Below are 57671 nucleotides of genomic sequence, written 5' to 3'. Positions count from 1 at the left end.
GGTTGAGGTGTCGCTGTTGATAGCATTAAAGGAATCGGTTCAAAGCCTTGTGGGATTAGATGACTCGGCTCTCCCAAATCAACGGCCAATAACGAACTTGGTTGGTAGGCGATGTTTTTAGGGACACCACTTTGCCAGAAAGTGTCAGCCGTCGTGTTGCCACTTCCATAGACGTAACCATTGTTCCACTGATTAAAGTAGCTATGTTGAGCGTGTCGATTGAGGTGGTAGATCGCTAGGGTCGAGTATTGGTCTTGCTTCCAATTCTCTTCACTATTTCCAAGATACTGAACTCGCCCATAACGCGTTGTCGCCTGAAAAATAACACTTTGCCCATTGTAGGCGAGCGCAGAATTATCCCAGAATTTAGAGATCCCCGAGTAACCACTAAACCCAGTAGACGGAAAAATGTAGTGCTCGCGTAAATACAGAGATCCCGCCTCGCTAAGATGAGCCTGTCCATTTCGACCCAGCAAGTTCGCGGTTCCGATGTTCAACCCAATCGACGCATCACTTTCTAAAGCAGATAGATTTTTCAGAAACGCTGAAAATTGTTGTTTATAGAGATCATCCGCTTGATTCGAACCCGCAACGGCTCCTAACTCTTGAACATGCCCACCAGAATGAACATAGAACTGGTTCGAACCAATGAGTTTATTTGTGTCGTCGTTGTACGCACCATTCAAACCTTGGCTTGCCCAGCTTTGCTTGTAGTAGCGATGAATAGCAGATAGATAATCCGCGTTTGCGACGTTCGTTAGCGACCAAGATGAGCTAGCGCTCCACATTCGACCAAATGGCACCACTCTTGATTCCCAACGAAAACGCGCTGTTGCGTTCTTATTGGTTCGATTTCGATACTCGCTTGGCGACAAGTAGTTATCGCCATCTAGGTCTGCAGACACATCAAAACCGCGGATTTTTCGCCATTGGCTGATAGCATTGCCGTCCGGCGTTGTAGTCGGAGCGTCGGTTAATTTGACGGTTGAAAAACTGTTTTTCAGTTTTACTTCTTTTAAGCGCGGCCTGTCGTCGGCGTTTTCACTTTGCCAACGAACTCTCACAACGTATAAGCGCCCACCATCTCTCAAAAAGGTGGAGCCAAAATACTGGCCGCCACCATAGCTCGCACCACTGCCATCATGAGTTGTAGCTCTTACCCAATCATTAGGAAGGTTCCAGATCACCGATTGGTTTTTGGTCATGCTGAGCGTTTTGTCTTTCTTTACATCGAGCCTTTCCCACTGTGAAACCCTACCCTGAGAATCAATAGCCGTTGGGTATTCAATCCAAAATTCGCCGCTGCCAGCAAACTGTGAGAACTTAAAGGTCAGCCGTTCGAACTGCTCAGCATGATAGACATACAAAGCCCCACCCTGTTCGAAATTCTCAAACACATCGGCATCCCACGGAGGCTCTTGATACAGCCAAAAACCAGCATGGTCTTCACTGGCTGTATAACCCAAGATCATAGGTTTTCGGTTTAAAAGAGTCTTTTCGCCGTGAGTTTCATCAACTTCGGCAATGACAGTATCTTCAGAAAAGTGCAGGAAATAGTCTTCGAAATTGAGGCCTTCTAACTCAGCTTGGTTACGGAGATCGTTCTCCAACCAACCCGAGTTCATCGCCATGACTTGGTTGTACATATAACCAATTGTCGTAGCCCGCTCATTGTCGGCTTTGTCAGCATAGGCTCCAAACACAATATCACTGTTGGTAATTTCCCAATCAATGACAGCATCCGCAGATAGTGGGGAGCCCGAAAGATCAACACCCGCTTCATGTTGCCCTGGCAGCACAACCGCTGTGCCAACAGCAAAAGCGTAGCCAGCGATTAAACATGACGGTATGAGTGCGAGCAGCCCAGAAATGTAGGTTTTCATGAATCAAATTTCCTAATTGATACTGTCATGCCTTAAATCACAAGACGAAAAGTCAGCCAACTTACGTGTCAATTTAGGAATCAAAATACGAAAAAAGTATCGACTACATGGCTGTATTGTTCAAGTGCTCTTCTGACTGGTTTCATCGGTGGTAAGGAAAACGAGCAAATGTCGATTCAAAATCAAGACATTAAGGAAAATATAAATTTTTGTGATTTTAATTTTACTTGGAAACCAAGTTTCTCCAACTAACGAGAAATCAGCTCAGATTTTCTCAAAATGAGAATAATACAGTTTGGAAGATGGAAGTTATCAGAGCTTAAAGCTCAGAACGGGCTGAGATTTGCTGCATCGAATCTCAGTTTCAACGCCACACTGTTGAAACTCAATTTGAATAGGCTGTCTAAACAAGAGCGATAACAACGCGCCTTAAAGCCTCTTGTTCCACTTCCCTTGATGGTCGCGGTCGCAATTTTCTTGCGTATCGTAGCTGATGTGTTTATCGATACTCTTCAGTTGAATTCCAACTTGATTGAACGCTTTCTGGATAGTCCCTGAAACACTCTGTTGACCTTCGCCATTTAAGAAGTTCGTTCTATCCTGATTGGTATCGAATACACAGACAATTTTCAAACTTTGCGGAAAAGAGGAGAAGTTGACCGAGTGAGTCACCCATAAAAAACCATCGAAGCCTTTCAGCGTGTCTTCACAAACGTCAGTTAACACGTCTCTGATCTGATTTTCGATTTTCTTATCTGATTTACGCATGCGGTAAAGGTCCTATTTAACACCTTAAAAAGTAAGGTTTTTTGGTCAGTTTCGTACTACCTGATATTGGACACTGTGGCGGTTTCAAATGCAAAGTATTTATTGGGAGAGTCGACTAGAAGATACAGAGGAAACGCCTCATGTTTGATCGCTTACGAGGCAATCAAACATGAGGCGAATATAGAATTTACGAAGATCTTAGCTCGCCGCTTGTTCCCAATCAGTCAGTAACTTCATGATCACGCGAGAGTCTTGGTGGATTGCCATTGGCGCAGCAAGTTGTGTGTCACCTCGCTCGACTGCTTGGCGGATATTGCGCACTTGATAATGGAAGCCATCGCCTTGCGCTTCGACTTTCACTTCACGTGTCGACGTCTCATAGATCTCTACCGTAAACGTGTTTTCTGCAGTCGGTAACCATGGGTTAGTATCTAAAGTAATGCAGCCTTTGCTACCTAGAATAGTAAAGCCATGCTTTAAGCCGTGGTCTTCAGCGGTGTGGATTTGCGCGGTAAAACGGTCATTGAAACGCATCATCGCCGACGATTCACAGATATTGCCATCTTCGCCTCGTCGACCGATTGCTGATATCTGCACATCATCGAACACACTCTCGCCAAATTGCTGCTGCGCGACAGAGTGAATCAGCGACATTGGGTAGCAGCCAAGGTTGTATAGCGCGCCTTTACTTGCAGGGTTCACGAACTGATCAATCGCCGCAACGTAGGAACCTTGAATTGAGCGCACTTCGCCGATCTCACCAGCTGCCAGTTCTTGATGAAGCTTGGTGATAAGTGGATGGTTTAAATACATCAGACCTTCAGCAAAGAATACGCCCGCTTCTTTCACGGCTTGTAAAGCTTGCTCGGTTTTTTCCATATCTACCGACAGAGACTTCTCACACAAGATCGCTTTGCCTTTTTGAGCTGCTTTAATCACATACTCATGATGGACATGGTTTGGCAGAGCAATGTAGATGATGTCGACCGACTCATCTTCAATCAAGGCTTCATAGCTGTTGAAGGTTCGTGTTGGTTGGTATTGGGCAGCAAACTCGTTAAGTGTTTTTTCAGTACGTCCAGCAACGGCATACAGCTCGCTTTGAGCGTCGCCTTTAATCGCATCCGCCATTACGCCTGAGATAAAACTGGTTCCTAGGATTCCCCATTTCATGTATCAGATCTCCTGCTCTTGTGCTTTGATAGGTCCACGTTGCGTTTCGAATGCTTGAACCAACTCGGTAATGTCACGCTCAATAAATGCTTGGGTATGAGGCATACCAAAGTGCTGATTAATCGCCTCGCGGTTTGCGTATTGCTCAAGCAAGACCACACGATCGCTTTGGCTTTGATCATAGGTTGCAATTGCTTGTAGGCAGCCAGGCTCGCTTTGCATGTCGAAACAAAACTGTTCGATAGCTTCGATCGCAGCAGCTCGCTCTATGTTGGTTTTGATCTTAAGTTCGGCAGTAACAAAGATGGTTTCATTCGTTTGAGGCATTTCACGCTCTTATTTTAGTTAATTATCGGTTTGCCATTAATATAATTAACCCCTAATAATTGATAAACTCACCTTTTGTTTATTGTTTATCAACCAAGAGTGTTTAATGGATAAGTTAACCAGCATGAAAGTCTTCGTCTACGTAGTGGAACAAGGCAGCTTTCGTAGCGCCGCAAACCACTTCAACCTGTCGGCGACCATGATAAGTAAACATGTCCATTCCTTAGAAGCCAGTTTGAAGTCTCAGCTGATCCACCGCACCACGCGTAAGCAGTCTTTAACTGATTCAGGTCAGCTTTATTATCGAGAATGTAAGCGAATTCTCGAAGACATCAGCAATGCAGAGAACCTGATTCAAACCTTGGAAAATCAACCGCAAGGCACGGTAAAAATTAACTGCCCTGTCACCTATGGGAACAAGGTACTTGCCCCTATCGTGGCCAAATTTCTCGCACATAACCCAACCATCAACGTTGAGCTGATGTTGAATAATGACCTTGTCGACCCTTATTCATCCGACATAGATCTGATTGTGCGAATCGGTGACCTGTCTGATTCCAGTTTAGTCGCCAGATACTTAGGGGATTATGAGATGTGTTACTGCGCGGCGCCCGATTATCTTAACCAACATGCTGAGATCAGAGTATTAGAAGACTTAGCGCAGCACCCATCGCTTGGATTCAGTTATAGCAGCCAAGCTCCTCACGCCACACCGAATAAAGAACGTGTGCGCTTAATGTCGAATAATGGTGATGTGTTGCGATATGCCGCCCTACAGGGTGTGGGCGTGTTGCTGCAACCGACTATCTTAGTCGCAGAAGAGATTGACCGTGGAGCGCTGTTGGAAATCCTACCCGGTATGGCGCCGTTACCAAAGCCGATTCACCTACTCTACAAAACCAAACAACTGTCGTTGAAGAACCGAACCTTTGTCGAGTTTTTGTTAGCTGCGTTTGCTGAGTAACTAAGCGCTTTCTAAACAACAAAGACCGCTAGACTGCTTGCCAATGGCTCATCAAGCGTTTACCAAGATCAGAAGGTGTGGTGTTATGGACGATCATCTCATCACATTGGTTAAACACCATGAAGTGTTTAAGTTCTTCGCATAAAGCGTGAATCAAAGACTCATGAGTTTTAACTCGCTCTTCCACAACCAAGTTACGAATATTGAGTAAGCGACTCTTTCTATCGACCTTGCAATCCATTCGCGCCACCAGCTTACCTTGCCATAGAATCGGCAAACTAAAGTAACCAAACTGACGCTTGGCCTCAGGCACATAGCACTCAAGGAGGTAGTCAAAGTTGAACAATGATTGCATTCGCTTTCGTTGAATCAGCAGGTTATCAAACGGAGACAGTATCTTAAGCTTGGTTCTGGAAAGAGGTTGATTCAGCAGATCAAACGCACCAGGCAGGACATAGTAATAAGAGCCTTGAATATCTACTTTCAGAACCTGCTTATCTTCAAGCATCTGTTGGAGTGTTTTCTGAATCAGAGGCTTTGTGTTCTTCAGGAGATAGCTCATTTCCGACGCTGTTCCAACTCCGTTAGCCTCTAAGTAACGCGTTATGAGATGCTCGATGTACTCTTGTTCGGTCGGCTCAGAGGTATCAATTCCGCTCGGCAACACTCGCTCGGTGAGGTTATACACCTTATGAAAGTTCACTCGGCTTGGCACCATTAAGTCGCCTTGCATGAACAAGGTTTCTAAAGCTTGCTTGGCCGGTTTACCGCCCCAACCGCCGGGGTTTGGCCTATCCCCTTCAAAATCTTTCGCCATCAACGGTCCTTCATTCTCAATACGTTTGAGAACATGAGCCATCAGTGCGTCATCCTTTTTATACCAATGCTTGAGCTTACCGCTCGCAAAGCCATTCTTGCGATGTAGGCTGAATCGGAAGTCACGCATAGGTAAATACGCAGCGGCATGCGACCAATACTCAAATACCTCTCGACGCTCTAGCAGCTTATCAAGATGGTTCAATTGGTAGCCTTGATTGCGATTCCAAAGCGTGTGGTGGTGAGCTCGTTGAATCACAGAGATGGTATCAATTTGCACATAGCCAAGGCTTTCAATTGCAGACAGCGTGTTCGCCAAAGCGCCACTATTACGTTGCTTCTTAGGTGGCAATTTTTGTGAGAGCAATACCATTTTTTGCGCTTGAGCGAGTGACAGTGATTCCATGAAATTCAGACTCTAATTGATAGCAATGATCCGTTTATGATTCAGCAATAAGCTCTTGAAGAATCTGCTTGTAGGTTTCTACCGTCTGCGCGCCCGTTACTGCACTCTTACGGTTGAACACCACAGCAGGAACCGCAGAGATCCCCATGCGTTGCCATTCAAACTCTTGCGCTTCAATTTGCTTCAAGTTGTCGGTGTTCTTTAGGCGCTTCAGTGCCTTCGTTGAGTCTAAGCCAACCGCTTCAAGCTCTTGTGCAATGACTTCAAGATCGGACAGGTCTTTTTGCTCTGTGAAGTGAGCAGCAAAGAAGCGTAGCTTTAACTCAGTCTGTTTGCCGTGCGCTAGTGCAAAATCGAGAAGTACATGTAGATGACGTGAATTGACCATTCTCATACTGTCATAGAAATTGAAATCGAAACCAACCGCTTGGCCGCGAGCCGAAAGCTGTTCTCGTGAACGTTGGCTCTCTTCTGCGCTAGAACCGTATTTTCTCATGATATGGGCACGCAGGTTTTCGCCCTCTTGCGGCATGTCAGGGTTAAGCTCAAACGGCTGCCATTCAAGTTCAATCTGGTCTTCTAAACCAAGTTCCGCAACGGCTAGCTCTAAGTTTTTGTAACCGACTACGCACCACGGGCACATTACGTCAGAAATAATATCAAGTTGAAGTTTCTTGCTCATAATCATTCCAAATATCGTTACTAAGGCGTATCCAATTCAAAGTGAATACCCATCTTTCTGGTTAGACTACAACAAGCTGAACACTCGTTCAAATTTAACTCAATACAACAGCAGCCAACAAAAAAGCCAACTCATTTTCACGAGTTGGCTTTGATAAAAATCGAATCTAGCTTAAGAGCGTTACGCTAGCAACTTCTCAAGCACTTGGAACACACCCGCGTCAACGTTACTTGGCGCACCAAAACGTGCGATCTCTTTCAGCTTAGGATGTGCGTTTTCCATTGCGTAAGAGTGGTAGCTCTCTTTAAGCATTTCCAAGTCATTCAGGTAGTCACCAAAGCTCATGGTCTGCTCGTAAGTGAAACCTAATGTGTTTTGCAGATGCTTGAGCGCCGCACCTTTTGACGCTTCAGCGTTCATCACATCCAACCAAATTTTTGCGCTCACAACCACTTGGTAATTCTCACCAAACTTAGCGTCGATGCTTGGGTTTACTTTCTCTTGTGAACCATCAAAGTGGCAAATAGCAACCTTGATGAAATCGTCTTCTACCGCCAGCAAGTCTTCTACTTGCTCACGGCGATGGTAGTACTTAGAGATCTCAGCTAAAGCACGCTCGTCTTTGGTTTCGATGTATGCCGACTTCTTACCACACAACACAACATGAGCGCCTTCGATAGCTCGCGCTTCTTTGATGATGTCTTTGATGGCATCAGTATCAAGCAAGCAGCTGTAAAGTTCTTGGCCTTTGTGCATCACTAATGTGCCGTTTTCAGCAATAAACATCATGCGATCTTTAAGCGGGGAAAATGTTTCTAGCAAGCTGTAATACTGGCGGCCAGACGCGGCAGCAAAAATAATATCTTGCGCTTCTAAGCGCTCATAAAGATTGAAAAACTCAGGGTCGAGCTTTCCATGCTCATCGAGTAAGGTGCCATCCATATCAGTCGCGATAAATTTGATGTTTTGTTGGGGCATGTCGGGCGTACCTATTATTGGATTATGATCATTCGTTATCTTGAGTAACGGTTCTGGGTTCGATTATATCGCTAGAGTCGCTGGTGAATACAATGCTTATTTTACCGCCTGTCAGTCACTGTTTCACATCTTTCCAAGGCAAACGCTAACAGAAGCGCATTCCAGTTTGAAGGGTTAAGTCCTACATACAAGATGTGCGTTAGGTCACACTCCACTATATTCTTTCCTGTCTCTCCATCACTTTATTCCGACCACAGTCATTATGATTTTAGCTATTATTACGACCTTGCTTTGCATCGTTACCGTCAAGTTTCTAATCACACTTGCGAACTTAGAGCGCCATCGTATTCACATTGAACCTAAAATATCGTTCAAAAGAACTGAGTGGCCGACTGTTTCCGTCATTATTCCTGCGCGAAATGAAGAAGACAATATTGAAATCAGCCTTGGCTCTCTATTGAAGCAGAGCTACCCAAAAGACAAGTTTGAAGTCATTGTTGTTGATGACTTTTCTACTGACTCAACCCGTGCAAAAGTAGAAGCATTGATCAGTAAGTTCGACGTTAACGCGCGCTGTATTTCAGGTAGAACGTTACCGACCGGATGGCTTGGTAAGAGCAATGCATGTATGGCTGGCGCACTCAACGCGAGCGGTGAATATGTGTATTTCATTGATGCAGATACCGATTCAGCACCCGCGATGCTACAGAGCGTTATCGACTTTGCTATCCAACAAAAAACTGATCTCTTATCGTTTAATCCAAAACAAACTTTTGCGTCTGTGGCAGAAAAAGCGACCTTGCCGGGCATCTTTCTATCGATCGCATCTTATATGAACTTTAAAAACTCGAACGACATGACTAAGGAAGAAGCGATTGCTAACGGTCAGGCGATGTTGTTTACCCGAAAATCCTACGACGCAGTCGGTGGACACGCCGCAGTAGCAAACGCGATATCGGAAGACATCGCCTTTGCAAAAGTCATGAAGGTCAATGGATTTAAGATTTTCTGGGCATTTGCAGACAAACTAATGAGTACGCACATGTATTCAGACTTCAACTCAATCTGGGCTGGCTTTTCCAAAAACATGAATCTTATTGTGAATTGTCAATCGCAAGCACAAGCTTTAAAAGTCTTCATCAAAGCCAACATCATCGCATGGGCGGGACCGCTTTTGATGCTGGTATCGGCGAACGCCTTCATCAGTGACATGTCTGCCATTCATGCTTATTCGCTCATTGTCAGCTCTGTGATGCTCTTGGTGTCGATCGTCACCTACTTCATTTTGGTTAAGGAACTGTTTGTTCCCGCAAAATTTGCGTTAACCGTACCCTTCGGTATTTGTGTTCAAAGCCTACTCGTGCTGAACAGTTACCGCTTATCTAAAACCAATAAAATCAGCTGGAAAGGGCGCTCATTAACATGATGAATAAGATTATTACTTTGCTTCTTCTTGCTTGTTCAGTTTCGGTGTTTGCATCAGACACCGATGGCTGGTCACTGGCACGCGATAAAAAAGGCATCGAGGTTTATAACCGTAAAATTGAAGGCAGTCACTTTAAAGAATTTCGAGCAGAAGGCGACATCAACGCGTCCCTCACTTCTATTATCGCACTCTTTATCGATACCTCTGTTGGCACGCAATGGGTAGAAAACATCGATGACATGGAAGAAATAGAGCATTTTAGTGCGGCGCACACGATCACCAAAACCTATACCAAGGCACCTTGGCCAGTTGCCGATCGTGAAGCTATCGTAGAGAACGTCATCACTCAAGATCCAAAGACGATGGTTGTCACCATTGATCAGCATGGTAGGCCTGATTACCTGCCAAACAATAATAAAAAAATCATCAGAGTGGCTGAATTAGAGGCGAGTTGGATCCTGACACCAATCGACGAAAACACCACCCATATCTCTTATCGAGTATTGAGTGATCCAGGTGGCGATATTCCGTATTGGCTCATTAACATGGTGGCCGTTTCTCAGCCTTACAACACGCTTCGCGGGTTATCTAAGATGTTGGATTCTGGTGAGTACACCGATCGTCGCCTTGATTTCATCGAGAACTACACGTCACTTTAACAATGCAATGAATACTCTAGAGGTCTATATTGTGAAATTTCCATTCTCTCCAATCGCAGCGATATTGCTTGTAGCATCAAGTTCAGTATTTGCTAATCAAATTATTGTCGATACTAAAGGTGTTGATGAAACACAGTATCACGCCGATCTGTATGAATGTGAGCAATACGCTCAACAAGTGAAGCCTGAAGAGGTCGATTCTCTTGGCAGCGATATTGTCGGTTCAACCGCTAAGGGTGCAGCGCTGGGTGCGGTTGGTGGAGCCGTCTCTGGCGGGAGTGGTCATGATGGTGCAAAAATTGGTGCTGGCATCGGTATTATCAGCGGCGCTTTAAAGCACGGTGCTCAAAAAAGACAATCCGCCGAGCTATCTGAGCAGCAGAAGTTTCAAGTGAATCGTAACTGTATGATCAACCGAGGCTATACCGTTCTTAACTAGCGGATAACCGAGCAAAATGGCGTTTAATCGATGTTCACGCCATTTTGCGTAGCTGAGTCAAAGCAGAGTTCAACCATAGTCCCTGAATCGCCACCTTAAAGTTCGTTCAAATAGACAGTGAGCATTGACCCCTATTTAAAATAGGCTTATCATTAATCGTCTTTTAACGATTAATGAAAGTGAGACGTCAATATGAACTCAACTTGCTCGACATCTGGTGGCTGTTCTCTGCCCATCGAACACGGTGATGCTAAAGCAGAAAAGCAAATGGCCGCACTGGCGAAAGCACTCGCTCACCCAGCAAGAATACGTATATTGAGTATCCTTTCCACGTTAGAAAAATCGGGCGGCTGCTTGAACAGTGATCTGGTGAGTGAATTGGGTTTAGCTCAATCAACGGTATCAGAGCACTTAAGAATATTGAAAGCCTCAGGTTTTATTACGGCTGAGTCGATTCCGCCGAAGATGTGTTACCGCATCGACCGCGACAATATTCAACGCTTCGAATCGATATTTAACAGCATTTTAAAATAGAAGTTCACGCTTGAATGATCGGCTTTGATAGCCTTTACTTTTAAGCGTGTTTTTTTGCCACAACCAATCGTTTTTCGACGATTTACGATATCAACTAAGAGAGATTATCATGAAACCAAAGTTAGGTTTTCTAGATCGCTACTTAACACTGTGGATTTTTATTGCCATGGGCCTTGGTGTACTACTCGGCACCCTATTCCCACAGATCGAACAGTGGAACGATTCAATGTCTGTTGGCACCACTAACATTCCGCTTGCGATTGGCCTTATCTTAATGATGTACCCACCTCTGGCTAAGGTTAACTACAACCTGCTAGGCACTGTGGTAAAAGATAAGAAAGCCATTAAGCTCTCTTTGATCATGAACTGGATCGTTGGTCCAATTCTGATGTTTGTATTGGCACTAACTTTCTTGGGAGACCACCCAGGTTACATGGTTGGGGTGATTCTGATTGGTCTTGCTCGTTGTGTGGCGATGGTTCTGGTTTGGAACGACATCGGCGGCGGTAACAAAGAGTACGGCGCGGCATTGGTTGCTCTAAACAGTGCATTCCAAGTGGTGAGCTACAGCTTTATGGCGTGGTTGTTCATCAGCGTTCTTCCACCAGTATTTGGTTACGAAGGCATGTTGGTTGATATCTCGATGATCGACATTGCACACAGTGTACTTATCTACCTAGGTATCCCATTCCTAGCGGGCTTCCTAAGCCGTAAGATCCTTGTGTCGATGAAAGGCGAGCAGTGGTACAACGACGTATTTATTCCACGCATCTCTCCAATCACACTGATTGCACTACTGGCGACTATCGTTCTGATGTTCAGCCTGAAAGGTGAAATGATTGTTGAACTGCCAATGGACGTTCTATTAATTGCGGTTCCACTGACTATCTACTTCACTGCGATGTTCTTCATCAGTTTCTTCATCGGTAAAAAGATGGGCATCGAGTACGACAAGAACGCATCAATTGCATTTACAGCAACAGGTAACAACTTCGAGCTAGCGATTGCCGTGGCTATCTCAGTATTCGGTATCAACTCAGACCAAGCGTTTGCAGGCGTTATCGGTCCACTGATTGAAGTCCCTGTGCTGATTTACCTTGTGAACGTGGCGCTTAAGATGAAAGACAAGTACTACAACGGTCAGACGGTTAAACCTAGCGTATAGCATCTACGTCTACACCTAGAACTAGAACTAACAAAAAGCAGCATCACTTTGAACAGAAAGGCTCACACGTTAAACGGTGAGCCTTTTCTTTATTCAGTTTCGTCTAATAGGCCTTTCAATGCTTGTTCAAGCCAAAGTAATGCAGGACCTTTTGAGCGTGTTTTAGACAGAACAAGATCAACCGGAGGCGACCAAGTTTTATGGTCAAATGACACATTCACCTCTACCAAGCGCTGTTTAATAAGCTCTTCTTCAACAAGGTGTTTCGGTAAGTATGCCCAACCGATATCGCTACCAAGAATCATCTCTTTAATGACGATAAAGCTGTTTGACCACCATACCTTTCCGGCAATCAGCGGAAACTGATCCATCACCTTACCTTTGTCTCCCCTCAACATTAACTGACGATGCGGGAGTAAGTCAGAGAGTTTCGCCACACCTGTTTTTGCGAGCGCATGACTTGGATGACACACAGCAATAAACGGTAAGTGACCGATAAAGCATGGCTCAGAACCGACATCAAAAGCCAAGTTGGTAAACATCAATCCAATGTCGGCTCTCTCTTCGATAATTAACGGATTGACCTCTGTTGTGGTACACGCAACCAGTTCAACTTCAGTCGCCGGGAATTGATAACTGAACTGACTAAGGATCTTAGATAAGTTCGGAACCAGCAATGAATCATCTAATGCAATTTTGATGAGCCCCTCTTCGCCGCTACCCATCGCGTTAACCGTCACATTCAGATCTTCAACCTGAAGCACGATTGCTTTCACCTGTTTAAATAACTGCTCGCCTGCTTTGGTTAGTGAAGGCTTTCGAGTCGAACGATCAAAAAGCTCAACATTAAAATCGATTTCAAGATTACTGATGCCTTGGCTCACCGCCGACTGAACCTTACCCAAATGACGAGCACTGGCAGAAAATGACCCTAATTCAACGGCATACACAAACATTTTCAGCTGTTCAATGTTGTACATTCGGTTTCTCCCAAAACTTACCATCACAATATGTGATGATAACCATCTTTATATTATCACTTAAGTAGATATTATCTAGCCAAGTCATTAGCCCATCGGCGGCTATTTAATCGTAAAGAGAGTTAGAAAAATGTCACATAAAGAACGCATGTTGCACATGGTGTTATTTGAATTGGTTGCTTTGGTTCTAATGGCAGGGCTTACAACCTATGTTACAGGAAATGGCGCAGGTGAAATGGCAGGCTTAGCGCTTGCAATATCATTGATAGCGATGGCTTGGAACTACGTTTACAACTATGGCTACGACAAAATTTACGGAACAGACCGAAGCAAAAGAACCACGAAAACACGTATCCTGCACGGATTAGGTTTTGAGCTTGGCTTAATGACAGTGACTCTACCTGTCTTGATGTGGGTTCTACAACTCGATTTCCTAACCGTACTGATCATGGACATCGGCCTAGTTATTTTCTTCGTACTTTACGCGATTGCGTTCAACTGGGCGTATGACTCAGTTCGAGATCAATTGGTTGCGAAAGGAAAAGTGGCAGCTCTGGTTTAGAGCGGTAAGTTCGTCTCGTATAACAAGAACATACACCCAAATGAAAACTGCCAAACTACAACATAGTTGGCAGTTTATTCATTTATGCATATAAGCTCATTTGTTAACTCCCTTGTTACATAGCAAAAACATCACACAGCCCTCCCTAATTAAGTCTAATAATCCGCCACTCACGAAGTAGCATCACAAATCCAAACATAAACTCCTCGTACCAGTTGCGCATTCATTTACATATAGGTAGTTTGAGCGGCTTCGCAACCTATCAATTCGAGCAATGACGTTCATGCGAGCATCTTTTTCGAGCAAAAGTGTTCGGATTAACATTTCAAGTGACTTTAATTAACAATTTTATGCTCAAACGCTCACTTTTGATGTTCGTTTATTTTCGAGTTCGCAAATATATGCACAATACACGTGCTAGATAAGCAAAACTAAAAAGGACTCGAACATGACAACAAACAAACACCCTTCTTTATTTGGGCAATGCTTGGCTGAATTTATCGGTACAGGATTACTCATATTCTTTGGCGTTGGCTGTGTGGCCGCTCTGGTATTAACTGGTGCGACATTCGGACAATGGGAAATCAGCATCATCTGGGGCTTCGGTGTTGCGATTGCAATTTACTGTACTGCCGGCGTTTCAGGCGCACACATCAACCCAGCCGTAACGATTGCACTGGCCATGTTCCATGGCTTTGATAAAGCGAAAGTGGTGCCTTACATCATTTCGCAACTGCTTGGCGCTTTCTGCTCTGCAGCATTGGTTTACAGCCTGTACAGCAACCTATTTACTGACTACGAAATCGCACATAACTTTGTTCGTAGCAGCCAAGACGCACTATCAACTGCTGGTATCTTCTCGACTTACCCACATGCTTCACTTTCTTTCTTCGGCGCTTTTGCTGTGGAATTCGTGATTACTGCAGTGTTGATGTTTGCCATTTTAGCGTTAGGTGATGAGAACAACGGCGCATCTCGCGGTGCAATGAACCCTCTACTGATCGGTATTCTTATCGCGGTTATCGGTGGTTCTTTAGGTCCACTGACTGGCTTTGCAATGAACCCTGCTCGTGACTTCGGACCAAAACTTTTTGCTTACTTTGCAGGTTGGGATTTCGCACTAAGCGGTGCTCGTGATATTCCTTACTTCATCGTTCCAATTCTTGCTCCAATTGCTGGTGCGTGTTTTGGTGGTTGGTTGTACCCACGTGTTATCGGTGCTTACCTACCAGTTGAAGGCCAAGGCTGCACAATTCCAAACCAATGTGAAACAGAACAAGAAGCTGAACAAGCTCAAGCTTAATCACTAAGCGCCCCTACATTTACTAAAATATAAATAACAAAAGAAAAAGGATTCTTACCATGACCGAGCAAAAATACATTGTTGCCCTAGACCAAGGCACCACAAGCTCTCGCGCTGTAATCCTCGACCACGATGCAAACATCGTTAGTTCTTCTCAACGTGAATTTACTCAAATCTACCCGAAAGCGGGTTGGGTTGAGCATGATCCAATGGAAATCTGGGCAACGCAAAGCTCTACATTGGTTGAAGCGCTGGCTAAAGCAGGCATCCGCAGCGATGAGCTAGCGGGCATTGGTATCACTAACCAACGTGAAACCACCATTGTTTGGAACAAAGAGACAGGTAAGCCGGTTTATAACGCCATCGTATGGCAGTGTCGCCGTACAGCAGACATCTGTGAAGACCTTAAAGCGCGTGGCCTAGAAGACTACGTACGTGACAATACTGGCTTAGTCCTTGACCCGTATTTCTCAGGTACCAAAGTAAAATGGATTCTAGACAACGTTGAAGGCGCTCGCGAAGACGCTGAAGCAGGTAAGCTACTGTTCGGTACGGTTGATACTTGGTTGGTTTGGAAGATGACTCAAGGCCGTGTTCACGTTACGGATTACACTAACGCATCACGTACTATGTTGTTTAACATCAACGACCTATGCTGGGACAGCAAGCTACTAGACGAGATGGGTATTCCAGCATCAATGATGCCTGAAGTGAAACGCTCTTCTGAAGTTTACGGCCAAACGAACCTTGGTGGTAAAGGCGGTACTCGTATTCCAATCGCTGGTATTGCGGGTGACCAACAAGCAGCGCTTTACGGTCAAATGTGTGTTGAAGCTGGTCAAGCGAAAAACACATACGGCACGGGCTGTTTCCTACTGATGAACACAGGCCAAGAGAAAGTAACATCGAAGAACGGCCTATTAACGACATTAGCATGTGGTCCTACAGGCGAACCAGCTTATGCACTTGAAGGTGCGGTATTCATGGGTGGCGCATCTATCCAATGGTTACGTGATGAAATGAAGCTACTGGCTGGCGCAGAAGACTCTGAGTACTTCGCAACCAAAGTAGATTCTTCAAACGGCGTTTACGTAGTCCCTGCGTTTACTGGTTTAGGCGCACCATACTGGGATGCTTACGCTCGCGGTACGATTGTTGGCCTGACTCGTGGTGTTAACTCTAACCACATCATTCGTGCAACACTGGAAGGTATTGCTTACCAAACTCGTGACGTATTGGATGCGATGCAAGCGGACTCTGGCATCAAGCTAGCAAACCTACGTGTTGATGGCGGCGCAGTAGCGAACAACTTCCTAATGCAATTCCAATCAGACGTGCTAGATACAGAAGTTCACCGTCCTGAAGTAACTGAAGTTACCGCTCTGGGAGCAGCATACCTTGCTGGTCTAGCAGTTGGTTTCTGGGACAGCATCGATGAGCTTCAAGACAAAGCAGTACTAGACCGTACGTTCTTGCCACACCACGATGAAGAGAAGCGTAACCGCCGTTACAAAGGTTGGAAGCGTGCTATCAAATGTGCACAAGTTTGGTCTGAGCTGCACGATGACGACGAAGAGTAAAATCGAGCGTTCGAATAATCACTCTCTTATCGATTGAATTGTTCGTTCCTCAGTCAACGAAACTAAAAAGAGCACTATTTTGTGCTCTTTTTTGCGTTTCGGGCTCAAATTTTCCGCTCTGAGCACCGTTTTTGCGGTTTAGACATGATTCCTTACCATCATTACTTCTCTCTTTTCATCAATTCGAGCACAATAGCGTGAGTTTATATTTTCGATTTTGACGCGCTAGAGCCCTTTGCGCGCAGGGAGTGGTAAGTTAAGTGAAACAGATACCAAGACACCAGCAGATTGTAGATCTGGTAAAAACACAAGGATATGTAAGTACCGAAGAGCTCGTTGAAAAGTTCGATGTCAGCCCACAAACCATCAGACGAGACCTAAACGAACTGGCCGATAGCAACAAAATTCGTCGCTATCATGGTGGTGCAACCATTCCTCTTAGCTCAGAAAACACCTCTTACAACACGCGTAAAGCGCATAACTTCAACGAAAAAGACGTGATCGCCGACGAACTGGTAAAACATATCCCAGATGGCGCAACCTTATTCGTTGATATCGGTACTACACCAGAATCGGTGGCTCGCGCACTCAACAAGAATCATAAACAACTACGAGTTGTGACCAACAACATTAACGTTGCGAGCATCCTTCTGCCGAACCCAGAGATCAAGGTTATCTTGGCGGGCGGTGAAGTGAGAAACCGCGACGGCGGTATCGTGGGTGAAGCAACACTCGATTTCGTTAAACAGTTCCGCCTTGATTTCGGCATCTTAGGGATCAGTGGTATCGACTTTGACGGCTCACTGCTCGATTTTGACTATCACGAAGTTCGCGTGAAACAAGCCATCATCGAAAACAGCCGCAGTATCTTCTTAGCTGTCGACCACACTAAGTTTGGCCGTAATGCGATGGTTAAGCTTGGTAATATCTCTCAGGCACACATGGTATTTACTAATAAGCAGCCGCCGGAAGAGATTCTCAACATCCTTAAAGATTCAGACATTCCATTAGAAGTCATCAATACCGCTCAGCCTTCAACACCCAGTGAATAGGTCCAGCTAAGCTAAGCCAAGCTAGATTAAATTGAGTTAAGTTAAGTAAGAGCACTCACATTCGTGAGCAATCAAAAGCCAGTTCTATTGATAAACACTTATCGATAGCTGGCTTTTTTAATAACTGAACCATCAATACTTGATCCCTGTTCATGTCACTTCTATGCTCGAATAAGTTTTATTTGAACCTCTGCTTTCATAAGCAGAGGTTTTTTTATGCGCAAATCACATAAAACGCGCATAAACGAAAATAATAAATGACCGCAAACGAAAGTTAATATAGGATTCAATTATGTTCTAAAATGCTCGTTCGCTCAGCAAGAGGTCAAAACCATGAGTGCTCAACAAAATAATTCAAACAACAGTACATCTTCAACTCTAGACTTAATCGTGATCGGCGGCGGCATCAATGGTGCAGGCATCGCGGCAGATGCAGCAGGTCGTGGTCTAAACGTTGGTTTATACGAAGCAAATGATTTCGCCTCTGCGACATCTTCTGCAAGTTCAAAGCTTATCCACGGTGGCTTACGTTACCTTGAACACTACGAGTTTCGTTTGGTTTCGGAAGCACTGGCCGAGCGTGAAGTATTGCTAAGAAAAGCACCTCATGTTGCTCAACCAATGCGTTTCCGTTTGCCTCATCGACCATTTTTACGCCCAGCTTGGATGATTCGCTGTGGCCTATTCCTTTACGATAACTTGGGTAAGCGCACCACTCTTCCGGGAAGTAAGACAGTCAACCTAGCGAAATCGGGCCTATTAAAGCCAGAAATGAAGACAGGTTTCGAATACTCAGATTGCTGGGTGGATGATGCGCGTATGGTGTTGCTCAACGTATTAGCAGCAAAAGAGAACAACGCAGAAGTACGTAACTACTGCCGTGTTGAAAAGGCGCACCGTGAAGGCGGTATCTGGCATGTGACGATCCTTGATGTGATGACAAACCAGCGTTTTGAACGTAAAGCAAAAGCGTTAGTGAATGCAGCTGGCCCTTGGGTTAAGCAATTCTTTGATGATGGATTAGAGCAGGCTTCGCCTCGTAATATTCGTCTGATCAAAGGCTCGCACATTGTTGTGCCACGCATTCATGACGAACCACAAGCGTACATTCTGCAAAACAAAGACAATCGCATTGTGTTCATGATCCCTTACCTAGATAAGTTCTCGATCATCGGCACCACCGATCTTGAATACAAAGGCGACCCACGTAACGTCGCAATTGATGATGTTGAAGTGGATTACTTGATTGATATCGTTAACCAGCACTTTGTTAAACAGCTTGGCCGTGAAGACGTGGTTTGGACATACAGTGGCGTAAGACCGCTTTGTGACGACGAATCTGATTCCCCACAAGCGATCACTCGTGACTACACATTGGAATTGGACGCAGAGCTAGATCAAGCACCACTGCTTTCGATCTTCGGTGGCAAGTTGACCACTTATCGTAAACTCGGCGAAGCGGCACTGAACAAGCTAGAACCACACCTAACCAACATGGGCGCACCATGGACAGCGAACGACACGCTTCCAGGCGGTAACTTTAGTTGCAGCAGAGAGCAGCTTGCGAAGATGATCCACACGAAATACCCTTGGGCATCTGAAGCGTTATTACTTCGCTACGTGACTCAATTTGGTACTTACACATGGAAACTATTGGAAGGCGCAAATAGCGAAGCTGACCTTGGCATCCAGTTCTCAAGCGAAGCCCATGGCGTTTATCAAGTTGAAATCGATTACTTGATTAATGAAGAGATGGCGATGACTGACGAAGACATCTTGTGGCGCAGAACCAAACTTGGCTTATACATGAGCGAATCCGAGCAGCAAGCGGTGACGGATTACCTGAAAGAGAAACTACAAAGCAAGGTAGTGAGCTTTTCTCAAGTAGGCTAACCCCACCAGCCTAAGCATGGTTCAAGAACATACTTAACAACGAAGCTTAGCGTCCCCCGCGCTAAGCTTTTTTATTGTCTGCTACCCCTTTCAGCCTGAGACTTTGTTCACACCTCTATTTTCAACAAAAACTAAATAGTGTTTTATTAATCCGGTTGATTATCAACTTCATAAAAGGTTGCTATTCTTTACCTCAATGAAACGACACATTTAAAAACGCTCACCATGTCAGCGCTTTAATAAGGAATCTATTCCATGCAAAAAGTTATTCTGATCACAGGCTCTACCGATGGTATCGGCTTCGAAACGGCAAAAGTACTTGTTCAACAAGGTCACCACGTTTTATTGCATGGACGTAACCCAAGCAAACTCAAAGACGTAGAGCAGCAACTTGTGGCTATCTCTGCGGAAGCGAAAATTCAAAGTTACGTGGCAGACTTGTCTGTTCTGGCTGATGTGGATGCGTTGGCTGACAAAGTAATTGCTGAGCGCGATAAGATTGATGTACTGATTAACAACGCAGGTGTGTTCAACACTCCGAACCCAATCACTAAAGACGGTTTAGATGTTCGTTTTGTTGTGAATACCATTTCACCATACCATCTGACTAAACGTCTGCTACCTGTACTCGATGCATCTAGCCGAGTGGTGAACCTGTCTTCAGCCGCGCAAGCAGCAGTGAACATCGAAGCGCTAGAAGGTAAGAAACCAATGTCTGATGGTGACGCTTACGCACAAAGCAAGCTTGCGATCACTATGTGGACTCGTGAGATGGCAAAAGAGTTAGGCTCTACGGGGCCAATGGTGGTTGCTGTCAACCCAGCTTCGTTACTAGGCAGCAAGATGGTGAAAGACGCTTATGGCATTGCAGGCGGCGACCTAAGCATCGGTTCTGATATTCTGGTTCGCGCATCATTGTCTGATGAGTTCGCACAAGCAGGCGGTCAATACTTTGATAACGACAACAACACGTTTGCTAACCCGCACCCAGATGCGATTTACGGCGATAAGTCACAACAAGTTGTCGCTAAAATTGAAGAGATCATCAAAGCAACGCTTTCTTAATGACAGCTATGCTCAAGTGATTTTCTGATTCCAAGAAAAAGCCCTACGTGACTAACGCATAACTTAGTCACGTAGGGCTTTTTCGTTAAATCTATCTGATTCTACTTTTGTTCCCAATACGGTGGATTACCATAATATTCAGAGAAGTAGTCAATGAAGGCTCTCACCTTTGGTGCAAGTAACCTTGTGCTTGGGTACACAGCCCAAATTGCAGGCTCTGATGTTAATGGGTAATCTTCTAATATTTGAACCAGCTGACCGCTTTTCAGTTGTTCATAGGCACACCAATTCGATGTCACCGTGATCCCCATACCACCTGAGGCTGCGTCACGCAGTGCTTCCCCGTTATCTGCCCTGAACGACCCAGATGCCTTAATCGTCTTAGGCCCGCTTTCAGTATTGAAGGTCCAGTTTTCTAAACCAATTAAGCTAATACATTGATGATCGTTAAGATCTCGAGGTTTGGCTGGCTTACCATATTTGATTAAGTAATCAGGCGATGCACACACAATACGCTTGTCTGTCGCAAGTTTTCGGGCAATCAGTGTCGAGTCTTTCAGCTCCGAGATACGAATCGCGATATCAAAGCCACCCTCAACAACATCCACCATCGAATCTGATAGCCTGAGATCGACTTTTAACCCAGAGTAGCGCTCTAAGAATCCAGGTAAGGCAGGAACAAGATGCAAACGTCCAAAAGACGCAGATGCGGTAACTCGCAACGTTCCGGTTGGAGAATCACAACCCACACCGACCGCCGATTTGGCAGCATCCACGCTCGATAACACTTCTTCAGCATGAGGTAAGAATGCTTCCCCCTCTTCGGTTAAAGAGACCTTACGAGTGGTTCGGTGGACCAAGCGAACGCCTAAATTGTCTTCCAGTTTACTGATGTGCGAGCTTGCAACAGCAGGAGACAAACCAAGCTCTTGCCCAGCCATGCTGATGTTATGTGTGGAAGCTAAACGAACAAACAATTTGAGGTGTTCAATATTCATGAGATTACCAATAAAATCTTAAAAATCGCGTACCAGTAACCCTCATTATGCGTCATTCACATAATAATACAACGTATTAACTCAGTTGAATTGTGAAGAAGTGATTGAGCCAAAACGAAAAAAAACTCCCGAAGGAGTTTTTTTGTCTAAGTCTGCAATTCGCCATTTAGCTAGTCAGCAAAATTACCAACTCACTAGCCAGTTAAACGTGCATGCAGTGCATCTTTCAGTACAGAACGATCATGTTTCAGTTGGTGCATCGAGCCGTCATCAATGGGTGAATCTTTCAGCTCAAGCTTACGAATCTCTTTATCAAGGTTGTCGTACGTCTTCATGTCTGCTGCAAAGCCATCGTCAGTTTTAACAAGCTCAGCAATTTTATCTTTCATTTCAGGAAATTCGTGAACAAGAGAATGATTTTCACCTAGCATAGAAACCTCTTAAGTTGAGTAAAGTGATTGGTATTACGCATTCATTATTAACCTTAGCAAGGGAGTCAAATGACAAATGAGATCCAGTACACAGCGTAGAATATAGACAATTTAGATTCACAAATTTACAACATCCCCCTACAAAATCGAGGGGGTTAAATTGAATTGTCTCAGTAACGATATAGGCTCACGAGAATCATGAATTCTCGTAAGCACTACTTTTATCTTGTTGGATTTGAATCCAGCGAACAGGTCTAAATTTTGAATGAGACCTTTCAGCTATCAGTTATCTACCAGGCAAAAGTTTGAATCACGCTATCCTTCGCCATTGGATTAGATGTGATCGCATGATTCACCTTGGCTAAGAACTGCTCTCTAGAATCAAGTAGGAAGCCTTTCTGAGTCACGATGTTGTTACCGTGGTCACCCCAATAGAAAGTATCGATATTGAGGTTTTCGAGTAAGTATTTTTCCTCTTCTAAGATCTGAAGTTGAGTCGGCATGATGAACGTACCGTCATTAACTTGCTGCTCCAAAATCGTTCCTGGTTGTATTGCTAACGCCATTGGCGCTATCTGCTCAGGCTTCATGATATTCAGTAATCTTGTGGTCTCGACAATATGTTCACGTGATCGATCACGACCGCCAAGGCCGAAGATAAACGAAAGTAAGGTTTCAATGCCGGCTTCTTTGGCTAATTCCATGCCTTCGATCGCTTGTTCTGGTGTCATGCGCTTTTTGATGTTGTCGAGTACAACCGCATCGCCTGACTCCAACCCCGCATAAGCCATAGTGAGACCGGCACTTTTAAGCTCTTTAAGTTCGCTCAAGCTTTTACGACGGAAATCGTTCAAACCACTATAGAGCGATACTTTTCTGCTTTCTGGAAAGGTATGACGAAGCTTATCCAAAATCTTAAGGAGATAATCCGTGCGGGCGGCCATCACGTTGCCATCGATAAGGAAAATTGATTCAACATAAGGATAAATCAGGCGAGCTTTTTCGATATCTTTAAACACATCCTCAATATCACAAACCTTGAATCGTTTATCGCTGAACATATTACAGAACGTGCACGTGTTGATACTGCAACCTAAAGTGGTTTGAATCAGAATGCTCTTCGCCTCTGTCCATGGACGATATACTTTTCCCTCATATTTCATATTGGTTTCTCCGGTCTATAAGCACGAGAGCGTGCTTTAATAAAACAGAGTTTATCAACACCAGTATTCATTGATAATTCGCGATATAGTCGAATCATTTTTTAGATTTTGTATAAAATAAAAGCCTTGTGACAACACAAGGCTTTGTAGGGGTAACTCTCTACCGGAGCAGCTGAAAATGTGTTTCCACAAAAGAAGATTAGCTGCTGCACCCTTGGGTATGAACTCGATTCATGTCGTCACCGACTTGTGCTTCTTGAGACCCCGTCGATTGGCATCCTGCCACGAATAACAGCGTTACAGATAAGATAAGCCATTTCATAATAAATCCTCTTTCGGTCATGACTAAAGCATAGTGCTTAAAAGCGCGGATACCTCAGTCAATAACTAAAACCTTACCTACCGATAAGGCCTTGGTTAATGAACAAAGCATCGCTTCTTTAACTAACGACCTGCTTTTGTACAAAAAACTTTCACTTCAACGAATGAAAATCGTACAAGAGCGAAAATAGGACAGCTATGGAACTAAGAATAAGAACTAGAAGTTAGTCACTCGTCGCCAAACGTACAGCCGCTTCTGCATGAATGGCTGTGGTATCAAACAAGGGAACATCAGTGTGTTGCTGCTGAATCAGGAGGGCGATTTCAGTACAGCCCAGAATAACGGCTTCTGCACCTTGTTGGCCTAGCTTCTCAATGATTTGACGGTATACATCTCGAGATTCTTCTTTTACTTGGCCTCGACACAGCTCTTGATAAATGATGTTGTGGACTTTCTCTCGGTCACTCTCATCAGGAATCACCACATCGATACCGAATTTGTTAGTCAGGCGCCCTTTATAGAAATCTTGTTCCATCGTGAAAGCGGTGCCGAGTAACCCGACTTTCTTTACGCCCTGTTCTAGCAGCTTTTGCGCGGTAGTATCAGCGATATGTAAGATAGGAGCCGTGATCTTCTGTTCGATTTCAGGCACGACTTTATGCATGGTATTGGTACAAATTAAGATGAAGTCTGCGCCACCTTTCTCAACAGATAATGCCGCGTCAGCTAAAATATCGGCAGTCTCAGCCCAACGGCCTTGGTGTTGTAACTTTTCAATCTCATCTAAGTTCACGCTATACATACAAATCTTTGCAGAGTTCAACCCTCCCAGCGTCGCTTTAACACCTTCGTTAATGGATTTGTAATAGCTCATGGTCGATTCCCAACTCATACCACCAAGCAAACCGATCGTTTTCATTTTTTATTCCTTTAATTTCTGACTATCCCGATTAAAGCGTCATGCGTTAAAAATTTATAGTACGATCTTGCTGAAAATGAGACGAAGTCTTCGCTATTTAGCAAAAGGCTCGAATGAACCATCCGAGCCTTTGCTGTTTTGTCCGAATGTTTGTGTGGGTTAATACACCTCACACCAATCGGATTTCATGTCGATTAACGTCCAATCATCTCTGGAGTTCGCTTCGTCGAGTGCTTTATCAAGCTTACCCACATGGGACTCACGATCATACTTCCACTCGCGCTCGGCATCGGTGTGATGAACAATCATCGCCATTGAGTTTGGTTGACTGGTTGCCCACTGCATCATCGCTTGATCGCCGTCTGAGTTACCGACCGCTAGAATAGGTTTTTTGCCGATAATATGCTGAATGTTAGTGACCTTTCCGGCTTTGTCATCGATGGTCAAAATGGACGAATCCTTGGTAACCGTCGGCTTACCATCGTTATAGCTGTAGTTATATTTAAGCGCACTACCAATGATCTGCTCTGGCGGGATGTTATAAGCTTCTGGAGCCCACGCTCGCATAAAGTCAACGCCTCCGCCCGACACAATGTAAGTTTTAAAGTCATGCTCTTGCAGGTAAATCAGCATCTCTTTCATTGGCTGATAAGTAAGGTCTGTGTAGGCTTTATTGAAGCGTTTATCTTTTGCTACCGCCAACCATTGCTCAACGTCTTGCTGGTATTGCTCTACTGTCATACCAGAATGTGTCGCCATGATGATTTTCAATAACCCTTCTTCGCCACTGCCCAGAACACTTTCAATATCATCTTCAAGTACATACTTAAACGGTGCTTCGGTTTTCCATTCAGGGTGTTCAGGCGCCATCTCTTTTACACGGTCTAGTGCAAAGGCTAGTTGGAAGTAATAAGGCTTTTCCGACCAAAGCGTACCGTCGTTATCGAACACGGCAATGCGATCTTCAATTGCCACGAACGTATCAGACTCAGCTTTAGTGGCTTGCCCAACAAAGTCGACGATAGCGGATTTGCTCTCGCTGTCCTTCCAAGAAGGCAGCAAGTTGGGATCACAATCTTTAGCAAAAGATGAGAAAGAGAGACTGGATAAGATCGCGACAGATAAGAGGGTTATTTTCTTCATAGCAACTACCATGTTGTTGAATTAATTGTAGGGTTTAATTCAATTCATCCTAGTTGGTCTACTCTGATTTGCCACTTATGAACACTATAACCAATGCTCATGTTGGTATTAGATTAGTACCACAGCTAAGCTGGCTGAGGGTGCTCTGCGATGTATTTATCGAGAACTTAAAAGGAGACAAACAAAAAAGCAGAACTTCAATTCCTCAAAGTTCTGCTTTATCAATCCATGACTGCTTACACTCTGCGCTTTTTGAAAGCGTGCCAGCCAGCGCTGAGAATTGTTTTTACCACCACGCTTAATGCGCTAAGTTTAGGGTCAGCATTCTTGCCAGAGGCAATGCGCCACATTTGATGTTCATACCAAACCAGCCCGACCATCGCCATCTTGTCTAATGCGGGCTTTCCTGTGGTTGGCACCGTTAGTGGCATGCCGTGGCTAGGGTCTTCAATTAACTTGTTAGGGAAATCAGGATCAACCGCCATTGTGCGTGCAATACCAATAAAATCGGTCGCCGAGGTGTTTAATGCGTCATTCATTGCTTGCGCGGTTCGAAAACCACCCGTGACCACCAGCGGTGTGCTGACGAGTTTTCTCGCCTTCACCATGTAATCCATAAAATACGCTTCACGTTTTACCGTGCTGGCCTTGATTGATTCAGCTTTGCTCTTTGAACCCATCATTGATGGACTTTCATAGGTGCCGCCGGAGATCTCAATCAGGTCGATACCGTTATCACTCAGTGTTTGAACAACCTGCATCGACTCTTCTTCAGTGAAGCCACCTTTCATAAAGTCAGCGCTGTTGAGCTTAATTCCGACAGGGAAATCTTCACCGACCTCTTTTCGAATCGCGCGATAAACCTCAAGCACGAAACGAAGTCTGTTTTCGAGTGAGCCACCCCATTTGTCTTGGCGTTGATTGTGTCTCGAAGACAAAAACTGACTCACGAGATAACCATGAGCACCGTGAATCTGCACGCCAGTAAAGCCTGCTTGTTTTGCAAGCTTTGCACTCAGCGAAAATTTATCAATGATTGCGATTATTTCCGTCTCAGTCAGAGCTCGTGGCGTATTGAAACCTTTTTCTAATCCACGCTCTAAAGAGATAGCCGAAGGCGCAACCGGGCTATCACATAAGAATTTAGGGATTTGCTTTCCTGGGTGGTTCAATTGCATCCATATCTGCGAACCATTTTGTGTTCCAGCCTTCGCCCACTCACGAAATACGCTTAAGTCACTTTGCTCATCCAACACAACGTTTTTAGGTTCACCAAGCGCGCCTCTATCGACCATCACGTTACCCGTCATGGATAGGCCAATTCCTCCTCGAGCCCAACGCTGATAGAGCGTGACTAAACCTTGCTTAGGGTTATGGTGTTTATCACCTAGCTGTTCACTCATTGCCGATTTGAACAGGCGATTTTTGATCACTTGACCATTAGGAAGAGAAAAAGGGTCGTTGAGGCAGATTAGATTCATGCGCGTGGTTACTTTCTTGGGTTTATACATTCAGTCCAGTATGCCCTATTTTATCCGACAGTTCTGAGCATTTAACGCCTATTTCGAAGCAAGTTTCACTCAATAATAAAATGCCAGCGGCATAGCAACTGACATTAATCGATTATAAATAGAATCTCAAAAACTGGGCTGACGCTGCTGAAATATGTCAACCAGAAAGGCTCGAACACCCTTTACGCTCATGGTAATTGTCGTTATTGTGATTCTCTACGCCATCATCACAAGGACTGTCTGAGAGTTATGAACAGCACGATTGAAACTATTCTGGGGCACCGCTCCATTCGTCAATATACAAATCAACCGATTGAAAAAGCACAACTTGATGTGATTATTCAGGCTGGTCTCGCGGCTTCATCATCGAGCTTACTGCAGGCTGTTTCTATCGTGAGAGTGACAGACAAAGAGAAGCGCAAACTGTTAGCTGAATACGCAGGTAACCAAGCTTACGTTGAGAATGCGGCTGAGTTTTTAGTGTTCTGTATCGACTATCAACGCCACGCTCAGATCAACCCTGAAGTGAAAACCGACTTTACTGAACTGACCCTGATTGGCGCTGTCGATTCTGGCATCATGGCGCAAAACTGCATGTTGGCTGCTGAGTCTCTAGGTTTAGGTGGCGTGTACATTGGCGGGCTGCGTAACAGCGCACAACAAGTCGATGAACTGTTAGAACTACCACAACATACCGCCGTGTTGTTTGGGATGTGCTTAGGTCATCCGGCACAGCAACCAGAGGTCAAGCCTCGCCTTCCAGCTCACGTGGTGATGCACGAAAACCAATACCAACCGCTGAGCCTAGATGACATTGCCAGCTACGATGATTCGATGCAAAGCTACTACGCAAGCCGTTCAAGCAACCAAAAACAGAGCAGTTGGTCACAGCAGATCACGCAAAAGCTGTCTGGCGAATCTCGCCCGCATATCCTGCCTTACTTGAACAGCAAGCAGCTGACCAAGCGTTAAGCCGTTAAGCCGTTAAGCCGTTAAGAGCTTGCAACAAACCACAGCAAACAGCAGTACAAACAAAAATGTCAGCGTAATATACGCTGACATTTTTATTTATCCGGAGGCGGCTAGCTTACAGATATTTCTCAATCGGTAACAACTGTAGGAAGCCTGACTGCATTCGTTCCCATTGACCAGTGTCAGGTTCGCTGTCCCAACGTTGATCGCCTGAATACCAATACACATCACCGTCTTCCAATTCCAAGCGCCAGCTATTATCTTCACTCATTGCTTGCTCAATAGTGTCTGCTAACGTTTCAGCAATCTCTTTATTTTCGATGATCAAAACCGATTCAGTATTGAGGTAGGTAGAGCGCAAGTTGAAGTTAAATGAGCCGATGCTCGCGATGCTGCGGTCGAATACGACTGATTTAGCGTGCAAGCCATAGGCTGTCTCAGGCGCACATTTAGACACGTCTTGAGTCGATGCTTCACACAACTTAGATTCTGGTTTTAGCTCAAACAGATCGATGCCATGCTCCAACATATCGTAACGTCTGCCCGCATAAGCAGAATGATTAGTCACCAGATCATTAGAGGCCATAGAGTTAGTTAGCGCTTTTATCTCAACGCCCTTATTGTTCAACACTTGCCACTCTTCAAGCTGACCATCATCGAATACAAGGTAAGCCGATTCCAATAAGATCTCTTGTTTCGATTCACTCGCTAACTTACCTAGAAGAATCGCGGTCGCTTTCGGTTCATCGGTATTGTCTGAATCATCAGGAACAGGCTGATCGTAAACAAAACGCGCATTCACCCATGCCATCTCACCAATCACCTCTTTCAGCAAACTATCAGCAGCCTTACGATCTAGTGGCAATTCCGGGTAATTTTGATAATGCGGAACGACAATATTATCTATCTTCGAGAGATCAGGTTGCTCGTCATCACCCAGCATATCGACAGGGTAAGACCAACGGCTGTTCCAGTATTCAACAAAACTGGTTTGGATGGTGTTAACTACCGAGCCCATGACTAATACATCGCGGTCTCGGAAATTGATTTCATCAGAAAGGTCGAAGTATTCATCACCAATATTACGTCCACCCACCACAGACAAAGTACCATCGACGGTAAACGACTTATTGTGCATACGGCGATTTAAACGAGAAAAGTCGCCGACAAAGCTCAGCCATTTACTGAAACCGCGGCGTGTTGGTGTTGGATTGAAGATACGAATCTCGACGTTCGGGTGTGCACCCAGTGCCGACAGCAACCCTTCACGTTCGTTGAGGTTGATATCATCCAGCATTACGCGAACCTTCACACCGCGCTCGGCCGCTGCTAATAAACGGCTAGCGAGATAGCTGCCCGATTCGTCAGAGTTCCAGATGTAATATTGAATGTCGATGGTGTGCTCGGCACTTTCGACCAGCGCTAATCGCTGTGCCAAGGCATCCCAACCAGACTCTTGCAGACGAACCGCAGTGGTGCCTTGCTCTAAAGCTTCAGGCTGAAATTCATTGGTTAGAACCGATAAAGAACTAGGTGCAGGAGAGGTTGGCGGTTCTGTTGGATGATCGATACCTTCAGGAAGTGAAGAACACCCACCTAAAACGGCGATTAAGATTAACGTTAAACTGATGCGTTGGAGCACAGGCATGTATCTGACTTCCTTTTCACGATGGCGTCTTTAGAAACTTTCCGTACAGCTTTTCAATGAACAAGCTATTCCGATCTATTCATTGATTATTACTGCTAAATCCTGAAATTTATAGGTAATTATCCAGTATAAATTTGAAGATCAGTAAATTGACCTACAAATCACCTAAGTTGAGTGAGTGTCAGGCAATATAAACTTAGCGGGTTTTCTACCATTTCGATGGTGAGTCTGTTCGGTCTGGGTGATGCTTCACCATTGTTTGGAGATCTAGTTTCACCGCTTGATTTCACACTAACAGGCGTGTCGACTTACTTATATGAGATCGTGCAAACGCATTACTTACGTAAGCGCTAAAGCTGTTGTTCATCTAAGGGACATGTAAGGATCAACACCGAAAACATTGTTCACACTACATAACCTTTATCGTCCCTACACAAGCCTTCCCTATAGTAGTACCCTTTATTGTCTCTCATTCTTGATGGTAACTGGATATTATGAAGCTTTTGGTCGATCGCACTGGTGAACAGTTTTTAGATATTCTGCAAGAATCGGGAGATACATTGACGGTTCAATTCATTACCAATGAAGGCAATCGAAAGGGTAAGCCGTTCCAAGATCACTTGAGTGGATTGTTCCTCACAGGTTGGAAGCCGCGCACTACTTCAACCGCCATCGGATTAGAGCGCTTTAAGCAAGGCAAACTTGAAGATCCCAAAGTGAGTTTCGCATTGCACCAACTCTATCCACTGGGTCGAGACGTAAAGTTACCTTCTGGTGATATCGCAACTATCGCGAGTTACGCCAATACCCATGCCGATGGCTACTATATGTTTGTGCGCCTCAACGATGAGTTAACCCGACTCAAGATTACACCCGATTGGGAACTGCAACCTTCCGCTCAAAGATTGGCTCTGCCTTATTACCCAGCCCCAAGAACTAAAGAAGAGCTCGACAACATTGACGATTTTGATGCATGGGCGGGCGGCTTCTAAACACTCCTAACCTACGCCGAGTAGCACATAATACCCAAGCTATTATCAATTATCTTTTGACAATAATTCAAATGTAGCACTGTTTATCGTTTCAAATATTCCCACTATTATTTATCCATCGACACAGACTGCAGCTCAATGAACAAAGAGTGGCACTGTAAACACAGACAAATCACCATTTCGGTGAAAAATAATATAGGTACCAACATGACTCAACTAACTATCGTCGCAAACATCGTCGCTAACGAAGGCAAAATTGAATTGGTTAAAGCAGAGCTGCTAAAGCTGATTGATATTACTCGCGCTGAAGAAGGCTGCATCAACTACGACCTTCACCAAGACAATGAAAACCCAGCACATTTCACTTTCTACGAAAACTGGACGTCGCGTGAACTTTGGCAAACACACATGGGTAATACCCACCTTGCTGAATACATGGCAGCAACCGAAGGTAGTGTTACGTCATTTACACTTAACGAGATGACTAAGATCGCTTAAGTACAGTTTCAGTAGTCTGTTACTAGAAAGCACACTGACAAGCTATCGAGTTCGATTTGAAAGCCCCGCTGCACGTCAGCGGGGCTTTTTTCATTTATGCGGATATCGTCAACTGCCTTAGTTAGAGCTTCAAACGGGGCTGAATAAAATCAATAAACGCCGAGATACGTTTAGAGACCGATGACGACTTGTAGTAAACCGCATTCACTCGCTCTCGGTCTGTGTTGGCAAGTTTGTCTTGTTCCAGAATAGGGATTAGGCGACCCGCAGCCATATCTTCCTGCACCATAAACCCCGATAAACAAGCAATCCCATTTCCAGCTAAGACTAGTTGACGCACGGTTTCACCATTACTGGCTGTCACAGTAGGCGCGACATCACTTTGGTTTGGTAAAGGCCAATGGTTAAGCACTTTGTTACCCGCAAACCCCACAATTTGATGCGAACTCAAATCTTCAGGTTTGGTGGGCACCCCACGCTTAGCGAGATAATCAGGTGACGCAACAATATGGAGTAAACTTTTTCCTAACGGGCGAGCGTGCAGTGTTGAATCGGACAACTTACCGATTCGAATCGCAACATCAGTTCTCTTTTCGAGAAGATCAACGAAGCCTTCGTTGGAAGTGAGTTCCAACTCAATGTCTGGGTAAGCCTCTTTGAATGACTGCACCAACGGCACTAGTTGGTGAAATACGAATGGACTGGCGGCATCGACTCTTAAACGACCTTTTGGCAACTCTCCGCGCGACACGATTTCTTCTTCCGCGCTCTGAATCATCTGTAATCCCACCCTGACTGAATCGACAAACTGCCGTCCTTCCTCCGTCAATTCCACGCGTCTCGTTGTTCGGTTGAATATTGAGACGCCGAGTTGCGACTCAACCTTACTCACCGAACGAGACACCTTGGCGACCTGCACATCCAGCGCCTCTGCCGCCGCAGAAAAACCACCAGCATCGACAACGGTGAGTACCATTTCTAAATCATCTGAACGGGTTAACATAAGGCTCCTTCGCTATCTTCATTTTGTTTAATGTCATCTCGCTTGTGCTCATCACAGCTCAAATCATCTGTGTCTTTTCGATCTCATCAGCTTAATCCAATGATCGGTTAACCCTCCAATTATTGCAAATAACACAAAGGTTATTTGTTAATAGCGCCATTTATCACAAATATATATTGCTAGATAATCCTCGCCACCAAACGAAGCGCTCCTATTGCAGTAACAAGCTGCCCCATTTTATCGCGCTCGGTATTTAACAAAGAACAGTAAGAGAGATGATTATGCCACTAGCATTACTTGCATTGACGCTCAGCGCCTTTGCCATCGGAACCACAGAATTTGTCATCGTAGGCTTGATTCCTACCATGGCGAGCGACTTGAATGTATCTCTGCCATCGGCAGGCCTATTAGTCAGTTTATACGCGCTTGGCGTTGCTATTGGCGCACCAGTATTAACGGCATTAACCGGCAAATGGAATCGTAAAGCGGTGCTGCTAACCGTGATGGCATTGTTTGTCATTGGTAACTTATTGGCGTGGCAAGCTCCGGGTTATAACACGCTGATCGCCGCACGAATTTTGACTGGCCTTGCCCATGGCGTGTTCTTCTCGATTGGATCGACCATCGCGACAGGTTTGGTTTCAAAAGATAAAGCAGCCAGTGCCATTGCGATCATGTTTACAGGTTTAACGGTTGCATTGGTAACCGGCGTACCACTGGGCACTTATATCGGGCAAACCTTTGGCTGGCAAGCGACCTTCTTGATCGTGGCTCTGCTTGGTCTTATTGCTCTTATCGGTAGCGCTATCTTGGTTCCAAGCAACCTTAAGCAACCACCAGCGGCGAAGATTTCGGCACAACTAAAGGTTCTAACTCAACCACGCTTACTGTTGGTTTACGCTATCACAGCACTAGGTTATGGCGGCACATTCACAGCGTTTACCTTCCTTGCTCCAATACTGGAAAACGTATCAGGGTTTGATTCGAGCTCAATCAGCTTAATCATGTTGGTTTACGGTGTGTCAGTAGCGGTAGGTAACATCTGGGGCGGCAAAATGGCCGACAAGATGGGCCCGATTAAAGCACTGACCGTTATCTTCTCTGGTTTAGCCGCGGTACTGGTGGTATTCAACTTTACCGCTGTAAACCCTTACGCAGCCGTTGCGACTATTTTGGTTTGGGGTGCATTTGCATTCGGGAACGTTCCGGGGCTACAAGTGTATGTTGTGAAACTGGCTGAGAAATACACACCTGACGCCGTCGATGTCGCTTCTGGGTTGAACATTGCAGCCTTCAACGTCGGTATTGCATTGGGATCTTGGGGTGGTGGTTTGATTGTCGCGAAATCTGGATTAATGAACACCCCTTGGGTAGGTGCTGTGATCGTTTTGATCGCTCTTGTTCTGACTCGATTCAGTGGTGCGTTAGATAAGAAGCAAGCACAACAAGCTGTTCCATCTAGCATCTAGCATCTAGCATCTAGCAAGAATAGAAAAAACAAAGCCCGAACCTAGGTTCGGGCTTTATCAATTCAATCTGATTATTACTCGTTATCGATCGCTTTCAGCACTTTATATGGATTACCGACTGCAACCACATTGGCTGGGATGTCTTTGGTTACGACACTGCCCGCGCCAATCACGCTGTTTTCGCCAATGGTGACACCGGGGCAGATAATTACACCACCGCCAAGCCAAACATTGTTGCCAACATTAATCGGTGTGCCAAACTCAACGCCTTCTTCTACACGGCCTTTCACATCGAGTGGGTGACCTGCAGTCAGGATTTGAACGTTCGGACCAAGCAGCACATTGTCGCCAATAGTCACTTCAGCCACATCCAAAATCACGCAGTTAAAGTTAGCGTAGAAGTTCTTGCCTAGCTTGATGTTCGAGCCGTAGTCACAACGAAATGGAGGTTCTAAATGCGCATTTTCACAGCCCGGAATCAGCTCTTGCGTTGCTGCTTCCCATTCGGGTGTGTCAGGAATACTGTTATTGAGTTTTTGAAGCACCTTGCGACATTCGATACGAGCTGCATAAAGCTCTTTATCCCAAGCCTGATAAGGTTCACCTGCTAGCATTTTTTGTTTTTCTGTTTTCACGTTACTTACCTGTTCTCACATCAATTAGCTATTTTCATATTACTTATCTAGCTTCACATTACTTAACTAATGGTGGTCAATTCATCGACCAAAAACGCAATATCGCACATCTAAATAACAGTGAATAAGGAGTGTTTGAGCTTGGTTTAAGAGATGCGCAGCTCGTCACTTTTTGTAGGTAAAATATGAAATTCGAACAGTGCTAATTTAGCTTCGCTATCGAATCACGTAACACCAAACTACCAGTGGTATTGATGGTGGTCGCTTGCTCTGTTTCACCGACAATTTGCAAGATCGCCTTTTGCGTCATTTGCTCTAATGGCACACTCACAGACGTTAAGCTTGGCGTTAAAAACGCCCCCACTTTGCTGTTATCAAAGCCGACGATCGAAACATCTTGAGGCAATGAGTACCCAAGTTCGGTTAACGCCTTAATCGCACCAATCGCCATATCATCGTTTTCAGACAAGATAGCAGTGAATGTGGTTCTGCTTTTTGCCAAAGCCTGAGCCGCGTGATAACCGCTCTCCATCGTCCAATCACCTTGAACAACGTTGGACTCATCCAATGCAACACCATGTTTAGTTAACACATCTTGATAGGCTTGGTAACGCAGCTCATCGGTCGAAGAACCGGCTTTACCACGAATCACTGCAATGTCTGTATGGCCTTGCTCGATGATGTGTTCAACCATCAAACAAGCACTCTGATAATGGTCGGTGGTAATAGCATGATTGGGCTTCGACGGCATTTCACGGTTGAGTACCAGAATCGGAGTGTCGGTGCTGTCGATGATCTTTGCAATCTCACATTCGGTTAAGCATTGCGGATAGAGGATGATGCCCGCGCACTTCATATCCAGCAGGAAGTTGATCGCCTTTATTTCGTCTTCAGCGCTGTGTTTGCCATCGGTGATCACCAGTTGGTGATTCGACTTTTCGCTATAAGAAGCCGCGTGATACATCAAGGAAGAGAAGTAAGGGCCATCGAACAACTCATTGGTAATTACAAAGCCGATGAAATTGGTCTTCTTGGTCGCCAATTGCTGAGCCAACAAGTTCGGTCGATAACCTGTTTCTTGAATCGCATCAAATACCTTTTTCACCACATCTGGGCGCACGATGTTCTTGCCATTTAAGACACGAGAAACGGTCGATTTAGATACGCCTGCGCGGTTTGCGACATCAAGCATGGTTACCATTCGCTTCTTTTCCTTTATAAAAAATTAGCCGACATAGGCCGACTAATTCATTGCAAAATGACAGCTCACAGTTCACATAACTGCGCTGGGGAATGCATTCTAAATAGTGGCACCGTTAGATGCAATCACACCTTTATACCACTCGAAAGACTTCTTGCGCTTGCGTTCTAGTGAGCCAGATTGATCGTTGTGCTTATCTACGTAAATGAATCCGTAGCGTTTTTTCATCTCGCCCGTGGTGAACGAAACTAAGTCGATACAGCCCCAAGGGGTGTAACCCATCAAATCAACACCATCAATCGCAACGGCTTTTTTCATCTCTTTGATGTGGTCGCCAAGGTAAGCGATACGGTAGTCGTCATTAATGCTGCCATCTTCTTCAATGGTATCAACAGCGCCAAAACCGTTCTCAACGATGAACAATGGCACTTCATAACGTTCATACAGAGACGCTAAACAGAAACGCAAACCGGTTGGGTCAATTGGCCAGCCCCAATCGCTAGACTGGATAAACGGGTTATCGACCGAGTTTTCATGACCGCCGTCCATCGCTTCTTCAGTCGATTGGTGAGAAGAAGAATCCAAGGTATTAGACATGTAGTAGCTAAAGCCTAAGTAATCAGCCTTGCCTTCTTTTAGGATCTGCTCATCTTCGGGCTGCATCTCAATATTGAAGCCTTTGATTGCCCAGTCATGCTTAGCGTAATTTGGGTAATGACCACGCACCATTACATCCGAGAAGAAATAACGGTCACGCATCGCTTGCTGTGCCACCATGATGTCTTCTGGCTTTGAAGAACGAGGATAGAAAGGCACCATCGCACACATTGCGCCAATTTGAAGATTTGGATTGATCTCGTGACCTTTCTTAACCACCAACGCACTCGCAACAAACTGGTGGTGAACCGCTTGATACATGGCTTCTTGCGGCTTTTCACATTGCGGGAACTTCACGCCAGAGCACAACCAACCGAAGATGTCTGCCGAGGTGTTCATCTGGTTGTTGATCTCGTTAAACGTCATCCAGTATTTCACTTTGTGCTGGTAACGCTCCATCACCGTAGTTGAGTACTTAACGAAGAAGACGATCACTTTACGGTTCACCCAGCCACCATATTCGTTAGCTAGATGGTAAGGCATTTCAAAGTGGCTCAGTGTTACCACAGGCTGAATGTCGTATTTCAACAGCTCGTCAAACAGATCATCGTAAAACGCTAATCCCGCTTCACACGGTTCAGCTTCATCGCCATTTGGGAAGATACGCGTCCACGCGATACTGGTACGGAAACACTTAAAGCCCATCTCAGCGAATAACTTAATGTCTTCTTTGTAGCGATGGTAGAAATCCACTGCGACTTGGTTAGGATAGTTTTCGCCATCAATCACGCCATCGGTGATTCGACGTTGTACACCATGAGCGCCCGCTGTTAATACATCAACAACACTGACACCTTTACCATTCGCATCCCAGCCGCCTTCTAGTTGATGCGCTGCTACTGCACCGCCCCATAAAAAATCGTTCGAAAATTCGTTGTTCATACCATTACTCACTACAAGTTATTCGTGAAAAAGATCAGAATTTGAGCTGCAATTACAACTCTGAAATCGATTTCAATAAAAGCAAAGATACAGATTGAAACCGGTTTCAGCAACAGTTAAAAGATCTTTTTTGATCGATCTAAAGACTAATCAACAGTCAGCATTACGATCAATGCTGTTCAAAATACTGATCATGCAGTGATTTGCCGGATAGGTCTTGAGTTCCCGGGTAGAACTGGACGAGTGTCTGATCGGCTAAAGTGAGGTGAATCCAACCCTCTTTGACTTTCAACCAGTTGGTGCCGTTGGTCTCATAGACGGCAGGAAACTTGCCCCAGCCAGACTCTGATACCTGCAGCTCTTGAAATAGGTTAATCGGGGCTAGCTTATTGCTGTCGAAGTTTGCGTCGGCATAGACAGATAAAGGCTCGATGGCATCGTTTGGCTTAAACGTATAACAGCTCACAGAGGCTGAAGTGCGATCAAACCACTGGTAAGGTTGTGCACCGATTAAATCGTAGACCGTGCAATCATTGAATTGAATCGCCCACTCTTGGTGAGCTTTAAAACCGAGGTAACCTATGGGTTGTGATGGTTCAGGCTTTGAGTCCGCCTCCTGCTCATACACCGGTTCTGAGGTAGCACATCCCATAAGCCCAAGACTAAAAAGGAAAGTCACAGCAAGCTTCATCATTGTCATACCTCAGTTCCGTTAGTAGATGAGTAACTCAATTAAGTCTCTACATTAAACGGTAAGTTCCAAACGATTACCATCCGGATCGAGTACACAGCTCTCATAATAGCCATCGCCTGTTCTTCTTGGGCCATCTAAGCGCTCATAGCCGTCTTCGACCAAGTGTTGAGTCAGTTGATCGACCGCCTGTTCCGAACCTAATGATATCGCCATGTGAATGAAGCCTGTGAACTGGTCATAGATGTCGTCTTTCGATTCAGGGACAGAGTCCATTTCCATAATCTCTAAACGACTTCCCGTATCAAACGAGAGGAAGTATGAAGAAAACCCTTTAGTTGGGTTGTGATATTTTGAGTTCAATGTCGCGCCGAAATAATCTTCATAAAATCGCTTCAGTACTTCGAGTTGTTTGGTCCAAATTGCGATGTGTTCAATCTTCATTTTGTTTGCCTAAGTTTGATGTCTAACGCTAGATTACTCATCAAATAAGGAACAATAAACAGAACGAAATTCATCGAAATTGTTCCTGATTAACGGGCTCGATTTTATGTCCATAACTGCACAGTATTGGCATCTATGTTTGTGTAATAGTTATCTTTCCTCCATAGTCAGGTTTTACACAATCTGAGATTCAAACTGTGAGCTTTTTAAAACTGATACTACTTGCGGCTATATGGGGAGGCTCGTTTCTTTTCATGAGAATGGCCGCCAATCCATTAGGGCCCGCAGTCTTAATTGAAGCGCGAGTTCTGTTTGCGGCACTTACTCTGCTTTTAGTTTCTTTCTATTTAAAAAAGAAGCTCTCTTTTCATGATCACGCAAAACACTTCTTCATTCTCGGCCTGTTTAACACCACACTTCCTTTTTTGCTTTTCGCTTATGCCGCGCAGACACTTAACGCCTCGACACTCGCCATCTTGAACTCTACCGCGCCAATATGGGCGGCAATCATTGGTGCAATATGGACCAAAACAGCACTCGAGGCGAAAGTTCTATTGGGACTTGGGATTGGGGTAACAGGAGTTGGCGTGTTAGTCGGTTGGGATGCGATGAACATTGGCCGTGAGGCTATGCTTCCTATCTTTGCAGCAGTGATGGCGGCCTTTAGCTACGGAATAGCGTCAAACTATACCAAACAAGCCCCTAAAGTTGAGGCATTCAACAATGCTCATGGCAGCATGTGGACTGCGGTATTGCTGGTTTTGCCGTTTGTATTCTTTATTCCGATGAGAGAAACACCCGACGTTACGATCACTACATCGGTTGTCTTATTAGGCGCGGTATGTACTGGGTTAGCGTATCTACTTTACTTCAATCTCGTCTCTGAACTCGGCGCACCTTCAGCCCTGTCCGTGACCTTCATCATTCCGGTATTTGGTATTCTATGGGGTAACTTATTCTTAGATGAAGCAATTGGCATCAATACGATTGTTGGTTCAATTCTGGTTATCACCGGCACCATGTTGGTGACAGGAATGACGCCTTCTAAGATGATAGAGAGCGCCAAACAGAAACGAGCAGCAAGAGCGGCTCGTTAATCAGCCATATATTGCTGAATCTTGTTTCTCAGCCACTGATGAGCAGGGTTCAAATCGGTTCTTTTATGCCAAATCATGTATTGCTGCATAGGTAAGATTTCAAACGGCTGATCAAGGACTTGAAGCTGGAAGGATTCGGAAAATTGATTGGCAAAATCACGCGATGTACTGCCGACACAATCTGAGCCCGATACCAGCACACACATGGTCATCAGCGAGTCACACTCGGCACTCACTTTTCTCTGTTTCAGTGGCGACTTGGTAAAATAATCTGCCGTGTATAAACGGGTTCGACGCATTCTAAAAGTAACATGCTTTTCGTTGTAATATTGCTCTTGCGTCACAGAGCCATTGATTCTCGGATGCCCCTTTCGAGCTATCAGCACCAACTCATCTTCAATCATCGGCTGCTTCATGTAGCCGTTAACTTGCGGGTAATGGATATCAATCGCTAAATCAGCTTGTTGCATGCTCAAGCCTTGCAATAATTCTTCTTCGTTGTTCGGCACCATATTGAATTCAATCGAGATATTGCCCAACGTCTCATCTTGCTCGACGAGAGGTTGAAGCTTGGTTAATCCAATCTCATTCACCAGGATACGAAACACATGATGCTGCTGATTATCAAATGTCTTTAAAGTGCTTACTGCGCTGCTTATCCCTTCTAGAGCAGGCTCTACTCGGTCTGCCAATTGCACCGCAGCGTTAGTCGGAATAATCCCACGCCCTTCACGAATAAACAGGTCGGTATCAAGCTGAGATTGCAATCGCTTCAATGCCCCACTAACCCCAGGCTGAGTCATACCAAGCGATTCTGATGCAAGCGTGATCGACTTTAATCGATACACTTCTAAGAACACGCTCAATAGATTTAAATCCAACTTTTCCACGTCGCTCACCGTTACTCTCCCTGTCAATGTGGTCTTAATCAATCATAGGTCAGGATTCGTCTTCGTCGCCCAACCATCGCATGATTCAATACATAGCCAATCGTGATGTATTAAATAAAGCTTACTTTATTTTTTGCTATATGTCTTATTCCTATAATCGCCTCAACGAAACAAAATTCTGAAATGAAGAGGCTCTTATGACAACTTCTCGCACGTTCAAAAATGCATCACTGTTCCTGGCTATCTCGCTCGCATTCCCGGCAATTGCAGCTAACCATGACCACGCACACTTCAGCGAAATTGGCGACCAAGGTGGCAAAAGCGCAACCGAGATGACGACCAAAGCAAACCAAGAGTTCGCAAAAACACTTAACTTTGCCGACACTCGCGCTTTCGACAATAACAACAAAGGTCTAATTGCTAGCTTTGATCAAGAGACGGGCGACATCATTCGCAATAGCTTTAACTTTATCGACCCAAGTGTGACGAATGCAGACCAAGCACCAGATTCAGTAAACCCTTCACTGTGGCGCCAAGCGGTATTGAACCAAGCAGCAGAAGGCTTATATGAAGTTGTTCCGGGTAAAGTTTACCAAGTTCGAGGCGCGGATTTAGCGTCTATCTCTTTCATTCGTAGTGACAACGGTTGGATCGCTTACGACGTTCTTCTTACCAAAGAAGCGGCCGCTAAATCACTCAAATTCTTCAAGAGCAATGTGCCTGATGGCGGCGAACTGCCCGTCGTTGCTATGATTTACTCTCACTCGCACGCTGATCACTTTGGTGGCGCAAGAGCAATCAAAGACGCATACCCAGATGTAAAAGTGTACGGTTCGAAAAACATTACTAAAGAAATCGTCGACGAAAACGTATTGGCGGGTAATGCAATGTCTCGTCGTACCGCATATCAATATGGCGCTACCCTGAACCGACACGAACACGGTATTGTGGATGCGGCACTGTCGAAAGGCCTATCAACCGGTAGCATTACTTACGTACTGCCAGACTACGAGCTGAACCATAACGAAGAGATTGAAACTCTGGTTATTGACGGCCTAGAAATGCAATTCATGGATGCTTCAGGTACCGAAGCGGCCTCTGAAATGGTGACGTATATTCCAAGCATGAAAGCACTTTGGACTGGCGAGCTGACTTACCAAGGCATGCATAACCTGTACACGCTGCGTGGCGCTAAAGTACGTGACGGCTTGAAATGGTCTAAGAAGATCAACGAGATGTTAGTCACTTGGGGTGAAGATACTGAGGTGCTGTTTGCGTCTCACTCATCGCCAATCTGGGGCGAACAAGAGATCTCTGATTACCTAAAAATGCAGCGTGACGCTTACGGTTTTACTCATAACCAAACGCTTCGCTTAGCCAATAACGGTGTGGTTCTACAAGACATCGGGGACGAGATTTACAAGGTCATGCCAGACAGCATTCAACAGTCTTGGCACACCAACGGTTACCACGGTACTTACTCTCACAACGCCCGCGCGGTGTACAACATGTATCTTGGTTACTTCGACATGAACCCAGCTAACCTAAATCCACTACCAATCAAGCCAGAGTCAGTGAAGTTTGTTGAATACATGGGCGGCAGCGACGCTGTGATTGAAAAAGCGCAGCAAGACTTCCAAGAAGGTGAATATCGCTTCGTTGCAACAGCACTGAATAAGGTGATTCAAGCAGAACCAGAGAACAAAGTTGCACGTGGCTTATTGGCAGATACATACGAGCAGTTGGGTTATCAATCAGAAGGTGCAGGTTGGAGAAACATCTACCTAACCGGCGCTCAAGAGCTTCGTATTGGCACACAACCGGGCGCACCGAAAACTGCATCTCCGGATGTGTTAGCGAACATGACGATTGAAAACCTACTCGATTACTTAGCCGTAAAAGTGGATTCGCTAAAAGCACAAGAAACACCATTTACATTGAATATTCAGTTGCCTGATGTAAAAGAGTTCTACTACGTTGAGATGTCTAACGGCAACCTGAACAACATCCAAGTATCAGAGCTGCAAGATGCGGATACGACACTGATCATCAATAAGTCTGACGTGTCTGACATCGTGCTTAAGAAAACAAGCCTTGGAAAACTGTTAGAAGACAGACAAGCAGGCGTGAAAGGTGATAAGACATCACTTAACAAACTGCTGTCTTCACTGACAGAAGCTGACACCTCTTTTGAGATTGTACCGCGCCCAAAAAAAGGCGAAGAAGTTGATGCAGAGCTATACCAAGATTCAGCGGTACACGCTCATTAAACGCCGGAAACACTAAGTAAAAACAACAGCAGTTAGCTAGAAAAAACGTTCTATAAAGAACATAAAACAAGCCCCTACCTTTTGGTCGGGGCTTTCTTATTTGTTCTCAATAAGTGCTTCTTGAACGCTACTGCGTTTGCTCTATTACTGAGACTGAGAGCTTAATAAAACTGATAATTTGTTGAAGCTGATAGATTACTGAGTTTGCCCGTTTACGTCGCAATCCCAATAAGAAGGTGAACCATAATATTGAACAAAGTAATCGATAAATACGCGCACCTTTGGTGCAAGTAACTGAGCACTCGGGTATACCGCCCAGATAGCCGCCTCATCCTTTAAAGGGTAATCCGGCAACACCTCAACCAGCGAACCTTCCGCGAGCTGCTTGTCTGCTATCCAACTCGCGCACATGGCAATGCCCAAGCCATCGACACATACATCCCTTACCGCTTCACCGTGATCGACGCGGATAGCACCTAGGCTCTCTTCGAGTTTTCCGATATGAATACTGGCTACCGGAGGTGACAACCCAAGCTCTTGTCCTGCTTGACCTATATTGTGCGTAGACGCGAGTCGCACAAACAATTTTAGATGTTCAATGTTCATCAATAATGGCTAGCCTGCGCTGAGTACACGCTGCTTATTGGCCGCAGCGGCACGGGGAATAATGTGAGTTTTAATATAGGCATTAAGCTTAAACCATGCAAAAGCGCCCGCTAAAACATTGGTGACTGTCGCAGCAATAACCGCATTGACCATGTCTCCGGTTATCGAGCCGATCCATAAAGCGGGAATGTAGAAAACAAACAAGCGTAGGAAAGAGACATTCAAAGCTTTACGCGGCACACCCAAGGCATTAAAGACCGACGCAACCAACATGCAAAGCCCAAGCGGCCCATAGCTGAACGGTATAAATAACAAGGTCACTTCAAACCAGCTGCGTATGCTTTGTTCTTCCGAGATAACAGGAATAATCCAGCCACTAAACAGCGCCAACAATGTTGCCATCACGGTGTGGAAAACCAATAAGAACTTCGCTGTTGTATTCAATAGCTCAGGGATTTTGCATCGCTGCTGCGCCCCTAGGTAACGACCAATCATAGGCGGGATAGACATCGTCAGAGCAAGAGAAAACACCAGCATAAAACTTTCAACACGGGCGAGTAAGCTCCAAAAAGCCATCTCATCGGTTCCGATTCTCGCAATCAATAGCATTGAGAAGAACGCGCTGACCGCAGGTAATATCTGATTCGCAGTGGTTGGCATTACCGTCTTGAATAACTCAAAACTGTAGCCTTTGATTCGGTTACTGCACGCGCCATTGAAGCCAAACCAACCTTTGCCGCGAGACTTGATTAGCATGTAGATTGCGCCGAAAGCGTAGCCAATGCTCGATGCGATCGCCGCCCCTGCGATGCCCATATCCAATCCAAAGATCAGAATAGGGTCGAGAATTAGGTTAATCACGCTAGCAGCCAAGAACATGCTTCCGGTTGTTTTGGTATCGCCATTGGCACGATAAACGCAGGTGGCCAGATAAAGCACCGCCACCATCAATGCACTGAACAACCACAGTGGCCAGTACACATTAAAAATAGACAGCATGGATTGGTATTGAGCGTCAGAGACATCATTCACAAACGACGCAAAAACAGAATCGCTAAAAACAATCAGCCCTATGCAGATCAAAGCAATCACCAACACTCCAAATCCAACCGACAGCGTCGCAATTGAAGTAGATTTACGTTGTTCTTTTGCCCCTACCGCTTGAGAAATAATGGACGTTGCCGCCACACCGATGCCCACTTGAACCCCGGTAAACGCTGCTTGAAATGGCAAGGTGATACCGTGAACCGCCAATTCATTCACCCCTAGCTGACCAATAAAGATCGAATCGACCAATTGAACCATCATGATCGCAAACACACCCAGCGTCAGTGGCAGCGTTTTCTCAATAATGGTTTTCAAAGTCGCGGATCTCATCTGCATAAGTCGGTTCACTCTTGTCTGTACCTTGGGGCTAATTACCTAGTTGAGCAGTATACGAAGCTAAATGAAAAGGATAAGAGCACCAAACAAGGAATGAGTTTTTAGATTTCGTTGACAATCGAATCAGCAAGATACCTTCAACGTTAAAATACACAACTAAGGCATTGAATAAATTGAAATTACAAAACTCGCCAACACTCTTAATAATTCGTTAATAGTGTTTCGTTTAATGGTTAATTGTTGGCTCGAACATTCCTCGCTAGCCTGAATTTAGGTCGCATTCACACTGAATAGGCTGAAATGAAATCTCTCAGAAGGAATATGGAAATGGCATATCAAGGTTATACAACGTTTAAAGCTCAAGCCGAGGATGGGATTCTTACCGTCACTTTTGACTTCGGTACTGTGAATGTTCAAGGGCAAGAGACTTTGATGCTGACGAAGCCGAAGCACTCAAAGCGGAAGCTTATTGGTTGTATCAAGCTACGAGCAAAACCCCTGCGGTTAAGCGCTTCCAAATTGCCGATGAGCAAGGCCTAGAGCACGATATGGAAAACCAACGTAACTGGGAAACTCTGGTTATGAACGTTCAAGACATCAAATAACTCGGTCACTTCTCTTAATTTGGGTCAGCCACAAACTGACCCATTGTCTTACTTAATGCTTACACGCCAGCGGTTACCCACCAAGTGTTAAAATGGTCATTATTTACCCCATGGACTCACATTTGAGTCTTCAGCTTGTGAGCCAAATGCAACTATGCGTCATTAATCTTTGTTATAACGTTGTTCAAACTATTTTTTGAAGGACGGAACATGCAAAAAATAATTCTGATCACAGGGGCCACGGATGGCATTGGTTTAGAGACCGCAAAAGCACTAACGCAGCAAGGGCACCATGTTCTGATTCATGGCCGCAACCCAGCTAAGGTCAATAAAGTCGTGACTGCTCTGTCTCGCCTGTCTAAGAATGCAATCATCGAAAGCTACATCGCAGACCTATCGACGCTCTCCGAAGTTGAGGCGCTCGCAACCCAAATCAAAAGCGATCACAAACGACTCGATATACTCATTAACAACGCAGGTGTGTATAAAGTGTCGGACATCACCACTCCAGACAATCTTGATGTGCGTTTTGTCGTAAACACCATTGCGCCGTATCTCCTGACACAAAAGCTGCTTCCTCTTTTTGATGCGACAGGTCGTATCGTCAACCTATCTTCAGCAGCCCAAGCACCCGTAGATTTAGATGCATTAATCAGTCCGAATGCAGGTGAACTGGATGGTCCGGTTTACGCACAAAGTAAGCTCGCGCTAACGATGTGGTCCATCGAATTAGCCAATACTCTTTTAGACAAAGGCACTGCAATTATCCCTGTAAACCCAGCCTCTTTCCTTGGCAGTAAATTAGTAAAAGATGCTTATGGCGTTGATGGTAACGACCTTGCTATAGGGGCCGATATTCTTTGTCGTGCTGCGCTCAGTGATGAGTTTGCCAACGCTTCTGGTCAATATTTTGATAATGATTCAGGGTTGTTCAAAGACCCGCACGCCGACGCATTAGACAACACTAAGAACCACAAGCTGGTGACAGTGCTTGATCAATTGCTCGAAGAAAAGTTGTGCGTTGCGCACTGATCATTCATCAGTAAAAAACGACCACTAACACTCCCCGCCCCCACACACAATCCAAGCCGCAGTTCTATCCATACAGACAAAGAACTGCGCGCTCTTTCGATTATTAAAATTTCTTTAATACTGATTCCCCGCTTTGCCCAATTATCACCCAATATGCAAATTGCTAAACTTGCCCTCGTCGAAACAACACAGGCTACGGCCGAGGAGCATTTATGCGTTTTGAAGGTAAAGTTTATCGTCCTTGGATGGAAGCAGAGAGCGTACTCATCCAGACAACATTGGGGTGCAGTAATAACCAATGTACCTTCTGCACGATGTTTGATGATAAGCGTTTCAAAGTAAGAGATATCAACGACATCTTTGAAGATATTGATGCAGCGAGAAAAATCTACCCGCATGTTGAATCTATCTTTTTGGTCGATGGGAACGTAATGGCGATTAGAACCGAGATGCTGATTTCGATTCTGGATTACATCAAGACCACCTTCCCAGAGATCAAGAACATTTCTCTGTATTCAGGGTTCAATGACTTCCGTCGTAAGAGCTTGTCTGAATTAAAAGAGATTAAGTCGGCAGGTTTAAGCATGGCCTATTCAGGCTTGGAGTCTGGTGACCCAATTGTGCTTGAACGCATTCAAAAGCGCATGACGCGTGAGCATGCAATTGAAGGTATGAACCTAGCCCGTGAAGCAGACATCAAGGTGCTGGCTTCTTTCATCTTTGGCCTTGGCGGCAAAGAACGTTCTGTAGAGCATGCGATTAATACCACCAGCTTGCTGAACATCATGCAGCCAGATGCGATTGCACCAATGGCTTTAGCCGTTCAACCGGGGTCGGTGTTGGAAAAAGAAGTAAATCGTGGCGAGTTTGTTTTACCAACGCCATTGCAGGTTCTGGAAGAAGAAAAATACTTACTCGAAAACCTAGAAGATTTCGATTGCTACTACTGGGGCGACCACGGCAATAACATCTCACCAATGCGTGGCATGTTGCCTCAGGCTCGCAAGCCGTTTCTTGATAAGATCAATCAAGACATCGCTCACAACCCAATCACTAAGCAAAACGTCATTAAAACCTTTGCTTGGTAACGAGTAACCTCTACATCGTGTGAAGCAGCCACAAAAAGGGCCAGTATCAGCTGGCCCTTTCATTTTCTAGTTATGTCGCTCTCTATCGAACTACCTGGAGCCGACCGCTCGGACTAATTCTGCGATTCCATCCCAATCACCCTTGTCCATTTTGTCTGTCGGTACCATCCAAGTTCCACCGCAGGCAACGACTGATTTCAGTGCTAAGTAAGACTCAACGTTCGCTGGGCTTACACCGCCTGTCGGCATAAAGTTAACCGGGTAAACAGCCGTCAACGCTTTCAACATTGCGACACCGCCAGATGGCTCGGCAGGGAAGAACTTTAGTGTCTTAAGCCCCATTTCCATTGCTTGTTCAACCAAGCTTGGGTTACTCACTCCAGGAACAATCGTAACCCCTCTTTGCTGACAGTATTTGACTGTGGCTGGATTCAAACCTGGGCTGACAATGAAATCAACACCCGCATTAATGGCAGTATCCACCTGCTCTGTAGTCAGCACAGTACCTGCTCCAATCAGTAACTCAGGGTAAGCTTCACGCATCAAACGAATCGACTCTGCTGCCGCTTCTGTACGAAATGTCACTTCAGCACAAGGCAAGCCATTTTCAACCAGTACTTTCGCAAGCGGCACAGCCTGAGCAACGTCATTAATGGCGATCACCGGAACGATGCGAATATCTCTGAGTCGCTGTTCAATTGTTTTCATTGTTCATTTCTCTCATTATCAAACAGACAAATTAAGCCAAGTCGCTGCCGTTGCTTGCGATCACTTTTTTGTACCAGTGGAATGACTTTTTAGGAATACGATTTAACGTACCATTGCCTAGGTTGTCTCTGTCCACGTAGATAAACCCATAGCGCTTGCTCATCTCTCCGGTCGACGCCGCAACAAGATCGATACAACCCCAAGGTGTGTAACCCATCAATGGTACACCGTCTTCCATTGCTTCATGCATCGCAACAATGTGCTGACGAAGGTAATCAATGCGGTAATCATCTTTCACTTCTCCATTGTCATCCAAGGTATCACGAGCACCTAAGCCATTTTCTACCAAGAAAAGTGGTTTCTGGTAACGGTCATAGAGTGTGTTCATCGTAATTCGAAGACCTGTAGGGTCAATGACCCAGCCCCAATCACTTGCTGGAAGATGAGGGTTTTTGATGGACTTAACGACGTTCGCTGCACTCGTATTTCCTGCATTCATATCAGCGGAAGCACAGCGTGAAGCGTAATAACTGAAAGAAATGAAATCGACAGTATTTTTCAGAATCTCGAAATCTTCTTCTTGTGTTTCAAGCACCACACCTTTGTTATCAAACACTTTTTGAGCATAAGATGGGTAGTAACCACGCGATTGAACATCGATAAAGAACAGGTTCTCGCGGTCTTTTTCCATAGCCATCAGCACATCTTCTGGCTTACATGAATATGGATAGAAGTTACCGCCCGCCAGCATACAACCCACTTGGTTTTGCTCATCAACTTCATGGGCAATCTTGGTTACCAAAGCGCTTGCTACTAGCTCATGGTGAGCTGCTTGGTACTTCACTTGATCGTGATTTTCGCCTTCCTGAAACAACAATCCAGCACCAGAAAACGGGCTCGCTAGTAAAATATTGATTTCGTTGAAAGTTAACCAGTATTTCACCAAGCCTTTGTAGTTTTCGAAACAGGTTCTCGCATAACGGCTAAAGAACTCAATCATCTTACGATTACGCCACGAACCATACTCGTTGACCAAGTGCATAGGCACATCGAAATGGCACAAGGTAACGAGCGGCTCAATACCGTATTTCTTACACTCTTCAAAAACATCACGGTAAAAATCTAAGCCAGCTTGGTTCGGCTCTTGCTCGTCACCTTTTGGAAAGATTCGGCTCCAAGCGATGGATACGCGGAAGACTTTAAATCCCATCTCTGCCAGCAAGGCGATGTCTTCTTTGTAACGGTGATAAAAGTCTATCGCGTTATGGCTTGGGTAGAACTCGTCTTCGCTGAGCGTCACCTTATCAACCTGACCAAGCTTAATTGGCATGCGGTTCTCACCATAAGGGATCATATCTACGGTTGTTAGGCCTTTACCACCCGCTAAGTGAGCGCCTTCAGACTGGTTTGCAGCAATAGCGCCGCCCCATAAAAAATCTTCGGGAAATTGAATGTTTGACATCGAATACCTCGGAAACAATAAAAGTCACCTTACGCTGAAGTAAGGTGACTGAATAAATTAATCAATTCTAATTAAGACGCGGACACTACTGTCGGCTTGTCTTCTGCCTTACCAGCTTCTTTGTTTGCTGACTCTGAAGTTGCTTTCTCATCGGCATCATCTTCTGGAACATCTTCAAAGCCTAAAACTAGGGTTAGAACAAATGACAGAACAATAGACAATGCGATCAGACCGAACACCCAAACGATACTCATTGGGTCATTCACATCGAAGAACTGAACACTCGTAAACAAGCTTGGTGCTGCCATCGAGTGACTCGCAAGGCCACCCATGCCCGCTAATGCACCTACGATAAAACCAGTAATCATTGTTGCGATAAGTGGACGTTTCAGACGAACAAGCACGCCGTACAATGCAGGCTCAGAGATACCGGCGAAGATAGCTGAAGCACCTGCGGCTAATGATGTCTGCTTTAGTGCGCTGTTTTTGGTTTTGTAAGCAACAGCCAGACACGCACCACCCATACCGAGGTTGGCACCGATTTCTGAAGGCATAACCATACCTTCACGACCCGTCTCAGCAATGGTTTGAATAATCGTTGGAGTAAATACACGGTGCATACCAGTAAGAACAAGTAGAGGCCACAGTGCGCCCATGATAGCAACCGACAACCAACCTAATGTGTCATGAATTGTGTAAACAAGCGCTGAAAGTGCAGTACCAACCCAAATACCAAATGGACCGATAAGTACGATAGCAACCGGAGCTGCAATCAATACGATAAGCATAGGTTTCAGGAAGTTTTTAGTCACAGCAGGGGTAATGCTATCTACCCAACGTTCTATGTAAGAAAGAGCCCAAGTCATCACAAGTACAGGAATAACCGTGTAGGTGTATTTCACTGACGTGATTGGGATACCGAAGAAATCAACGTGCTTGCCTTCTGCTGCTTGCGCCATCAATTCCATAAAGTTCGGGTGGATTAAGACACCGGCAATCGCAATGGAAAGAGACATATTGGTCTTGAATTTGATCGATGCGGAAGCGGCAACCATAACCGGTAGGAAGAAGAAGGCGCCATCGCCAATCGCTTTCAAGATAATCAAGGTAGGTGCATTTGGCTCAACCCAGCCCAGCATCTCAAGTACCATGGCGAGCAGTTTGACCATTGAAGCGCCAATGATTGCTGGGATAAGAGGCGACATGGTACCAACCAGTGCGTCCAACATTTTCGCACCAATTGACTTAGCCGTTAGCTTCTCTTTTTTAGCAGGAACCTCTGACTCAGATACAGTGGATAGCTCACAAAGCGCCATCACTTCTTTGTATGCATACGATACCTCGTTACCAATGATAACTTGTACTTTGTCTCCATTATCAACAACACCCATCACACCTTTCAGTGCTTTTAGCTTGTTAATATCGACGCCATCTTGGCTGTGTAAAACGAATCGTAGTCGAGTCATACAGTGTGTTAGGGCAGCCACATTTGTCTTGCCCCCAAGATGCTCAACAACAGATTTCGCAATTGCGCGGTAATCGTTGGCCATTTTATCCCCCAAAGATCTCTTTCCAGTGATTTTTAAACGCGAATATAGTGAGATGTGACTAATTTTCCGTCAATAGGATGCAAAAACAATCACAATTGTTGTGAATTGTTGTTTTGTGTCCTTCATCACACTTCCTTAAGTTACCGGTAACATGTTACCGGTAACGCTTATAAGATAAAGCCATATTTACAAGCGATGTTCAAAATTGAGATCACGCGCAAATTTGTTAAGAGGATTGAGTTATGGCTGGTAGTAGTGTCATCGTCATGGGTGTCAGTGCTTGTGGGAAAAGCACGATAGGCGAGCAGTTGGCAAAAAAACTTGGGCGTAAGTTCATTGATGGTGACGACCTTCATCCTCGAGCAAACATTCAAAAAATGGCGTCAGGCCAACCTCTTAATGATGATGATCGCATTCCATGGCTGGAACGCGTTCGTGATGCAGCGTACAGCCTAGAAAGTAAAAATGAGCACGGCATTATTGTGTGTTCTGCGTTGAAGAAGAAGTACCGCGACCAAATTCGCGAAGGGAACAAAAACCTCACCTTTCTCTTTTTAGATGGCAACATTGACCTGATCTTGCATCGAATGCGTCAGCGCCAAGGCCACTTCATGAAAGAGAACATGATTAAAAGCCAGTTCGAAACATTAGAAAGACCCGATCACGAGCCAGATACGGTTGTCATCAGCATTGATGGCGATATTGATGACGTTGTGGACTGTGCTGCGATTGTGCTTTCAATGACTGATGAGGCAGAAACAGCATGACCCTTCCAACCATCCAAGCGGTGACTCAACGATTAATTGAACGAAGCAAAGAGACTCATGAAGCGTTTCTAAACCGAACCCAACACCAAGCCTCTGCTGGCAAAGGTGGTAAAGGGCTTTCTTGCGGCAACTTGGCTCATGCTGTCGCAGCTTCTTCCTCCGATGAGAAACGCTCGATTCTTGATCTCACTAAATCCAATGTGGCGTTAATCAGCTCTTACAACGATATGTTAAGCGCTCACCAGCCGTATCAACACTATCCAGATCAGATCAAAAAGGCGTTAGCTAAGTTCGGCCACACCTCTCAAGTAGCAGGCTGTGTTCCTGCGATGTGCGACGGGGTAACTCAAGGGCAACCAGGCATGGATATGTCTTTGTTTTCAAGGGACTTGATTGCTCAATCGACCGCTCTTTCACTGAGTCACAACGTGTTTGATTCAACCCTATTACTTGGTATTTGCGACAAGATAGCTCCAGGACAACTGATGGGCGCGCTCTCTTTTGCACATCTACCCACCGCTTTTGTTCCGGCGGGCTTGATGGCAACGGGCATCAGCAATGATGAGAAAGTACATATTCGCCAAGAATACGCGGCTGGTAAGGTAGGAAAAAGTGCCTTACTGGATATGGAGTGCAACGCTTATCACTCAGCGGGCACCTGCACTTTTTACGGCACAGCCAATACCAATCAGCTGGTATTTGAAGCGATGGGGCTGATGCTTCCGGGCTCAGCGTTTATTCATCCTGACTCTAAATTGCGCGCATCACTCACTCAGCATGCCGCCATTGAAATTGCTTCAATGACACCACAAGCCGCAAACTTCCGCCCGCTTTCTGAAGTCTTTACCGCTAAAAGCTTAATCAATGGCATTGTTGCCCTACTCGCATCAGGTGGCAGCACTAACCACAGCATTCACATGGTCGCAGTAGCACGCGCAGCAGGATTTATTCTGACTTGGCAAGACATCAGCGATCTATCCGATGTGGTGCCTTTACTTGCTCGAGTTTATCCCAACGGCCCAGCAGATATGAATGCGTTCCAAGCGGCAGGAGGAGTTCCCGCGCTGTTACGCCGTTTAGATCAAGCCAACTTACTGCACCGAGATGTCACACCTACCTTTGGCTCGTTTGAAGATCAAATGAGTATTCCAGAACTTGAAAATGGAAAGCTAACGTGGAAAAAGTGCAAACAGTCGGCAGATGCAGAGGTAATTGCAGGCCAAGAACAGGTATTCCAAAGCACAGGCGGAACGCGAGTCCTTTCAGGGAACCTTGGCAACGCAGTGATTAAAGTGTCAGCGGTTGCAGAAGAGCGACGTGTAATAGAAGCACCTGCGGTAGTTTTTGATTGCCAACATAAGGTAGAAGCTGCGTATCAACGAGGTGAGCTCAACAAAGATTGCATTGTTGTGGTGATAAATAATGGACCAGCTGCGAACGGTATGCCTGAACTGCATAAGCTCATGCCGATTCTAGGTAATGTTCAGAAACAAGGGTTTAAAGTGGCTCTGGTTACTGATGGGCGCCTTTCTGGAGCCTCAGGAAAGATCCCATCCGCGATTCATGTCTCACCAGAGGCTATTCGAGGAGGAACTATTGGGCTTGTTTGCGAAGGCGATATCCTGCGCTTAGATTGCGCGAGTGGCGAACTCAATAACCTCAACGACATGCAATCTCGCCAAGCGAAGGTATTTGAGGCGGACGCCAACCAGCAAACCATGGGGCGCAACCTATTTAGCGTGATGCGCCAAAGCGTTTCGAGTGCAGAACAAGGGGCGAGTTTTATCGTCTAGCTGTGTCATTACTTAAATGTAAAAGCAAAAGGGGCATCATTTCGATGCCCCTTTCAGTTTCCACGATACTTGGTTAAACGCTTTCGCCATCAGTGATGCGATAGCCCATATCCACTACCGTTTCCGTAACTGGCTCACCTTTCAATCGGGCAAGCAGTAGCTCGGCACTTTTCTTACCTATTTCATAACGTGGCGTATCCACGCTAGTCAGTTTTGGGCGTATGGTTTGACCAATATCTAACGCGTTATAGCCCACCACAGATAGCTGTTGCGGCACTTGGATTCCACGTTGCTGGGCAATGAGCAAGGTACCTATCGCGATGTCATCATTGGTGCAGAACACGCCATCTAGATCTGGGTAATCCGCAAGAGCGCGATCAAGCAGATCTTCAGCCAAAGAGAAGTTAGAGTGCTGTTCAGTCAACACGTGTTTAGGCTCTAATCCAGCCTCATACATCGCTTTGTCATAGCCTTGCAAACGCAACTTGGTTCGCGCATCCAATCGAGCGCCAAAGTAAGCAATAGAGCGTTTACCAGCTTCAATCATTCGCTTCACGACATGGTAAGAAGCATCAATATGGTCCAAGCCAACAACCATATCGATCGGATTGGTTGGGAGTTCCATCGTTTCAACAACAGAAACACCTGAATTCTTGATCATCTGTAACGTGCGGGGGGTGTGGTGGCTTTCCGTCAATATCAACCCATCAACTTGATACGAAAGCAGCGAAGCAATCTTTTCCTCTTCTTCCACAGCATCATAGCTAAAGTGAGCAAGCAACGTCTCGTAGCCATTCTCTTTAGTAACCGTTTCGATACCTTGAACAAACGCGGCAAAGATTTGGTTTGATAACGAAGGGAGCAAGATACCGATCGCTTTACTCGACGATTTAGAGAGCATAGCTGGCGCTTTGTTTTCGATGTATCCCATCTCTTCAATAACCGCTGCAATTTTAACGCGAGTTTTGGCTGCGACTGAATCGGGATTGCGCATGTAACGAGAGACGGTCATCTTTGTGACCCCCACTTTGTCTGCAACATCTTGAAGTGTGGTTCGAGTTTTCTTCTGCTGTTCTGTCATAACTATTTGAACTCTTTATTATGTTACAAGTAACATTATAAAGTTCTCACCGCCTTAAGTTCAACCCATTCGTTCTCATCGACACATAGTATTGAAATCGTTCTACCATCGGCAAATTAGTTTGGCGTTAACGAAAGGTTGGTATCACGCATGCTTGATGAAAGCTTGGCTTAACTGCCGAAAGAGTGAGTCTACGTTGGGTAGAGTTGTCAGATGTGCGGACAACGGAGTATGAACTTGCGCGTCCACCACGGTTGGATTGCCACAAACTTGATTATAAAAATTTACGGGTGCAACGATGTTCTCTAGGTCGACATCCAACAAGATACAAGCTTGCGAAAGTACGATTTGGCCGCCCCCTTGTTTAAGCAAAACACGCTGCGCCGTGCCCACTATTTTTTGTTTATTGATATTGAGGTTGTAGTCACCATCACAATAAGAACCGGGAGTCGCGTGTACATCCACATCGATGCCCAGTTCTTTAAAAAACAGGGTTAAGACATTGCACAGATGTAGATACGCTTTTTGGATGTTGTAGGCTTCATCACGAGGCCAATGGTAAATGTGCGATAAGTTAATGATCCCCGGCAGTTGGGGAACGGGAGCGCCGCCTGTTTTACGTGAGGTGAGTTGCCAACCTTGTGCCGCGAGTTGTTTTCTAGACTCTACGGTCACTGGCCACTTCTTACCTGCGGGCAAAACGAGTGTCGGCGTTTTTGCTTGCCACAGCATTAAGGCTTGTCCAATCTCACCCGCCTGAATTTGCTGCAATAATTCAGCTTCTTTTTCAAACGCACGATCAACATCAATGTGCGGGTAACGTACGAGTTTATTGGTTAACTTCAATGCACTTTCCTCTACAGATTGTGGTGACCTATCATTTAACGTTCTGCAATGGTTGATGAGATATGGGACTATGTGCGATGAAACATAGCACCAAAAGTTAGTTATTGGCGCCATAGTAGCTTGTCAGTTGCCCATCTCAAAGGTGAGTGCTAACATTTGTACACACACCAATAAAGGAATATATCATGGACACTAGAATTCAATTTCGTGTTGATGAAGAAACAAAACGCCTAGCTCAACAGATGGCTGAGAGCCAAGGTCGCACACTGAGTGGTGCTTGCCGTGAGCTTACTGAGCAACTCGCTGAGCAACAAAGACAGACATTATCTCACGATGCATGGCTAACTGAACAAGTAAACCTAGCATTTGAGAAGTTTGACTCAGGAGAATCCGTTTTCGTTGAACACCAAACTGCTAAATCTCGAATGGAAGAACGCAAAGCCAGAATACGTAATCGAGGTAAGCAATGATTTTATGGGAAGAAGAATCACTCAATGATCGTGAAAGGATCTTTGAGTTTATCTATGACTTCAACCCTGATGCGGCAGAAAACGCTGACAACCTCATTGAAACAAAAGTAGAAAACTTGCTTGAGCAGCCTCTAATGGGTGTACAGAGAGACGGCATTCGTGGGCGATTACTTATAATTCCTGAGATTTCAATGATCGTCTCCTATTGGATCGAAGGCGACATTATCCGAATTTTGCGCGTACTCCACCAGAAACAAAAGTTCCCAATGGATTGATTACTTCCTCTGGGCAACTAGCCCAATTAAGGGGTGAACAACGCCTCCACCCAACCTAAAGCATTGTGCCATAAACACTTAACTTGAAGTAGGAGCAAAAGTGCCAAGCGTTGTGAATCCCTCTTAAATTGCTTGTTATAACACAATTGCTACACGTCACTTTCCGTTAGTATCTGACGACAATTTCGTACTGTAAGGACGCGAATTTCATGGCTGAGGCTATATATGATTCGATAGTGACCAAACAAAATTTCACGGTAATTGGTATGAGGCAGCTCAGGAACCATTCGCCCCATGTCAGGCATACTTGAGAGTAAATCAGTTTTATCAAAAACCTCATTAACCCAGTTTTCTGCCGCCACTGGATTATCCAGTGAAATAAACTCGGCTGCATCACCTAACTTTTGTAATGCTAGTGGTGACCAGACTACTTTCATTTCTTAATGCGCCCCAATACTTGAGCACGAGCGTCTTCATTGGAAACACCTAAACCTGAAGCTAATTGTGCTTCAGCAGTACGCATTTCTTCCAGTAACTCGATCTTCTCTTGCATTGCTTCATATTCTGCAACATCAAGGACAACCGCAACACCCTTACCACGTTGTGTGATAACTAGTGGTCTGCGAGTTTCGTTAATCTGTTTAATAAATGACGTCACGCCAGCACGAAATTCAGACAAAGGCTGAATATCTTGATCAAAATGGATGCGGCTCATGTTGAACTCCCTATGGTACAATTTAATGTACAAATAATAGTTCAAATAGCAATTTTGAGCAATAGCCTGATTTTGTGTTATAGCCCTGTTAAGGTGTGAGCAACGCAATACCGATGCTACCGTATACCGCCTTAAACACTGAACGCAACGCATAATAAAAATGCCACGCGTTGCGAATCAGTCTTAAATGCTTGTTAGCTCACATCGTAAAACTGACCTACATATACTACAAATTCTTCCAAATTTAGATCCAATACACCCCAATCTCTATCCTCTACTCTCACATCACTTAACGATGCTATTTGTCGTATTGAGTTAGTTAAACTGATCCATAACATCGCGTGCTTATATGATATTTGAAATGCGACTGGAACTAGCTGTTCAAAAGTTGGTAATATCGCATGGGCTGACTGAACCAAACAAATTGCTTTCATTTCTCCTAATCGTTTATAGCTAGCATCTTTTTTAAATCGGTCAAATTGTTTTAGGTGCTCATCGATATTTTTACAATGAATCGCATGTTTACTCCAGTGAAAAACAATACTGAAGTCTCTTCGATCAAGAAAAAATGCCTCAAGCATGAACGAAGCCGCTACGCGGCAGAGTAAAACGAGTGCAAACCATACTCTTGTAACACCATCACCCTGATGGTCGTTCACAGGAGTAACCCCATGAAACCCGATGACTTAAAACGTTACAACACCCTTTATGAACAACACCTTACCAACCTAAAGCTGCAAGGTAAACGACCCGCGACCATTGATGCCTATTCCCGTGCAGTTCGTCGGATCACCGCTCA

57 protein-coding genes and 2 pseudogenes (1 of these 59 running past the window's edge) are annotated in these 57671 nt (G+C 45.1%); 26 read left to right on the top strand and 33 right to left on the bottom strand.

Features of this window, described 5'->3' with window-relative positions; all coding sequences use genetic code 11:
• The 4 genes from AB4482_RS17000 to AB4482_RS16985 form a co-directional block, all read right to left on the bottom strand.
• Positions 1-1883: the 5' portion of a hypothetical protein gene (locus AB4482_RS17000; RefSeq protein ID WP_372174958.1), read on the bottom strand. It extends 349 nt beyond the left edge of the window; 1883 of the gene's 2232 nt are visible here — the first part of the coding sequence; it begins with the start codon at positions 1881-1883; its stop codon lies beyond the left edge, outside the window.
• 429 nt (positions 1884-2312) lie between these two features.
• The gene (locus tag AB4482_RS16995; protein WP_372174957.1) at positions 2313-2651 is read right to left on the bottom strand and encodes a Fis family transcriptional regulator; all 339 of its coding nucleotides are present in this window, start codon (positions 2649-2651) and stop codon (positions 2313-2315) included.
• Positions 2652-2849: 198 nt separating this feature from the next.
• A complete protein-coding gene (locus AB4482_RS16990; protein WP_372174956.1) occupies positions 2850-3824 on the bottom strand; it encodes a Gfo/Idh/MocA family protein in 975 nt (324 codons plus the stop codon).
• A 3-nt stretch (positions 3825-3827) separates the two neighbouring features.
• Positions 3828-4151 (bottom strand): putative quinol monooxygenase, encoded by a 324-nt coding sequence (locus AB4482_RS16985; RefSeq protein ID WP_372174955.1) that lies wholly within the window; start codon positions 4149-4151, stop codon positions 3828-3830.
• Between the two features lie 106 nt (positions 4152-4257).
• Here AB4482_RS16985 and AB4482_RS16980 point away from each other — a divergent pair, with 106 nt between their 5' ends.
• Positions 4258-5115: a LysR family transcriptional regulator gene (locus tag AB4482_RS16980; RefSeq protein ID WP_372181275.1), complete on the top strand. Its 858-nt coding sequence runs from the start codon at positions 4258-4260 to the stop codon at positions 5113-5115.
• Between the two features lie 28 nt (positions 5116-5143).
• Here the strand turns inward: AB4482_RS16980 and AB4482_RS16975 are convergent, their stop codons facing one another.
• The 3 genes from AB4482_RS16975 to AB4482_RS16965 all read right to left on the bottom strand — a co-directional run bounded on the left by AB4482_RS16975 (position 5144) and on the right by AB4482_RS16965 (position 7997).
• A complete protein-coding gene (locus AB4482_RS16975) occupies positions 5144-6337 on the bottom strand; it encodes a winged helix-turn-helix domain-containing protein (RefSeq protein ID WP_372181274.1) in 1194 nt (397 codons plus the stop codon).
• A 34-nt stretch (positions 6338-6371) separates the two neighbouring features.
• Positions 6372-7019, bottom strand: coding sequence for a DsbA family oxidoreductase (locus AB4482_RS16970; RefSeq protein WP_102428459.1), 648 nt, complete (start codon positions 7017-7019; stop codon positions 6372-6374).
• A 180-nt stretch (positions 7020-7199) separates the two neighbouring features.
• The gene (locus AB4482_RS16965) at positions 7200-7997 is read right to left on the bottom strand and encodes a Cof-type HAD-IIB family hydrolase (RefSeq protein ID WP_372181272.1); all 798 of its coding nucleotides are present in this window, start codon (positions 7995-7997) and stop codon (positions 7200-7202) included.
• 262 nt (positions 7998-8259) lie between these two features.
• Here AB4482_RS16965 and AB4482_RS16960 point away from each other — a divergent pair, with 262 nt between their 5' ends.
• The 5 genes from AB4482_RS16960 (at position 8260) to arsB (ending at position 12220) form a co-directional block, all read left to right on the top strand.
• Positions 8260-9423: a glycosyltransferase family 2 protein gene (locus tag AB4482_RS16960; RefSeq protein ID WP_017064013.1), complete on the top strand. Its 1164-nt coding sequence runs from the start codon at positions 8260-8262 to the stop codon at positions 9421-9423.
• Positions 9420-10082, top strand: coding sequence for an START domain-containing protein (locus AB4482_RS16955; protein ID WP_017072305.1), 663 nt, complete (start codon positions 9420-9422; stop codon positions 10080-10082). The genes AB4482_RS16960 and AB4482_RS16955 overlap by 4 nt, the downstream gene beginning before the upstream one ends.
• Positions 10083-10113: 31 nt before the next feature.
• Complete coding sequence (locus AB4482_RS16950; protein WP_029235181.1) at positions 10114-10521, top strand: glycine zipper family protein; 408 nt, start codon at positions 10114-10116, stop codon at positions 10519-10521.
• A 192-nt stretch (positions 10522-10713) separates the two neighbouring features.
• Positions 10714-11055, top strand: a complete 342-nt coding sequence (locus tag AB4482_RS16945) for a helix-turn-helix transcriptional regulator (RefSeq protein ID WP_017064015.1) — start codon at positions 10714-10716, stop codon at positions 11053-11055.
• 109 nt (positions 11056-11164) lie between these two features.
• Positions 11165-12220, top strand: a complete 1056-nt coding sequence (gene arsB / locus AB4482_RS16940; protein WP_017065681.1) for an ACR3 family arsenite efflux transporter — start codon at positions 11165-11167, stop codon at positions 12218-12220.
• Between the two features lie 89 nt (positions 12221-12309).
• On the opposite strand, the gene AB4482_RS16935 is transcribed toward arsB, so the two are convergent.
• Positions 12310-13200, bottom strand: coding sequence for a LysR family transcriptional regulator (locus AB4482_RS16935; protein WP_372181271.1), 891 nt, complete (start codon positions 13198-13200; stop codon positions 12310-12312).
• A 130-nt stretch (positions 13201-13330) separates the two neighbouring features.
• Between AB4482_RS16935 and AB4482_RS16930 the strand changes: the two genes are divergently transcribed.
• The 6 genes from AB4482_RS16930 (at position 13331) to AB4482_RS16905 (ending at position 20655) form a co-directional block, all read left to right on the top strand.
• A complete protein-coding gene (locus AB4482_RS16930) occupies positions 13331-13762 on the top strand; it encodes a PACE efflux transporter (protein WP_372181270.1) in 432 nt (143 codons plus the stop codon).
• 448 nt (positions 13763-14210) lie between these two features.
• A complete protein-coding gene (locus tag AB4482_RS16925; protein WP_019827050.1) occupies positions 14211-15065 on the top strand; it encodes an MIP/aquaporin family protein in 855 nt (284 codons plus the stop codon).
• A gap of 59 nt (positions 15066-15124) precedes the next feature.
• Positions 15125-16645: a glycerol kinase GlpK gene (gene glpK / locus AB4482_RS16920; protein ID WP_372181269.1), complete on the top strand. Its 1521-nt coding sequence runs from the start codon at positions 15125-15127 to the stop codon at positions 16643-16645.
• 260 nt (positions 16646-16905) lie between these two features.
• Positions 16906-17697: a DeoR/GlpR family transcriptional regulator gene (locus tag AB4482_RS16915; protein ID WP_371714741.1), complete on the top strand. Its 792-nt coding sequence runs from the start codon at positions 16906-16908 to the stop codon at positions 17695-17697.
• Between the two features lie 333 nt (positions 17698-18030).
• Positions 18031-19590 (top strand): glycerol-3-phosphate dehydrogenase, encoded by a 1560-nt coding sequence (gene glpD, locus AB4482_RS16910; protein WP_372181267.1) that lies wholly within the window; start codon positions 18031-18033, stop codon positions 19588-19590.
• A gap of 255 nt (positions 19591-19845) precedes the next feature.
• A complete protein-coding gene (locus AB4482_RS16905) occupies positions 19846-20655 on the top strand; it encodes an SDR family NAD(P)-dependent oxidoreductase (protein WP_102394239.1) in 810 nt (269 codons plus the stop codon).
• Positions 20656-20756: 101 nt separating this feature from the next.
• Here the strand turns inward: AB4482_RS16905 and AB4482_RS16900 are convergent, their stop codons facing one another.
• The 7 genes from AB4482_RS16900 to AB4482_RS16870 all read right to left on the bottom strand — a co-directional run bounded on the left by AB4482_RS16900 (position 20757) and on the right by AB4482_RS16870 (position 27112).
• A complete protein-coding gene (locus AB4482_RS16900; protein ID WP_102320698.1) occupies positions 20757-21653 on the bottom strand; it encodes a LysR family transcriptional regulator in 897 nt (298 codons plus the stop codon).
• Positions 21654-21847: 194 nt separating this feature from the next.
• Positions 21848-22084 carry a YdcH family protein gene (locus AB4482_RS16895; protein ID WP_017067743.1) on the bottom strand — a complete coding sequence of 79 codons (237 nt, stop codon included), beginning with the start codon at positions 22082-22084 and terminating at the stop codon, positions 21848-21850.
• 290 nt (positions 22085-22374) lie between these two features.
• On the bottom strand, positions 22375-23247 hold the full coding sequence (locus tag AB4482_RS16890; RefSeq protein WP_372181266.1) for a radical SAM protein: 873 nt from the start codon (positions 23245-23247) through the stop codon (positions 22375-22377).
• A gap of 199 nt (positions 23248-23446) precedes the next feature.
• Positions 23447-23569 (bottom strand): hypothetical protein, encoded by a 123-nt coding sequence (locus tag AB4482_RS16885; RefSeq protein WP_258182976.1) that lies wholly within the window; start codon positions 23567-23569, stop codon positions 23447-23449.
• A gap of 223 nt (positions 23570-23792) precedes the next feature.
• Complete coding sequence (locus AB4482_RS16880; RefSeq protein WP_372174900.1) at positions 23793-24488, bottom strand: aspartate/glutamate racemase family protein; 696 nt, start codon at positions 24486-24488, stop codon at positions 23793-23795.
• 159 nt (positions 24489-24647) lie between these two features.
• Positions 24648-25631, bottom strand: a complete 984-nt coding sequence (locus tag AB4482_RS16875; RefSeq protein WP_372181264.1) for an HAD family hydrolase — start codon at positions 25629-25631, stop codon at positions 24648-24650.
• 236 nt (positions 25632-25867) lie between these two features.
• Entirely contained in the window at positions 25868-27112 is a 1245-nt protein-coding gene (locus AB4482_RS16870; protein ID WP_372181262.1) for an NADH:flavin oxidoreductase/NADH oxidase family protein, read from the bottom strand.
• Positions 27113-27391: 279 nt separating this feature from the next.
• Here AB4482_RS16870 and nfsA point away from each other — a divergent pair, with 279 nt between their 5' ends.
• On the top strand, positions 27392-28114 hold the full coding sequence (nfsA, locus tag AB4482_RS16865) for an oxygen-insensitive NADPH nitroreductase (RefSeq protein WP_086968828.1): 723 nt from the start codon (positions 27392-27394) through the stop codon (positions 28112-28114).
• A gap of 115 nt (positions 28115-28229) precedes the next feature.
• On the opposite strand, the gene AB4482_RS16860 is transcribed toward nfsA, so the two are convergent.
• Entirely contained in the window at positions 28230-29762 is a 1533-nt protein-coding gene (locus tag AB4482_RS16860) for a phospholipase D family protein (protein WP_372181260.1), read from the bottom strand.
• Between the two features lie 494 nt (positions 29763-30256).
• Here AB4482_RS16860 and AB4482_RS16855 point away from each other — a divergent pair, with 494 nt between their 5' ends.
• Together AB4482_RS16855 and AB4482_RS16850 are read left to right on the top strand one after the other, a co-directional pair.
• Positions 30257-30754, top strand: coding sequence for a hypothetical protein (locus AB4482_RS16855; protein WP_372181259.1), 498 nt, complete (start codon positions 30257-30259; stop codon positions 30752-30754).
• 207 nt (positions 30755-30961) lie between these two features.
• Entirely contained in the window at positions 30962-31252 is a 291-nt protein-coding gene (locus AB4482_RS16850; protein WP_104216430.1) for a putative quinol monooxygenase, read from the top strand.
• A gap of 121 nt (positions 31253-31373) precedes the next feature.
• Here AB4482_RS16850 and AB4482_RS16845 read toward each other — a convergent pair whose 3' ends face one another.
• A complete protein-coding gene (locus tag AB4482_RS16845; protein WP_372181257.1) occupies positions 31374-32255 on the bottom strand; it encodes a LysR substrate-binding domain-containing protein in 882 nt (293 codons plus the stop codon).
• A 281-nt stretch (positions 32256-32536) separates the two neighbouring features.
• Here AB4482_RS16845 and AB4482_RS16840 point away from each other — a divergent pair, with 281 nt between their 5' ends.
• Complete coding sequence (locus tag AB4482_RS16840; RefSeq protein WP_017062388.1) at positions 32537-33724, top strand: MFS transporter; 1188 nt, start codon at positions 32537-32539, stop codon at positions 33722-33724.
• 74 nt (positions 33725-33798) lie between these two features.
• Here AB4482_RS16840 and AB4482_RS16835 read toward each other — a convergent pair whose 3' ends face one another.
• The 5 genes from AB4482_RS16835 to AB4482_RS16815 all read right to left on the bottom strand — a co-directional run bounded on the left by AB4482_RS16835 (position 33799) and on the right by AB4482_RS16815 (position 38234).
• Positions 33799-34359 (bottom strand): sugar O-acetyltransferase, encoded by a 561-nt coding sequence (locus tag AB4482_RS16835; RefSeq protein WP_372181255.1) that lies wholly within the window; start codon positions 34357-34359, stop codon positions 33799-33801.
• A gap of 202 nt (positions 34360-34561) precedes the next feature.
• Positions 34562-35560, bottom strand: a complete 999-nt coding sequence (locus AB4482_RS16830) for a LacI family DNA-binding transcriptional regulator (RefSeq protein ID WP_372181254.1) — start codon at positions 35558-35560, stop codon at positions 34562-34564.
• A 99-nt stretch (positions 35561-35659) separates the two neighbouring features.
• Entirely contained in the window at positions 35660-37099 is a 1440-nt protein-coding gene (locus AB4482_RS16825; RefSeq protein WP_372181252.1) for a 6-phospho-beta-glucosidase, read from the bottom strand.
• Between the two features lie 169 nt (positions 37100-37268).
• Positions 37269-37793, bottom strand: coding sequence for a hypothetical protein (locus AB4482_RS16820; RefSeq protein ID WP_136977973.1), 525 nt, complete (start codon positions 37791-37793; stop codon positions 37269-37271).
• A 51-nt stretch (positions 37794-37844) separates the two neighbouring features.
• Positions 37845-38234, bottom strand: coding sequence for a VOC family protein (locus AB4482_RS16815; protein WP_017064032.1), 390 nt, complete (start codon positions 38232-38234; stop codon positions 37845-37847).
• 197 nt (positions 38235-38431) lie between these two features.
• Between AB4482_RS16815 and AB4482_RS16810 the strand changes: the two genes are divergently transcribed.
• Positions 38432-39331: a DMT family transporter gene (locus tag AB4482_RS16810; RefSeq protein WP_372116725.1), complete on the top strand. Its 900-nt coding sequence runs from the start codon at positions 38432-38434 to the stop codon at positions 39329-39331.
• On the opposite strand, the gene AB4482_RS16805 is transcribed toward AB4482_RS16810, so the two are convergent.
• Positions 39328-40230 carry a LysR family transcriptional regulator gene (locus tag AB4482_RS16805; RefSeq protein WP_017059462.1) on the bottom strand — a complete coding sequence of 301 codons (903 nt, stop codon included), beginning with the start codon at positions 40228-40230 and terminating at the stop codon, positions 39328-39330. The two genes, AB4482_RS16810 and AB4482_RS16805, sit on opposite strands and share 4 nt — an antisense overlap.
• A 188-nt stretch (positions 40231-40418) precedes the next feature.
• Between AB4482_RS16805 and AB4482_RS16800 the strand changes: the two genes are divergently transcribed.
• Positions 40419-42491, top strand: coding sequence for an alkyl/aryl-sulfatase (locus AB4482_RS16800; RefSeq protein WP_372181250.1), 2073 nt, complete (start codon positions 40419-40421; stop codon positions 42489-42491).
• A 195-nt stretch (positions 42492-42686) separates the two neighbouring features.
• Here the strand turns inward: AB4482_RS16800 and AB4482_RS16795 are convergent, their stop codons facing one another.
• Positions 42687-43097, bottom strand: coding sequence for a LysR family transcriptional regulator (locus AB4482_RS16795; protein ID WP_372181249.1), 411 nt, complete (start codon positions 43095-43097; stop codon positions 42687-42689).
• Positions 43098-43106: 9 nt separating this feature from the next.
• Complete coding sequence (locus AB4482_RS16790; RefSeq protein WP_372181248.1) at positions 43107-44480, bottom strand: MATE family efflux transporter; 1374 nt, start codon at positions 44478-44480, stop codon at positions 43107-43109.
• Between the two features lie 446 nt (positions 44481-44926).
• Between AB4482_RS16790 and AB4482_RS16785 the strand changes: the two are divergent.
• From AB4482_RS16785 to AB4482_RS16775, 3 genes and pseudogenes are all read left to right on the top strand, one after another.
• Positions 44927-45085, top strand: a pseudogene (locus tag AB4482_RS16785) (enoyl-CoA hydratase/isomerase family protein); the annotation flags it as partial.
• Between the two features lie 210 nt (positions 45086-45295).
• Positions 45296-46117 carry an SDR family NAD(P)-dependent oxidoreductase gene (locus tag AB4482_RS16780; RefSeq protein WP_017067571.1) on the top strand — a complete coding sequence of 274 codons (822 nt, stop codon included), beginning with the start codon at positions 45296-45298 and terminating at the stop codon, positions 46115-46117.
• A 212-nt stretch (positions 46118-46329) separates the two neighbouring features.
• Positions 46330-47205 carry a radical SAM protein gene (locus tag AB4482_RS16775; protein WP_372181247.1) on the top strand — a complete coding sequence of 292 codons (876 nt, stop codon included), beginning with the start codon at positions 46330-46332 and terminating at the stop codon, positions 47203-47205.
• A gap of 90 nt (positions 47206-47295) precedes the next feature.
• Here the strand turns inward: AB4482_RS16775 and AB4482_RS16770 are convergent, their stop codons facing one another.
• From AB4482_RS16770 to ascF, 3 genes are all read right to left on the bottom strand, one after another.
• On the bottom strand, positions 47296-47913 hold the full coding sequence (locus tag AB4482_RS16770; RefSeq protein WP_372181246.1) for a bifunctional 4-hydroxy-2-oxoglutarate aldolase/2-dehydro-3-deoxy-phosphogluconate aldolase: 618 nt from the start codon (positions 47911-47913) through the stop codon (positions 47296-47298).
• 31 nt (positions 47914-47944) lie between these two features.
• Positions 47945-49375 (bottom strand): 6-phospho-beta-glucosidase, encoded by a 1431-nt coding sequence (gene ascB / locus AB4482_RS16765; RefSeq protein WP_372181244.1) that lies wholly within the window; start codon positions 49373-49375, stop codon positions 47945-47947.
• Between the two features lie 71 nt (positions 49376-49446).
• Positions 49447-50925 carry a PTS cellobiose/arbutin/salicin transporter subunit IIBC gene (ascF, locus tag AB4482_RS16760; protein ID WP_017064040.1) on the bottom strand — a complete coding sequence of 493 codons (1479 nt, stop codon included), beginning with the start codon at positions 50923-50925 and terminating at the stop codon, positions 49447-49449.
• Between the two features lie 242 nt (positions 50926-51167).
• Between ascF and AB4482_RS16755 the strand changes: the two genes are divergently transcribed.
• Together AB4482_RS16755 and edd are read left to right on the top strand one after the other, a co-directional pair.
• Positions 51168-51692: a gluconokinase gene (locus AB4482_RS16755; protein ID WP_017059452.1), complete on the top strand. Its 525-nt coding sequence runs from the start codon at positions 51168-51170 to the stop codon at positions 51690-51692.
• Positions 51689-53485, top strand: coding sequence for a phosphogluconate dehydratase (gene edd / locus AB4482_RS16750; RefSeq protein ID WP_372181242.1), 1797 nt, complete (start codon positions 51689-51691; stop codon positions 53483-53485). The genes AB4482_RS16755 and edd overlap by 4 nt, the downstream gene beginning before the upstream one ends.
• 73 nt (positions 53486-53558) lie before the next feature.
• Here edd and AB4482_RS16745 read toward each other — a convergent pair whose 3' ends face one another.
• The gene (locus tag AB4482_RS16745) at positions 53559-54566 is read right to left on the bottom strand and encodes a LacI family DNA-binding transcriptional regulator (protein WP_017059450.1); all 1008 of its coding nucleotides are present in this window, start codon (positions 54564-54566) and stop codon (positions 53559-53561) included.
• 144 nt (positions 54567-54710) lie between these two features.
• A complete protein-coding gene (locus tag AB4482_RS16740) occupies positions 54711-55412 on the bottom strand; it encodes a biotin/lipoate A/B protein ligase family protein (RefSeq protein ID WP_372134683.1) in 702 nt (233 codons plus the stop codon).
• Positions 55413-55597: 185 nt separating this feature from the next.
• Between AB4482_RS16740 and AB4482_RS16735 the strand changes: the two genes are divergently transcribed.
• Positions 55598-55882, top strand: a complete 285-nt coding sequence (locus tag AB4482_RS16735; protein ID WP_017059448.1) for a hypothetical protein — start codon at positions 55598-55600, stop codon at positions 55880-55882.
• A complete protein-coding gene (locus AB4482_RS16730) occupies positions 55879-56157 on the top strand; it encodes a type II toxin-antitoxin system RelE/ParE family toxin (RefSeq protein WP_372181240.1) in 279 nt (92 codons plus the stop codon). The genes AB4482_RS16735 and AB4482_RS16730 overlap by 4 nt, the downstream gene beginning before the upstream one ends.
• Before the next feature lie 149 nt (positions 56158-56306).
• On the opposite strand, the gene AB4482_RS16725 is transcribed toward AB4482_RS16730, so the two are convergent.
• The 3 genes from AB4482_RS16725 to AB4482_RS16715 all read right to left on the bottom strand — a co-directional run bounded on the left by AB4482_RS16725 (position 56307) and on the right by AB4482_RS16715 (position 57531).
• Positions 56307-56594 (bottom strand): type II toxin-antitoxin system RelE/ParE family toxin, encoded by a 288-nt coding sequence (locus AB4482_RS16725; protein WP_017064044.1) that lies wholly within the window; start codon positions 56592-56594, stop codon positions 56307-56309.
• The gene (locus tag AB4482_RS16720) at positions 56591-56872 is read right to left on the bottom strand and encodes a type II toxin-antitoxin system Phd/YefM family antitoxin (protein ID WP_011080399.1); all 282 of its coding nucleotides are present in this window, start codon (positions 56870-56872) and stop codon (positions 56591-56593) included. Before AB4482_RS16720 ends, AB4482_RS16725 begins: the two co-directional genes overlap by 4 nt.
• Before the next feature lie 194 nt (positions 56873-57066).
• A complete protein-coding gene (locus tag AB4482_RS16715) occupies positions 57067-57531 on the bottom strand; it encodes a hypothetical protein (RefSeq protein ID WP_372181239.1) in 465 nt (154 codons plus the stop codon).
• Positions 57532-57543: 12 nt separating this feature from the next.
• Between AB4482_RS16715 and AB4482_RS16710 the strand changes: the two are divergent.
• A pseudogene (locus tag AB4482_RS16710) lies at positions 57544-57671 on the top strand (integrase); the annotation flags it as partial.

The sequence above is a fragment of the Vibrio sp. 10N.222.55.C7 genome (genome assembly GCF_041473335.1).
GTDB lineage: Bacteria > Pseudomonadota > Gammaproteobacteria > Enterobacterales > Vibrionaceae > Vibrio > Vibrio crassostreae_C.
This window is presented reverse-complemented; position numbering and strand designations above follow the sequence as displayed.

Excerpts from the sequence above, each read along its gene's own strand:
- AB4482_RS16755 (WP_017059452.1), top strand. The coding sequence starts at position 51,168 with ATGGCTGGTAGTAGTGTCATCGTCATGGGTGTCAGTGCTTGTGGGAAA.
- AB4482_RS16730 (WP_372181240.1), top strand. The coding sequence starts at position 55,879 with ATGATTTTATGGGAAGAAGAATCACTCAATGATCGTGAAAGGATCTTT.
- AB4482_RS16840 (WP_017062388.1), top strand. The coding sequence starts at position 32,537 with ATGCCACTAGCATTACTTGCATTGACGCTCAGCGCCTTTGCCATCGGA.
- AB4482_RS16960 (WP_017064013.1), top strand. The coding sequence starts at position 8,260 with ATGATTTTAGCTATTATTACGACCTTGCTTTGCATCGTTACCGTCAAG.
- AB4482_RS16900 (WP_102320698.1), bottom strand. The coding sequence starts at position 21,653 with ATGAATATTGAACACCTCAAATTGTTTGTTCGTTTAGCTTCCACACAT.
- AB4482_RS16830 (WP_372181254.1), bottom strand. The coding sequence starts at position 35,560 with ATGGTAACCATGCTTGATGTCGCAAACCGCGCAGGCGTATCTAAATCG.
- AB4482_RS16990 (WP_372174956.1), bottom strand. The coding sequence starts at position 3,824 with ATGAAATGGGGAATCCTAGGAACCAGTTTTATCTCAGGCGTAATGGCG.
- ascB (WP_372181244.1), bottom strand. The coding sequence starts at position 49,375 with ATGTCAAACATTCAATTTCCCGAAGATTTTTTATGGGGCGGCGCTATT.
- AB4482_RS16955 (WP_017072305.1), top strand. The coding sequence starts at position 9,420 with ATGATGAATAAGATTATTACTTTGCTTCTTCTTGCTTGTTCAGTTTCG.
- AB4482_RS16890 (WP_372181266.1), bottom strand. The coding sequence starts at position 23,247 with ATGAAATATGAGGGAAAAGTATATCGTCCATGGACAGAGGCGAAGAGC.
- AB4482_RS16825 (WP_372181252.1), bottom strand. The coding sequence starts at position 37,099 with ATGAACAACGAATTTTCGAACGATTTTTTATGGGGCGGTGCAGTAGCA.
- AB4482_RS16880 (WP_372174900.1), bottom strand. The coding sequence starts at position 24,488 with ATGAAAACGATCGGTTTGCTTGGTGGTATGAGTTGGGAATCGACCATG.
- AB4482_RS16885 (WP_258182976.1), bottom strand. The coding sequence starts at position 23,569 with ATGAAATGGCTTATCTTATCTGTAACGCTGTTATTCGTGGCAGGATGC.
- AB4482_RS16795 (WP_372181249.1), bottom strand. The coding sequence starts at position 43,097 with ATGAACATTGAACATCTAAAATTGTTTGTGCGACTCGCGTCTACGCAC.
- AB4482_RS16745 (WP_017059450.1), bottom strand. The coding sequence starts at position 54,566 with ATGACAGAACAGCAGAAGAAAACTCGAACCACACTTCAAGATGTTGCA.
- AB4482_RS16965 (WP_372181272.1), bottom strand. The coding sequence starts at position 7,997 with ATGCCCCAACAAAACATCAAATTTATCGCGACTGATATGGATGGCACC.
- AB4482_RS16905 (WP_102394239.1), top strand. The coding sequence starts at position 19,846 with ATGCAAAAAGTTATTCTGATCACAGGCTCTACCGATGGTATCGGCTTC.
- glpD (WP_372181267.1), top strand. The coding sequence starts at position 18,031 with ATGAGTGCTCAACAAAATAATTCAAACAACAGTACATCTTCAACTCTA.
- AB4482_RS16775 (WP_372181247.1), top strand. The coding sequence starts at position 46,330 with ATGCGTTTTGAAGGTAAAGTTTATCGTCCTTGGATGGAAGCAGAGAGC.
- AB4482_RS16735 (WP_017059448.1), top strand. The coding sequence starts at position 55,598 with ATGGACACTAGAATTCAATTTCGTGTTGATGAAGAAACAAAACGCCTA.
- AB4482_RS16780 (WP_017067571.1), top strand. The coding sequence starts at position 45,296 with ATGCAAAAAATAATTCTGATCACAGGGGCCACGGATGGCATTGGTTTA.
- arsB (WP_017065681.1), top strand. The coding sequence starts at position 11,165 with ATGAAACCAAAGTTAGGTTTTCTAGATCGCTACTTAACACTGTGGATT.
- AB4482_RS16845 (WP_372181257.1), bottom strand. The coding sequence starts at position 32,255 with ATGTTAACCCGTTCAGATGATTTAGAAATGGTACTCACCGTTGTCGAT.
- AB4482_RS16980 (WP_372181275.1), top strand. The coding sequence starts at position 4,258 with ATGGATAAGTTAACCAGCATGAAAGTCTTCGTCTACGTAGTGGAACAA.
- AB4482_RS16860 (WP_372181260.1), bottom strand. The coding sequence starts at position 29,762 with ATGCCTGTGCTCCAACGCATCAGTTTAACGTTAATCTTAATCGCCGTT.
- AB4482_RS16850 (WP_104216430.1), top strand. The coding sequence starts at position 30,962 with ATGACTCAACTAACTATCGTCGCAAACATCGTCGCTAACGAAGGCAAA.
- glpK (WP_372181269.1), top strand. The coding sequence starts at position 15,125 with ATGACCGAGCAAAAATACATTGTTGCCCTAGACCAAGGCACCACAAGC.
- nfsA (WP_086968828.1), top strand. The coding sequence starts at position 27,392 with ATGAACAGCACGATTGAAACTATTCTGGGGCACCGCTCCATTCGTCAA.
- ascF (WP_017064040.1), bottom strand. The coding sequence starts at position 50,925 with ATGGCCAACGATTACCGCGCAATTGCGAAATCTGTTGTTGAGCATCTT.
- AB4482_RS16930 (WP_372181270.1), top strand. The coding sequence starts at position 13,331 with ATGTCACATAAAGAACGCATGTTGCACATGGTGTTATTTGAATTGGTT.
- AB4482_RS16895 (WP_017067743.1), bottom strand. The coding sequence starts at position 22,084 with ATGCTAGGTGAAAATCATTCTCTTGTTCACGAATTTCCTGAAATGAAA.
- AB4482_RS16995 (WP_372174957.1), bottom strand. The coding sequence starts at position 2,651 with ATGCGTAAATCAGATAAGAAAATCGAAAATCAGATCAGAGACGTGTTA.
- AB4482_RS16925 (WP_019827050.1), top strand. The coding sequence starts at position 14,211 with ATGACAACAAACAAACACCCTTCTTTATTTGGGCAATGCTTGGCTGAA.
- AB4482_RS16870 (WP_372181262.1), bottom strand. The coding sequence starts at position 27,112 with ATGAATCTAATCTGCCTCAACGACCCTTTTTCTCTTCCTAATGGTCAA.
- AB4482_RS16725 (WP_017064044.1), bottom strand. The coding sequence starts at position 56,594 with ATGAAAGTAGTCTGGTCACCACTAGCATTACAAAAGTTAGGTGATGCA.
- AB4482_RS16820 (WP_136977973.1), bottom strand. The coding sequence starts at position 37,793 with ATGATGAAGCTTGCTGTGACTTTCCTTTTTAGTCTTGGGCTTATGGGA.
- AB4482_RS16770 (WP_372181246.1), bottom strand. The coding sequence starts at position 47,913 with ATGAAAACAATTGAACAGCGACTCAGAGATATTCGCATCGTTCCGGTG.
- AB4482_RS16855 (WP_372181259.1), top strand. The coding sequence starts at position 30,257 with ATGAAGCTTTTGGTCGATCGCACTGGTGAACAGTTTTTAGATATTCTG.
- AB4482_RS16970 (WP_102428459.1), bottom strand. The coding sequence starts at position 7,019 with ATGAGCAAGAAACTTCAACTTGATATTATTTCTGACGTAATGTGCCCG.
- edd (WP_372181242.1), top strand. The coding sequence starts at position 51,689 with ATGACCCTTCCAACCATCCAAGCGGTGACTCAACGATTAATTGAACGA.
- AB4482_RS16875 (WP_372181264.1), bottom strand. The coding sequence starts at position 25,631 with ATGAAGAAAATAACCCTCTTATCTGTCGCGATCTTATCCAGTCTCTCT.
- AB4482_RS16985 (WP_372174955.1), bottom strand. The coding sequence starts at position 4,151 with ATGCCTCAAACGAATGAAACCATCTTTGTTACTGCCGAACTTAAGATC.
- AB4482_RS16800 (WP_372181250.1), top strand. The coding sequence starts at position 40,419 with ATGACAACTTCTCGCACGTTCAAAAATGCATCACTGTTCCTGGCTATC.
- AB4482_RS16935 (WP_372181271.1), bottom strand. The coding sequence starts at position 13,200 with ATGTACAACATTGAACAGCTGAAAATGTTTGTGTATGCCGTTGAATTA.
- AB4482_RS16720 (WP_011080399.1), bottom strand. The coding sequence starts at position 56,872 with ATGAGCCGCATCCATTTTGATCAAGATATTCAGCCTTTGTCTGAATTT.
- AB4482_RS16790 (WP_372181248.1), bottom strand. The coding sequence starts at position 44,480 with ATGCAGATGAGATCCGCGACTTTGAAAACCATTATTGAGAAAACGCTG.
- AB4482_RS16945 (WP_017064015.1), top strand. The coding sequence starts at position 10,714 with ATGAACTCAACTTGCTCGACATCTGGTGGCTGTTCTCTGCCCATCGAA.
- AB4482_RS16815 (WP_017064032.1), bottom strand. The coding sequence starts at position 38,234 with ATGAAGATTGAACACATCGCAATTTGGACCAAACAACTCGAAGTACTG.
- AB4482_RS16975 (WP_372181274.1), bottom strand. The coding sequence starts at position 6,337 with ATGGAATCACTGTCACTCGCTCAAGCGCAAAAAATGGTATTGCTCTCA.